This window comes from Streptomyces sp. NPDC087901 (genome assembly GCF_044742205.1).
Lineage (GTDB): Bacteria > Actinomycetota > Actinomycetes > Streptomycetales > Streptomycetaceae > Streptomyces.
Window position 1 is genome coordinate 1 of record NZ_JBIUUC010000007.1, and the last position, 55617, is coordinate 55617.

At 70.1% G+C, this 55617-nt stretch carries 54 protein-coding genes and 2 pseudogenes (1 of these 56 only partly in view); 29 read left to right on the forward strand and 27 right to left on the reverse strand.

The window, feature by feature from the left end; translation table 11 throughout:
- Positions 1 to 113: 113 nt before the first annotated feature.
- The 8 genes from ACIOEW_RS22020 to ACIOEW_RS22055 all read left to right on the forward strand — a co-directional run bounded on the left by ACIOEW_RS22020 (position 114) and on the right by ACIOEW_RS22055 (position 6967).
- Positions 114 to 758, forward strand: coding sequence for an HAD family hydrolase (locus tag ACIOEW_RS22020; protein ID WP_401965220.1), 645 nt, complete (start codon positions 114 to 116; stop codon positions 756 to 758).
- A 42-nt stretch (positions 759 to 800) separates the two neighbouring features.
- Positions 801 to 2003, forward strand: coding sequence for an MFS transporter (locus tag ACIOEW_RS22025; RefSeq protein ID WP_401965222.1), 1203 nt, complete (start codon positions 801 to 803; stop codon positions 2001 to 2003).
- Positions 1972 to 3144: an acetoin utilization protein AcuC gene (locus ACIOEW_RS22030; RefSeq protein ID WP_401965223.1), complete on the forward strand. Its 1173-nt coding sequence runs from the start codon at positions 1972 to 1974 to the stop codon at positions 3142 to 3144. The genes ACIOEW_RS22025 and ACIOEW_RS22030 overlap by 32 nt, the downstream gene beginning before the upstream one ends.
- A gap of 100 nt (positions 3145 to 3244) precedes the next feature.
- Complete coding sequence (locus ACIOEW_RS22035) at positions 3245 to 4060, forward strand: phosphatase (RefSeq protein WP_362553866.1); 816 nt, start codon at positions 3245 to 3247, stop codon at positions 4058 to 4060.
- A 128-nt stretch (positions 4061 to 4188) separates the two neighbouring features.
- On the forward strand, positions 4189 to 4401 hold the full coding sequence (locus ACIOEW_RS22040) for a helix-turn-helix domain-containing protein (protein WP_123460011.1): 213 nt from the start codon (positions 4189 to 4191) through the stop codon (positions 4399 to 4401).
- A 110-nt stretch (positions 4402 to 4511) separates the two neighbouring features.
- Complete coding sequence (locus ACIOEW_RS22045) at positions 4512 to 4610, forward strand: 30S ribosomal protein bS22 (RefSeq protein WP_003948845.1); 99 nt, start codon at positions 4512 to 4514, stop codon at positions 4608 to 4610.
- A gap of 233 nt (positions 4611 to 4843) precedes the next feature.
- Entirely contained in the window at positions 4844 to 5923 is a 1080-nt protein-coding gene (locus ACIOEW_RS22050) for an NAD-dependent epimerase/dehydratase family protein (protein ID WP_362553863.1), read from the forward strand.
- A 15-nt stretch (positions 5924 to 5938) separates the two neighbouring features.
- The gene (locus tag ACIOEW_RS22055; protein WP_401965224.1) at positions 5939 to 6967 is read left to right on the forward strand and encodes a lysophospholipid acyltransferase family protein; all 1029 of its coding nucleotides are present in this window, start codon (positions 5939 to 5941) and stop codon (positions 6965 to 6967) included.
- A 167-nt stretch (positions 6968 to 7134) separates the two neighbouring features.
- Here ACIOEW_RS22055 and ACIOEW_RS22060 read toward each other — a convergent pair whose 3' ends face one another.
- The 3 genes from ACIOEW_RS22060 to ACIOEW_RS22070 all read right to left on the reverse strand — a co-directional run bounded on the left by ACIOEW_RS22060 (position 7135) and on the right by ACIOEW_RS22070 (position 10738).
- Complete coding sequence (locus ACIOEW_RS22060; protein ID WP_401965225.1) at positions 7135 to 8343, reverse strand: DUF5667 domain-containing protein; 1209 nt, start codon at positions 8341 to 8343, stop codon at positions 7135 to 7137.
- Between the two features lie 216 nt (positions 8344 to 8559).
- Entirely contained in the window at positions 8560 to 9336 is a 777-nt protein-coding gene (locus ACIOEW_RS22065; protein ID WP_350991751.1) for an ECF subfamily RNA polymerase sigma factor, BldN family, read from the reverse strand.
- Positions 9337 to 9772: 436 nt separating this feature from the next.
- Positions 9773 to 10738 carry an HAD-IB family hydrolase gene (locus tag ACIOEW_RS22070; RefSeq protein WP_362553855.1) on the reverse strand — a complete coding sequence of 322 codons (966 nt, stop codon included), beginning with the start codon at positions 10736 to 10738 and terminating at the stop codon, positions 9773 to 9775.
- A 158-nt stretch (positions 10739 to 10896) separates the two neighbouring features.
- Between ACIOEW_RS22070 and ACIOEW_RS22075 the strand changes: the two genes are divergently transcribed.
- The 6 genes from ACIOEW_RS22075 (at position 10897) to hemB (ending at position 17501) form a co-directional block, all read left to right on the forward strand.
- Complete coding sequence (locus ACIOEW_RS22075) at positions 10897 to 11172, forward strand: glutaredoxin family protein (RefSeq protein ID WP_362553852.1); 276 nt, start codon at positions 10897 to 10899, stop codon at positions 11170 to 11172.
- 272 nt (positions 11173 to 11444) lie between these two features.
- A complete protein-coding gene (locus ACIOEW_RS22080) occupies positions 11445 to 12218 on the forward strand; it encodes a redox-sensing transcriptional repressor Rex (RefSeq protein ID WP_350991745.1) in 774 nt (257 codons plus the stop codon).
- Positions 12215 to 13711: a glutamyl-tRNA reductase gene (locus ACIOEW_RS22085; protein WP_401965226.1), complete on the forward strand. Its 1497-nt coding sequence runs from the start codon at positions 12215 to 12217 to the stop codon at positions 13709 to 13711. Before ACIOEW_RS22080 ends, ACIOEW_RS22085 begins: the two co-directional genes overlap by 4 nt.
- Positions 13708 to 14694, forward strand: coding sequence for a hydroxymethylbilane synthase (gene hemC, locus ACIOEW_RS22090; protein ID WP_350991741.1), 987 nt, complete (start codon positions 13708 to 13710; stop codon positions 14692 to 14694). Before ACIOEW_RS22085 ends, hemC begins: the two co-directional genes overlap by 4 nt.
- Positions 14691 to 16358 (forward strand): bifunctional uroporphyrinogen-III C-methyltransferase/uroporphyrinogen-III synthase, encoded by a 1668-nt coding sequence (locus ACIOEW_RS22095; protein ID WP_362553840.1) that lies wholly within the window; start codon positions 14691 to 14693, stop codon positions 16356 to 16358. The genes hemC and ACIOEW_RS22095 overlap by 4 nt, the downstream gene beginning before the upstream one ends.
- 138 nt (positions 16359 to 16496) lie before the next feature.
- On the forward strand, positions 16497 to 17501 hold the full coding sequence (hemB, locus tag ACIOEW_RS22100; protein WP_401965228.1) for a porphobilinogen synthase: 1005 nt from the start codon (positions 16497 to 16499) through the stop codon (positions 17499 to 17501).
- A gap of 117 nt (positions 17502 to 17618) precedes the next feature.
- Here the strand turns inward: hemB and ACIOEW_RS22105 are convergent, their stop codons facing one another.
- From ACIOEW_RS22105 to ACIOEW_RS22120, 4 genes are all read right to left on the reverse strand, one after another.
- Positions 17619 to 19592, reverse strand: coding sequence for a transglycosylase domain-containing protein (locus tag ACIOEW_RS22105; RefSeq protein WP_401965229.1), 1974 nt, complete (start codon positions 19590 to 19592; stop codon positions 17619 to 17621).
- 122 nt (positions 19593 to 19714) lie between these two features.
- Complete coding sequence (locus ACIOEW_RS22110) at positions 19715 to 20503, reverse strand: DUF4253 domain-containing protein (RefSeq protein ID WP_401965231.1); 789 nt, start codon at positions 20501 to 20503, stop codon at positions 19715 to 19717.
- Positions 20504 to 20577: 74 nt separating this feature from the next.
- Complete coding sequence (locus ACIOEW_RS22115) at positions 20578 to 20817, reverse strand: DUF397 domain-containing protein (protein ID WP_401965232.1); 240 nt, start codon at positions 20815 to 20817, stop codon at positions 20578 to 20580.
- 8 nt (positions 20818 to 20825) lie between these two features.
- Positions 20826 to 21080, reverse strand: a complete 255-nt coding sequence (locus tag ACIOEW_RS22120; protein ID WP_401965761.1) for a Scr1 family TA system antitoxin-like transcriptional regulator — start codon at positions 21078 to 21080, stop codon at positions 20826 to 20828.
- Between the two features lie 29 nt (positions 21081 to 21109).
- Here ACIOEW_RS22120 and ACIOEW_RS22125 point away from each other — a divergent pair.
- Positions 21110 to 21232 (forward strand): annotated as a pseudogene (locus ACIOEW_RS22125) (ATP-binding protein); the annotation flags it as partial.
- A 20-nt stretch (positions 21233 to 21252) separates the two neighbouring features.
- Here ACIOEW_RS22125 and ACIOEW_RS22130 read toward each other — a convergent pair.
- From ACIOEW_RS22130 to ACIOEW_RS22145, 4 genes are all read right to left on the reverse strand, one after another.
- Positions 21253 to 22062: a HEAT repeat domain-containing protein gene (locus ACIOEW_RS22130; protein ID WP_401965233.1), complete on the reverse strand. Its 810-nt coding sequence runs from the start codon at positions 22060 to 22062 to the stop codon at positions 21253 to 21255.
- Between the two features lie 174 nt (positions 22063 to 22236).
- On the reverse strand, positions 22237 to 22854 hold the full coding sequence (locus ACIOEW_RS22135) for a hypothetical protein (protein WP_401965234.1): 618 nt from the start codon (positions 22852 to 22854) through the stop codon (positions 22237 to 22239).
- 203 nt (positions 22855 to 23057) lie between these two features.
- Positions 23058 to 23834 (reverse strand): DUF4232 domain-containing protein, encoded by a 777-nt coding sequence (locus tag ACIOEW_RS22140; protein ID WP_401965235.1) that lies wholly within the window; start codon positions 23832 to 23834, stop codon positions 23058 to 23060.
- 122 nt (positions 23835 to 23956) lie between these two features.
- Positions 23957 to 24700: a DUF4232 domain-containing protein gene (locus ACIOEW_RS22145; protein WP_401965236.1), complete on the reverse strand. Its 744-nt coding sequence runs from the start codon at positions 24698 to 24700 to the stop codon at positions 23957 to 23959.
- A 415-nt stretch (positions 24701 to 25115) separates the two neighbouring features.
- Between ACIOEW_RS22145 and ACIOEW_RS22150 the strand changes: the two genes are divergently transcribed.
- Positions 25116 to 26552 (forward strand): helix-turn-helix domain-containing protein, encoded by a 1437-nt coding sequence (locus tag ACIOEW_RS22150; RefSeq protein WP_401965238.1) that lies wholly within the window; start codon positions 25116 to 25118, stop codon positions 26550 to 26552.
- A 169-nt stretch (positions 26553 to 26721) separates the two neighbouring features.
- Here ACIOEW_RS22150 and ACIOEW_RS22155 read toward each other — a convergent pair whose 3' ends face one another.
- Positions 26722 to 28002: a choice-of-anchor A family protein gene (locus tag ACIOEW_RS22155; RefSeq protein WP_401965240.1), complete on the reverse strand. Its 1281-nt coding sequence runs from the start codon at positions 28000 to 28002 to the stop codon at positions 26722 to 26724.
- 295 nt (positions 28003 to 28297) lie between these two features.
- Between ACIOEW_RS22155 and ACIOEW_RS22160 the strand changes: the two genes are divergently transcribed.
- Entirely contained in the window at positions 28298 to 28726 is a 429-nt protein-coding gene (locus ACIOEW_RS22160; protein WP_401965241.1) for a hypothetical protein, read from the forward strand.
- 317 nt (positions 28727 to 29043) lie between these two features.
- Positions 29044 to 29685: a hypothetical protein gene (locus ACIOEW_RS22165; protein ID WP_401965242.1), complete on the forward strand. Its 642-nt coding sequence runs from the start codon at positions 29044 to 29046 to the stop codon at positions 29683 to 29685.
- Between the two features lie 127 nt (positions 29686 to 29812).
- Here the strand turns inward: ACIOEW_RS22165 and argS are convergent, their stop codons facing one another.
- On the reverse strand, positions 29813 to 31603 hold the full coding sequence (gene argS, locus ACIOEW_RS22170; protein ID WP_401965243.1) for an arginine--tRNA ligase: 1791 nt from the start codon (positions 31601 to 31603) through the stop codon (positions 29813 to 29815).
- Between the two features lie 136 nt (positions 31604 to 31739).
- Here argS and lysS point away from each other — a divergent pair, with 136 nt between their 5' ends.
- Positions 31740 to 33500 carry a lysine--tRNA ligase gene (gene lysS, locus ACIOEW_RS22175; protein WP_362553796.1) on the forward strand — a complete coding sequence of 587 codons (1761 nt, stop codon included), beginning with the start codon at positions 31740 to 31742 and terminating at the stop codon, positions 33498 to 33500.
- Positions 33501 to 33634: 134 nt separating this feature from the next.
- On the opposite strand, the gene ACIOEW_RS22180 is transcribed toward lysS, so the two are convergent.
- From ACIOEW_RS22180 to ACIOEW_RS22190, 3 genes are all read right to left on the reverse strand, one after another.
- On the reverse strand, positions 33635 to 35044 hold the full coding sequence (locus tag ACIOEW_RS22180; protein WP_401965244.1) for a DUF2637 domain-containing protein: 1410 nt from the start codon (positions 35042 to 35044) through the stop codon (positions 33635 to 33637).
- 254 nt (positions 35045 to 35298) lie between these two features.
- Positions 35299 to 36159, reverse strand: coding sequence for a DUF3558 family protein (locus ACIOEW_RS22185; RefSeq protein ID WP_401965245.1), 861 nt, complete (start codon positions 36157 to 36159; stop codon positions 35299 to 35301).
- A gap of 236 nt (positions 36160 to 36395) precedes the next feature.
- Positions 36396 to 37286: a DUF3558 domain-containing protein gene (locus ACIOEW_RS22190; protein ID WP_362553788.1), complete on the reverse strand. Its 891-nt coding sequence runs from the start codon at positions 37284 to 37286 to the stop codon at positions 36396 to 36398.
- 170 nt (positions 37287 to 37456) lie between these two features.
- On the opposite strand from ACIOEW_RS22190, the gene ACIOEW_RS22195 reads away from it, so the two are divergent.
- Positions 37457 to 38650 carry an RtcB family protein gene (locus ACIOEW_RS22195; protein WP_401965247.1) on the forward strand — a complete coding sequence of 398 codons (1194 nt, stop codon included), beginning with the start codon at positions 37457 to 37459 and terminating at the stop codon, positions 38648 to 38650.
- Positions 38651 to 38754: 104 nt separating this feature from the next.
- Here ACIOEW_RS22195 and ACIOEW_RS22200 read toward each other — a convergent pair whose 3' ends face one another.
- Positions 38755 to 39513: an SDR family oxidoreductase gene (locus ACIOEW_RS22200; protein ID WP_362553782.1), complete on the reverse strand. Its 759-nt coding sequence runs from the start codon at positions 39511 to 39513 to the stop codon at positions 38755 to 38757.
- 54 nt (positions 39514 to 39567) lie between these two features.
- Entirely contained in the window at positions 39568 to 39903 is a 336-nt protein-coding gene (locus ACIOEW_RS22205) for a YnfA family protein (RefSeq protein WP_350991699.1), read from the reverse strand.
- A 94-nt stretch (positions 39904 to 39997) separates the two neighbouring features.
- On the opposite strand from ACIOEW_RS22205, the gene ACIOEW_RS22210 reads away from it, so the two are divergent.
- Both ACIOEW_RS22210 and ACIOEW_RS22215 read left to right on the forward strand, forming a co-directional pair.
- Positions 39998 to 40519, forward strand: a complete 522-nt coding sequence (locus tag ACIOEW_RS22210) for a hypothetical protein (RefSeq protein WP_401965248.1) — start codon at positions 39998 to 40000, stop codon at positions 40517 to 40519.
- 136 nt (positions 40520 to 40655) lie between these two features.
- The gene (locus ACIOEW_RS22215) at positions 40656 to 41165 is read left to right on the forward strand and encodes a MarR family winged helix-turn-helix transcriptional regulator (RefSeq protein ID WP_401965249.1); all 510 of its coding nucleotides are present in this window, start codon (positions 40656 to 40658) and stop codon (positions 41163 to 41165) included.
- 30 nt (positions 41166 to 41195) lie between these two features.
- Here ACIOEW_RS22215 and ACIOEW_RS22220 read toward each other — a convergent pair whose 3' ends face one another.
- From ACIOEW_RS22220 to ACIOEW_RS22235, 4 genes are all read right to left on the reverse strand, one after another.
- Positions 41196 to 41951: a Mut7-C RNAse domain-containing protein gene (locus ACIOEW_RS22220; RefSeq protein WP_401965250.1), complete on the reverse strand. Its 756-nt coding sequence runs from the start codon at positions 41949 to 41951 to the stop codon at positions 41196 to 41198.
- 75 nt (positions 41952 to 42026) lie between these two features.
- Positions 42027 to 42866 carry an NAD(P)H-binding protein gene (locus tag ACIOEW_RS22225; protein ID WP_401965252.1) on the reverse strand — a complete coding sequence of 280 codons (840 nt, stop codon included), beginning with the start codon at positions 42864 to 42866 and terminating at the stop codon, positions 42027 to 42029.
- 252 nt (positions 42867 to 43118) lie between these two features.
- Positions 43119 to 43649: a GNAT family N-acetyltransferase gene (locus tag ACIOEW_RS22230; protein WP_362553768.1), complete on the reverse strand. Its 531-nt coding sequence runs from the start codon at positions 43647 to 43649 to the stop codon at positions 43119 to 43121.
- Positions 43650 to 43678: 29 nt separating this feature from the next.
- Positions 43679 to 44500, reverse strand: a complete 822-nt coding sequence (locus tag ACIOEW_RS22235; protein ID WP_362553765.1) for a helix-turn-helix domain-containing protein — start codon at positions 44498 to 44500, stop codon at positions 43679 to 43681.
- 89 nt (positions 44501 to 44589) lie between these two features.
- Between ACIOEW_RS22235 and ACIOEW_RS22240 the strand changes: the two genes are divergently transcribed.
- Positions 44590 to 45162 (forward strand): TIGR03086 family metal-binding protein, encoded by a 573-nt coding sequence (locus tag ACIOEW_RS22240; RefSeq protein ID WP_362553762.1) that lies wholly within the window; start codon positions 44590 to 44592, stop codon positions 45160 to 45162.
- On the opposite strand, the gene ACIOEW_RS22245 is transcribed toward ACIOEW_RS22240, so the two are convergent.
- The 3 genes and pseudogenes from ACIOEW_RS22245 to ACIOEW_RS22255 all read right to left on the reverse strand — a co-directional run.
- A complete protein-coding gene (locus ACIOEW_RS22245) occupies positions 45095 to 45412 on the reverse strand; it encodes a hypothetical protein (protein ID WP_362553759.1) in 318 nt (105 codons plus the stop codon). The two genes, ACIOEW_RS22240 and ACIOEW_RS22245, sit on opposite strands and share 68 nt — an antisense overlap.
- Before the next feature lie 171 nt (positions 45413 to 45583).
- A complete protein-coding gene (locus ACIOEW_RS22250) occupies positions 45584 to 46120 on the reverse strand; it encodes a DUF3291 domain-containing protein (protein ID WP_401965254.1) in 537 nt (178 codons plus the stop codon).
- A gap of 180 nt (positions 46121 to 46300) precedes the next feature.
- Positions 46301 to 46957, reverse strand: a pseudogene (locus ACIOEW_RS22255) (helix-turn-helix transcriptional regulator); the annotation flags it as partial.
- A 515-nt stretch (positions 46958 to 47472) separates the two neighbouring features.
- On the opposite strand from ACIOEW_RS22255, the gene ACIOEW_RS22260 reads away from it, so the two are divergent.
- From ACIOEW_RS22260 to ACIOEW_RS22270, 3 genes are all read left to right on the forward strand, one after another.
- On the forward strand, positions 47473 to 48909 hold the full coding sequence (locus ACIOEW_RS22260) for an ice-binding family protein (protein ID WP_401965255.1): 1437 nt from the start codon (positions 47473 to 47475) through the stop codon (positions 48907 to 48909).
- 304 nt (positions 48910 to 49213) lie between these two features.
- Complete coding sequence (locus ACIOEW_RS22265; protein ID WP_401965256.1) at positions 49214 to 49744, forward strand: DUF5819 family protein; 531 nt, start codon at positions 49214 to 49216, stop codon at positions 49742 to 49744.
- Entirely contained in the window at positions 49725 to 50870 is a 1146-nt protein-coding gene (locus tag ACIOEW_RS22270) for an HTTM domain-containing protein (RefSeq protein WP_401965257.1), read from the forward strand. Before ACIOEW_RS22265 ends, ACIOEW_RS22270 begins: the two co-directional genes overlap by 20 nt.
- On the opposite strand, the gene ACIOEW_RS22275 is transcribed toward ACIOEW_RS22270, so the two are convergent.
- Together ACIOEW_RS22275 and ACIOEW_RS22280 are read right to left on the reverse strand one after the other, a co-directional pair.
- A complete protein-coding gene (locus ACIOEW_RS22275; RefSeq protein WP_362553749.1) occupies positions 50861 to 51262 on the reverse strand; it encodes a DUF393 domain-containing protein in 402 nt (133 codons plus the stop codon). The genes ACIOEW_RS22270 and ACIOEW_RS22275 overlap by 10 nt on opposite strands.
- 279 nt (positions 51263 to 51541) lie before the next feature.
- Positions 51542 to 52129: a hypothetical protein gene (locus tag ACIOEW_RS22280; protein ID WP_362553747.1), complete on the reverse strand. Its 588-nt coding sequence runs from the start codon at positions 52127 to 52129 to the stop codon at positions 51542 to 51544.
- Between the two features lie 323 nt (positions 52130 to 52452).
- Between ACIOEW_RS22280 and hemL the strand changes: the two genes are divergently transcribed.
- The 3 genes from hemL to ACIOEW_RS22295 all read left to right on the forward strand — a co-directional run.
- Positions 52453 to 53760, forward strand: coding sequence for a glutamate-1-semialdehyde 2,1-aminomutase (gene hemL / locus ACIOEW_RS22285; protein WP_401965763.1), 1308 nt, complete (start codon positions 52453 to 52455; stop codon positions 53758 to 53760).
- The gene (locus ACIOEW_RS22290; RefSeq protein WP_401965258.1) at positions 53757 to 54458 is read left to right on the forward strand and encodes a histidine phosphatase family protein; all 702 of its coding nucleotides are present in this window, start codon (positions 53757 to 53759) and stop codon (positions 54456 to 54458) included. Before hemL ends, ACIOEW_RS22290 begins: the two co-directional genes overlap by 4 nt.
- Before the next feature lie 473 nt (positions 54459 to 54931).
- On the forward strand, positions 54932 to 55617 hold the 5' portion of the coding sequence (locus ACIOEW_RS22295; RefSeq protein WP_401965259.1) for a hypothetical protein. Its footprint extends 577 nt past the window's final position; 686 of the gene's 1263 nt are visible here — the first part of the coding sequence; its start codon is at positions 54932 to 54934; its stop codon lies beyond the right edge, outside the window.

Consider the following 55617-nt stretch of genomic DNA (forward strand, 5'->3'; position numbering starts at 1 on the left):
TGCAGGGGGGACCCTGTGGGAGAGTAGGACGCCGCCGAACTCCTTTTGATAGTTAAGCCCCGTGCCCTTGTGGCACGGGGCTTTTCTGCGTTCCGACCGTTTAAGGTCATGACATGCGCTACGAACTGGTCATCTTCGACAACGACGGTGTGCTCGTGGACAGCGAGCCGATCGCCAACACCATCCTGGCCGGCTACCTCACAGAGCTCGGGCACCCCACCTCGTACGAGGAGTCCCTCCGCGACTACATGGGGTCTGCCGTGCACCGGGTGCACGACCTCGTCGAGGAGCGAGGCGGCGAGAAGCTGCCCGCGGACTTCGACGACACGCTTCACTCACGGATCTTTGCCGCGTTCCAGCGGGAGCTGGAACCTGTTCCCGGTGTGGAAGAGGTGCTGGGGGAGCTCGTCGCCGACGGGATTCCCTACTGTGTCGCCTCCTCCAGCAGCCACGAGCGGATCCGGGTCAGCCACCGCAAGACGGGGCTCGACCAGTGGTTCGAGGAGGAGTGGATCTTCTCTGCGGAGGACGTGGGCCGTGGGAAACCTGCGCCCGATCTGTTCCTCCTCGCCGCCGAACGGATGGGCGTGGCTCCCGAACGGTGCGTCGTCATCGAGGACAGCCCGCTCGGGGTGGAGGCAGCCAGGGCCGCGGGGATGGATGTGTACGGGTTCACGTCGATGATGCCGGCGGACCGGCTGGCCGGGGTGACCGGGCATTTTTCCGACATGGGACAGCTGCGGGAATTGCTTGCCTGACGTCTCTACCCATGGGTAGAGACTGGCTCTACGCTCGCGCACATGACAGATGCACGTTTGCGGCACGGCAGAGCCTCCCTTGCGTTGAGCTTCTTCGTGCAGGGCGTCACCTTCGCTCTCCTCGTCACCCGGATCCCCGCGATTCAGGACCGGTACGGGATATCCGACGGCCTGCTGCCCGTGTTCCTCGCCGCCGTGCCGATCCTGGCAGGCGTGGGCAGCGTGGTCACCGAGAAGGTGGTCGCGCGAGTACGGCCGAGGGTGGTCCTGCGGTGGGCGCAGCCGGTCGTGCTGCTTGCGCTGCTCGGCGTCGGTGCCGGGAGCGAGGTGTGGGAAGCGGCCCTGGCGCTCGGCGTGTTCGGGCTGTCCGTGGGTGCACTGGACGCCTCCATGAACATGATGGGGGTCAGTCTTCAGCGGGCGTACGGGCGCTCCATCATGCTCGGCTTCCATGCCGCGTACAGCCTGGGCGGGATTGCCGGGGCGTCCATGGCGTGGGCCGGGGCGCACTGGGATCTGTCGCTGCTGGTCTCGTACCTTCCGGTGGTTGTGGTGTTGCTGCCCGTCGCGTTCGCCGGGAGCCGGTGGTACGTGGAGGGGAAGCAGGAGGAGGAGCTGCTGGGTGCGGAGCGGGGGAAGGCCGGTTCGGTCTCCTTCAAGCTGCTGATGCCGCTCTGTCTGGTGATGTGCTTCGCGTACATCGGGGATTCGACGGTCTCCAACTGGAGTGCGAAGTATCTGCAGGATGTGCTGGGGAGTTCGGAGCAGCTCTCGACCGTCCCGTACAACGTCTACATGGTGACCACGCTGCTGGGGCGGACCGTGGGGGACTTCGGGGTGCGGCGGTTCGGTGCCGTGGCCGTGGTGCGGTCCGGGAGCGTGCTGGCCGCGGCCGGGTTCGGGGTGGTGGCCGTCGCCGGCGGGGCCTGGGTGGGGATGCTCGGGTTCACGATGCTGGGGCTCGGCCTCTGCGTGATCGTGCCGCAGACGTTCGCGGCCGCGGGGCGGATGTTCCCCGGGGCGAGCGACACCGCGATCGCCCGTCTGAACATCTTCAACTACGTGGGATTCCTGGTCGGCTCGCCGTTGGTGGGGGCGCTCGGGGACGCGTGGAGCTACCGGGGCGCGATGCTCGTCCCGATGGTGCTGGTGCTCGCGACGCTGGTGTACGCCAAGTCGTTCGGCGCGGAGCCTGCCCGATACGGTGGCGGGCATGAGCGGCCGCGCACAGTTGATGTGGGATGACGCAGTAACGGGATACGACTTCGGGGACAGTCATCCCATGGACCCGGTCAGGCTCGTCCTGACGATGGGGTTGGTGCGGGCGTTCGGTCTCGACCGGGCGGTGGACGTCGTGGCCGCCAAGGTGGCCGGGGATTCGACGCTGCGGCTTGTGCACCGGTCGGACTACGTGGCGGCCGTGCGGGCCGCCTCCGTCGATCCGCGGGCCGCGGACCAGAGCTACGGGATCGGCACGACGGACGATCCGGCGTTCGCCGGGATGCACGAGGTGTCGGCGCTGATCGCCGGGCAGTCGGTGGCGGCGGCCGAGGCCGTGTGGCGGGGTGAGACCGGGCACGCCGTGAACTTCGCCGGCGGGCTCCATCACGCCATGCCCGGCGGTGCTGCGGGTTTCTGCATCTACAACGATCCGGCGCTCGCCATCGCGCGGCTGCTGGAGCTGGGGGCGGAGCGCGTCGCTTACGTCGATGTGGACGTGCACCACGGCGACGGGGTGCAGGCGGCCTTCTGGGAGGACCCGCGGGTTCTGACCGTCTCGCTGCACGAGCACCCCAGGACGCTCTTCCCGCAGACCGGCTGGCCGGAGGAGACCGGGGCGGGGGCCGGTGAGGGCGGTGCGGTCAATGTGGCGCTGCCGGCCGGCACGGGCGACGCGGGGTGGCTGCGGGCGTTCCACGCGGTGGTGCCCGAGCTGCTGGCGGACTTCCGGCCGCAGGTGCTGGTGACGCAGCACGGGGCCGATACGCACTTCGAGGACCCGCTGGCCCATCTCGCGGTGTCGCTGGACGCGCAGCGGGCCGTGATGGCCGCCTGCCACGACCTGGCGCACGAGTACGCGGACGGTGGCCGATGGGTGGCGCTCGGCGGGGGCGGTTATGCGGTGGTGGACGTGGTGCCGCGGTCCTGGACGCATCTGGTGGGGATCGCCGCGCATGCGCCGGTGGACCCCGAGTCGGTGATCCCGTCGTCGTGGCGGGACGAGGTCTACGCCCGGACCCGGCAGCTCGGGCCGGCCCGGATGACGGACGGGCGTACCCCGTCGTGGAAGGCCTGGGAGGACGGTTACGACCCCGCGGACCGGCTGGACCAGGCGGTGCTCGCGACCAGGCGTGCGGTGTTTCCGCTGCGGGGGCTGCTGACCTGAGGCCGTTCCGGGTGCGGGTGTTGTGCCGGGGTTACTCCAACTGTGGGGCGTATCCCGGGTTTTGGTCCCTGGGTGCGGTCGGTCGGGCAGCATCGGCAGGGTGTTGAGTACCGGAGCGCTTCGCGCGCATCTGCTGGCGGCCCGGCTGGCCGGGCCCGTGGCCACTTCGCGGGAACTGAGTCTGCGGAGCTATCGGCTGTTCGCGGCCAGGGATCCGCGGGTGACGCTCGGTCTTGATCCCGGACGGGTGTGGGGGGAGCGGGACCTGCTGCGGCTCATGGCCGACAAGTGCGGGGTCTCGGACGATCCCGCGCATGTGTCGGGTCCCGATGTGATCGATCCGGAGCGGACGCTGGCGGGGCTGGACGCGTTTGCCGAGCGGTTGTCACAGGCTGCGGTGCGGCGGGCGCCGGTGTTGTTCGGAACGGGGCATCCGCACCGTCTGCTCGGTTTCTACGCTGCGCTGGCAGACGCCTTGTCGGCGGTGGGGTGCACCGTGCTCACTCCCGCGCAGGGGCGACGTATCGACATAACGACCCGGTTCGGCGTACGTACGTACAACCTCGACTACGTACGGGGAGTTGCGATGGTGCGCGAACCCGGCGTGCGGGTGCCCGGTGGTGGCACCGGCGCACACACCCACTCACCGCTCCCGCTGAGGGTGGCGCTGGAGGCTGCCGCGGATGCCCGGGGGCCGCTGCCGGAACTCGTCGTGGGGGACCACGGCTGGGTCTGCGGGGCAGGTCAGCTGGGCATCGAGGCGATCGGTCTGGCCGATACGGACGATCCGGCGCTGTTCGTCGGGGAGGCGGAGGGCCGGGTGGCGGTCGCCGTTCCGCTCGACGACGCCGTGCGGTCCGCGTACTACCTGCCGCTGACGCGCTATGTACTCAATCGGGCGTGTCTGTCACAGTAGGCGGCCGATCGTCTCTCCTCTTCCCCACTCGCATCACCCGCCCCTAATCTGGGGAGTGAGCGCACAACGACGAAGAGTCACCGGAGGGGAAGCCGGTGCGCGTCTCGTGCGGAAGGTACAGGTGGGTCATGGCTGCTGACAGCGAGAGGCCTCTCAACGAGGTCAAGTTTCTGACTGTGGCGGAAGTTGCCTCGGTCATGCGAGTGTCGAAGATGACCGTGTACCGCTTGGTGCACAGTGGTCATCTGCCGGCGATCCGGGTGGGCAGGTCCTTCCGGGTGCCGGAGCAAGCGGTTCACGAGTATCTCCGCGAGTCCTTCGTGGGGGTGGGGACGGCCTGACGTTCCCCTCGGATTACGTACCTCACCCGGTGGCGGGTAGGCTAGGCCGACGTAGGTCGTGTGGGCCCAGACGCCCCGCACCAGTGAAGAAGAAGTGAGCGAGGGTAGTCGTGGGCTCTGTTATCAAGAAGCGGCGTAAGCGGATGGCCAAGAAGAAGCACCGCAAGCTGCTCAAGCGCACGCGCGTTCAGCGTCGCAACAAGAAGTAAGCGAACGCAGTTCGTGAAATCCGCAGCCCTCCCGCCGATCAGGCGGGAGGGCTGCGGTGCTGTATGGGGGGTGTTTGTGAAGGGTGCGCACATTCGGGCCAAGACGCGGGAGAAGGCCGCCGCGCAGTCGCCACAGGGCAGCATCCACCCGCTACGGTGACGACCGGGGGAGTGCCTTTTCGCGGGCGCCCCCTTTCACTCACCTCACGGGAGACCGACGGAAGGCGCTGATCTTGGGGAAGGTCGTGCTCGTCACGGGAGCTGCCCGGCAGCTGGGCGGCCGGTTCGTGCGGCGTATCCAGCGTGATCCGGAAGTGGACCGGGTGATCGCCGTCGACGCGGTCGCGCCCGGGCACCAGTTGGGTGACGCCGTCTTCGTACGCGCGGACATCCGCCAGCCCGCCATCGCCAGAGTCCTCGCCGAGCACGCGGTCGACACGGTCGTCCACCTGGACGTCAGCGCCAAGACGCTCGGGGCCCAGGGGCGTACCGCGGTCAAGGAGACCAACGTCATCGGCACCATGCAGCTGCTCGGCGCCTGTCAGAAGGCGCCGTCGGTCCGGCGGATGGTGGTCAAGTCCAGCACGGGGGTGTACGGCTCCGCGCCCCGCGACCCGGCGGTCTTCCACGAGACGACTCCGGCCAAGGCGCTGCCGAGCGGGGGCTTCGCGAAGGACGCGGTGGAGGTCGAGGGGTACGTGCGGGGCTTCGCGCGCCGCCGGCCGGACGTGGCCGTGTGCGTGCTGAGGTTCGCGAACATCCTGGGGCCCGATCCCGACTCGCCGCTGGCCGACTATCTGTCGCTGCCGGTGCTGCCGACGGTGTTCGGGTACGACCCGCGGCTCCAGTTCGTCCATGAGGACGACGTCATCGACGTGCTGGGCCTCGCGGCGAGCGAACCGCGGCGCGGGACGCTGAACAGCGGCACGTTCAACATCGCGGGGGACGGGGTGCTGCTGCTGTCGCAGTGTTCGCGGCGGCTGGGGCGGCCCACGATGCCGCTGCTGCTGCCCGCGGTCACCTGGGTCGGGCAGGCGCTGCGTACTGTCGGTATGACGGACTTCTCGCCGGAACAGATCCGGCTGCTCACCCATGGCAGGGTGGTCTCCACGGTCCAGATGCGCGAGACCCTGGGCTTCCGTCCGCGGTTCTCCACGGCGGAGACCTTCGCCGAGTTCGCGCGCAGCCGCGGGCCGGGGCTGCTGCCGCCCGCGGCGGTGGGCCGGGCCGTCGACAGACTGGCCGCGATGCCGTTCGCCGGTGGGGCCACCGGGGCCGGCGGCGACACACACCCGACTCCGAGCGTCAGGTAGAGGAGCGCACCGACGATGGCGGATGCCAAGGTCATTCCGTTCGACGACGACCGTTCGCGGTCGGGGGGTGTGTCGCGCGCCGCGCGCCGACGGCCCTCGGGACGCGGTTCAGGGTCCGTCAGCGCCCTGCCCGGGCAGCCGACGGCGGGGCTGCCGCCGGAAGGGCAGGAGGAGGCCGTGGTGGCCGCTGAGGACGCGGGAGGCGGTGACTGGGACCGGCGGATCGCGGGCGGGCTCGCGTTCCTGCGGCGACGGGTCACGGGCGAGTACGACGTCGACGAGTTCGGTTACGACGAGGAGCTCACCGACCAGGTCCTGATGTCGATGCTGCGGCCGGTGTACGAGAAGTACTTCCGGGTCGAGGTGAAGGGCATCGAGAACATCCCGTCGGACGGGGGTGCGCTCATCGTGTCCAACCACTCGGGGACGCTGCCGCTGGACGGGCTGATGCTCCAGGTAGCGGTGCACGACAACCATCCGGCGGGGCGGCATCTGCGGCTGCTCGCCGCGGACCTGGTCTTCATGCTGCCGGTCGTGAACGAGCTGGCCCGTAAGGCTGGGCACACGCTGGCCTGCGCGGAGGACGCGGAGCGGCTGCTGCGCAAGGGCGAGGTCGTCGGGGTGATGCCGGAGGGCTTCAAGGGCATCGGCAAGCCGTTCGGCGAGCGGTACAAGCTGCAGCGCTTCGGGCGGGGCGGTTTCGTCTCGACCGCGTTGCGGGCCGGGGTGCCGATCGTGCCGTGCTCGATCGTGGGGGCGGAGGAGATCTACCCGATGATCGGCAACGCGAAGACGCTGGCGCGGCTGCTGGGTTTCCCGTACTTCCCGATCACGCCGACGTTTCCCTGGCTGGGGCCGTTGGGGGCGGTGCCGTTGCCGACGAAGTGGACGATCCAGTTCGGTGAGCCGATCCCCACGGACGGGTATCCGTTGGAGGCGGCGGAGGATCCCATGCTGATGTTCAACCTGACGGATCAGGTGCGGGAGCAGATTCAGCACACGCTGTACAAGCTGCTGGTGCAGCGGCGGTCGGTGTTCTTCTGAGTGGTGCCCGGGTGCCCGGGCGGGGTGTCTTGCCCTTAATCTCCCCCATGCAATCTCCCACGTAGCCTCAAAGGCATGGGGGGACCCCCTTGACGGGCTTGATTTTGCCCGGCGGCCCTGGGATGTGACGGGGCGGCCCTGGGATGTGGCCGCCCCGTCACATCGCGTCAGTTCTTGTCGTCCTCGGCGTCGATCCCGAGGCCGCCGATCAGGCCGGGGATCAGCGGCGGCAGGGTGATGTCCGGTGACGGGGTCGTGCTCGGTGTGTCCTGTGTCGGTGTGGTGGCGTCGGGCGACGGCGGGTCGAAGAGCCCGTCCGTGCCGCCGCCGATCAGGCCGTCCGCCGGGGTGCTGCCCGAGCCCGACGGCTTGGGCGAGGAGCTGGTGCCCGTACCGCTGTCGTGCGTGCCGGAGGGTGACGAGGGCGACGGGGCCTGCGAACGGGAGGACGAGGCGGAGCCGGAGCCGGTGCCGGAATCGGTGGTGCCGGACTCCTGGGATCCGCTGCCCGTCTCCGGGGTGCGGGGGAGTAGCGACTGCAGTGGCCCGACCTCTTCGTCTATGGCCTCGAAGACCGAGCTCACCTGGTCGCCGACGTCGGTCAGCTGTACGGGGAGGCGGTCGCGGAGGCTGCTCCAGCTCTCGCGGTGCGCGCGGGAGAAGGAGTCGAGGGTCTGGATGGGGCCGATCGTGCCGTCCCGTTCGTAGGCGGCGTGGAGAAGGCGGTGGCCCTCGGTGGCGTCGTGGGTCATGCCGTTGAGCGTGCGTCTGACCTCGCCGAGCTGCTCGTGGTCCAGGTCGCCGGAGCGCGCGCGCTCCATCAGCCTGCGGGCTTCGCTGAGCCGGGTCGAGGCCTGGTCCAGGTAGACCTCGCCGCGGTCCGCGTCGCCGTCGGCCAGGCCGAGGTGGATGTCCTCCATGCCGCGCTTCAGCCCGTAGAGGGAGTCACCCGGCAGGGCGTCGGAGCTGGCAGCCGCCACTCCGCCGAAGGCCCCGGCGGCCACACCGACGGTGAGCCCGCCGGCTGCGAGGCCCTTCGTCCAGCGCGATCTGGGGCGCAGTTTCCGGAGTGGCGAGGCCCGGTGGGCCCCCTTGCCCCGTTGTTCGGGCACCGAAGGGTCCGCGGCTGCGCCGCCCTCGGCGAACATGGCCTCCATGGCGGCGACGAGCTGGGCTCGCTGCACCACTTTGACCTCGGGATCCAACTCCGGCTTCGGTAGCTCACCGAGGCCGTTCGCCAGGGCCAACAGCGGTCCGGGGCCAGCCTGTTCGGCCGGGTCCTCGGGCTGTACGGCCGCCGCACCGCGGAGCGACTGCTCCTCCAGGGCCTGGGCGAAGGCGTTCGCCCGCCGGTGTGCCGAAACGTTTGCGATCACTGGCGGCACCTCCTCTCGTCATGACGGTCGACTCCCCTGTGGGTCCGGAAGGTTGCACACCTTGAGCGCATCCACACGAATGAGTGAGTGTCCGCGGACATGGGGTGACGACAGGGGGCCTGCAACCGGCACAACGAGCGGTGCGGCACTTGGGTTACGCACGAAGGATGATCGGACCAGTGCGTGATGAACATATCGCCGGGAGTAGGGGTGGGGTCAGCGGGCATCGTCCGGAAGGAGCCGGGCAAGGGTGCGGACGGCGCGGTACTGCAGGGTCTTGATCGCGCCCTCGTTCTTGCCCATCGCCCGGGCGGTCTCGGCGACCGAGAGGCCTTGCAGGAAGCGCAGGGTCACGCACTCCTGCTGCTGGGGGTTGAGTCGGCGCACGGCTTGGAGCAGTGCGGCATTGGAGAGGGACTCCAGGACGGAGTCCTCGGGGCTGCGCTCGACCTCGTTGGCGTCGAGCATTTCGCCGGTGGTCACTTCCAGTCGGAAGCGACTGGATTTGAAGTGGTCGGCGACCAGGTTACGAGCGATAGTGACCAGCCAGGCGCCGAAGTCGCGGCCCTGCCAGGTGAACGTGGAGATGCGCCGCAGGGCGCGCAGGAAGGTCTCACTCGTGAGGTCCTCCGCTGTCGCCTTGCCGCCCACCCGGTAGTAGATGTAGCGGTACACGGTGTCGCTGTACTGGTCATAGAGGCGGCCGAAGGCGTCAGCCTCACCGGCCTGTGCGCGCTCGACAAGATCCATCATGCGCGCGCTGTCGCTGTCGGCGGTCGGCCGACGAACGGTGGACGTGGTCGTTGCGCCGCGGTTGCTGCGTCTTCCGACCGCCGCGCTACGTTCAGCCAGGGCGTAGCAGGGGCCGGCAGGTGCAGGGGTGGCAAAGGCGGGTACGGCGTACGCGGTGGGGACGAAGCCGCGCAAGCGGTCGGCGACCGTTGCGCGCAGCGTAGCCAGGCCCGAGGCGTCAACCCCGACGTGTGGGTACACGGGACTCCCAGAGGCAGAGCTTCCATCACGTGCAGTGCGAAACCGTCACTCGTCGTAGTGAGTGGTGGGTTCCGGAATGCGTCTGAGGAGAATAACGCTTCGTACAGGCAGTGCTACACCCAGTTGCTCAAATCACCGATTACGTCGCTTCTGTAGCGACTATGCGACGCATCAAGTAGCACATCGTGACCGGTTGTTGATCGAATTATTTCGAGATCTGCCTGGCGCCGCGACAGGTTGTGGTCGAGTGCGGGTAACCCGACTGGCCGGAGCGCTCGGTGGGTAGGGGGTCCCGATTGGCGGCAGGGGCCGGGCGTGGCCCGGTCCCGCCGGGGCAGCAGCCGAGCAGCAGCCGGGTAGCCGGACCGTCCGCGGGGCGGCCTCGCGGACTGTCGGGCTGCCGGGTGGTCACCGGCCGGGGCCGCCCGGCAGCCTCTCAGCGGCGGCGGCGGTGCAGGGCCACGGCCGCGGCGGTGCCGCCGGCGAGGGCGCCCACACCGGCGGCGGCCGGGATGCCGACCTTGGCGGCCTTGCGGCCGGTCCGGTAGTCGCGCAGCCGCCAGTCCAGGGCGCGCGCGTGCTTGCGGAGCTTGGTGTCCGGGTTGATCGCGTACGGGTGCCCGACCAGGGACAGCATGGGGATGTCGTTGTGCGAGTCGCTGTACGCCGCGCAGCGGGCCAGGTCCAGGCCCTCCGCCGCGGCCAGGGCGCGCACCGCCTCGGCCTTCGCGGGGCCGTGCAGCGGTTCGCCGACGAGGCGCCCGGTGTAGACGCCGTCGACCGATTCGGCGACGGTGCCCAGCGCCCCAGTCAGGCCGAGCCGGCGGGCGATGATCGTGGCGGTCTCCACCGGTGCGGCGGTGACCAGCCAGACCTTCTGGCCGGCGTCGAGGTGGGCCTGGGCGAGCGCGCGGGTGCCCGGCCAGATGCGGTCGGCCATGTACTCGTCGTAGATCTCCTCGCCGATCGACATCAGCTCGGAGACGCGGTGGCCCTTGACGATGGACAGGGCGCTGTCGCGCGCGTCCTGCATGTGTTCGGGATCCTCGACGCCGGCCAGCCGGAACCAGGCCTGCTGCCAGGCGAACCGGGTGAGTTCGCGGCGCTCGAAGAACTTCCGTTTGTACAGCCCGCGGCCGAAGTGGAAGATCGCGGCGCCCTGCATGACGGTGTTGTCGAGGTCGAAGAAGGCGGCGGCCCGGTCGTCGCCGACGACGGGGAACTCGGGTTCTCCGTCGTCCGCGGCGGACAGTGTGCCGGGGGCGGTGCCGTCCTCGGCGCCGGCGGACTGCTCGGCGGCGAGTGAGGACTTCCGTGCTGCCTCCGCCGCCGCTTCGCCTGCCAGCACGCTGCGTGCTGTCGCGGAACGCCTACGCGGTGTGAGCCATCCAAGAGCGGCCATGCCGTGAGCATAGCCAGTTGCCCCGCCCCTTCCCGACCTGCCGGGATGCGGTGGCGTGAACTCTCGGAGGCCGACACGTTAAACGGGTGATTCCGGGCGTAGCGCATCAGGACCGGATCAATGCCGGAGCGGGCCCGGGGGCGGCGCAGAATAAAGGTATGAGTGCCTTGCTGCGTCGTACGAAGAAGAAGCCCGCCGACCGCGTGGTGACCCTGGTCGGGAAGCCGGGGTGTCACCTCTGTGACGACGCCAGGGCGGTGGTGCGGACGGTCTGCGAGGAGACCGGCGTGTCCTGGGAGGAGAAGGACATCACTCAGGACGAGGAGCTGTACCGGGAGTACTGGGAGCAGATCCCCGTCGTCCTCGTTGATAACGAACAGCACACGTTCTGGCGTGTGGACCCGGCAAGACTGCGCAGCGCGCTGCTTTCCTGAGTGAAACCCGGTTACCATCGTGGGCGTTTTGAGTGGTCTCGGGGGCGTGGCTGTGAGGAGTGTGTTCCGCTTTGCCCCCTTCGGGCCTGCAACGGGCTGATGCGAACCCTGGTTCCTGGATCGCGCGAGGAATGCGCGTGACCCCGGTCACTTTGACCGGACAAAACGGACACTATCTTTGTGCACGCGTTCACAAAGACATAGCCTGCATTCGACGGGGCGGTCTTGGGACATACGGCCGCCTGCAGCCCCGCTCATCCCGCAGGAGCACCGTGGCAACTGGCCGAAATCACCGACCGGCGACCCGTAGCCGAGGAATTCCCGAGGCCACCGTCGCCCGACTTCCGCTGTATCTCCGTGCGCTGACCGCGCTCTCCGAGCGCTCGGTCCCCACGGTCTCCTCCGAGGAGCTCGCTGCGGCGGCGGGGGTCAACTCCGCGAAGCTGCGCAAGGACTTCAGCTACCTCGGCTCGTACGGGACGCGCGGCGTCGGCTACGACGTCGAGTATCTCGTCTACCAGATCTCGCGCGAACTCGGCCTCACCCAGGACTGGCCGGTCGCCATCGTCGGCATCGGTAACCTCGGCGCGGCGCTCGCCAACTACGGCGGTTTCGCCTCCCGCGGGTTCCGGGTCGCCGCGCTGATCGACGCCGATCCCGCGATGGCCGGAACGCCGGTCGCCGGGATCCCCGTCCAGCACGCCGACGACATGGACCGCATCATCAGCGAGAACGGGGTGTCGATCGGTGTGATCACCACGCCGCCCGGCGCCGCCCAGCAGGTCTGTGACCGGCTCGTCGCCGCGGGTGTCACCTCCATCCTGAATTTCGCCCCGACCGTGCTCTCGGTGCCCGACGGCGTCGACGTGCGCAAGGTCGACCTCTCCATCGAGCTGCAGATCCTCGCCTTCCACGAGCAGCGCAAGGCCGGCGAGGAGGCCGCTTCCGCCGACAGCGGCCCGGACCCGGCCGCGCCGCCCGTGCGCGCCACGACCAGCAGCCGGAAGGGACCCGACGGGGACATGCCCGCCGTGATGCCGGCATGAGTCTCCTCGTCGTAGGTCTGAGTCACCGCAGCGCCCCCGTCGCCGTACTGGAGCGGGCCTCGCTGTCCGCCGACAACCAGGCCAAGCTGCTGCAGGACACCCTCGCCGCGGAGCCCGCGGTCGAGGCCGCCGTCCTCGCCACCTGCAACCGCATCGAGCTGTACGCCGACGTGGACAAGTTCCACGCGGGCGTCGCCGAGCTGTCCACGCTGCTCGCCCAGCACAGCGGCGTCGGTCTGGACGAGCTCACCCCGTATCTCTATGTGCACTACGAGGACCGGGCCGTCCACCACCTCTTCTCGGTGGCCTGCGGACTGGACTCGATGGTCGTGGGCGAGGGCCAGATCCTCGGCCAGATCAAGGACGCGCTGGCGCTGGGGCAGGAGCTCCACACCGCCGGCCGGCTGCTGAACGACCTCTTCCAGCAGGCCCTGCGGGTCGGCAAGCGCGCCCACAGCGAGACCGGGATCGACCGGGCCGGGCAGTCGCTCGTCACCTTCGGCCTGGAGCAGCTCGCCGACGGGCGCGACACCGGGATCTGGGCGAAGGGCAAGCGCGCCCTGGTCATCGGCGCGGGCTCGATGTCCTCGCTGGCCGCCGCGACCCTGGCCCGTACCGGTGTCGCCGAGATCGTCGTCGCCAACCGCACCCGCGCCCGCGCCGACCGCCTGGTGGAGATCCTCAACCAGGCCGGCGGTACGGGGGTGGCCGCCCACGCCGTGGAGATGGCCGCGGTCTCCGACGAACTGACACGTGCCGATGTCGTCGTCTCCTGCACCGGTGCCACCGGTCTCGTGCTCAGCGCGGAGGCCGTCGCCGGGGCGCTCGGGCTGGACTTCGACCCCGTGGCCGAGGCGCCCGCCGTGCCCGTGCCGGCACCGGCCGCCGAGCCGGACGAGCAGCACGCCGCATGGGTGGAGAACGGTTCCGCCACCGCGATCGCGCAGGCCCAGGCCGTGCGCCGGATCCCGGCCCAGTCCACCGGCCCCGTCCGCCTGGCCCTGCTCGACCTCGCGATGCCGCGCGACATCGACGGCGGCGCCGCCCGCCTCGACGGTGTGCGCCTCGTCGACATCGAGTCGCTCGCCGAGGCGTCCGCGGACGCCCCGATGGCCGCCGATGTGGACCAGGTGCGCACCATCGTCGCCGACGAGGTCGCCGCCTTCGGTGCCGCCCAGCGCGCCGCCCACATCACTCCCACCGTCGTCGCCCTGCGCACGATGGCCGCCGGAGTGGTCGCGGGCGAGATCGCACGGCTGGACGGACGCCTCCCCGACCTGGACGAGAAGCAGCGCGCCGAGATCTCGCAGACCGTGCGCCGCGTCGTCGACAAGCTCCTGCACGCGCCCACCGTGCGGGTCAAGCAGCTCGCCAGCGAGCCCGGCGGCGCCGGGTACGCCGATGCGCTGCGGGAACTCTTCGACCTCGACCCGCAGACGGTCGCCGCCGTCTCCCGGGCAGACCTGAACGACCCGAATCGAGGGCGGTCATGACCGACAACTCACCCCTGGGCGCGGGGGCCACCAAGCCGCTGCGGCTGGGGACCCGACGCAGCAAGCTCGCCATGGCGCAGTCCGGCCTCGTGGCCGACGCGGTCAGCGAGGTGACAGGGCGCGCCGTCGAACTCGTCGAGATCACCACGTACGGGGACACCTCCCGCGAGCACCTCGCGCAGATCGGCGGGACCGGCGTCTTCGTCGCCGCGCTGCGCGACGCGCTGCTGCGCGGCGAGGTGGACTTCGCCGTCCACTCGCTCAAGGACCTGCCGACCACGCCGCACGAAGGCCTCGTGCTGGCCGCCGTGCCGGTGCGCGAGGACCCTCGCGACGCGCTGGTGGCGCGCGACGGGCTGACCTTCGAGCAGCTGCCGTCCGGTGCCCGCATCGGCACCGGTTCGCCGCGCCGCATGGCGCAGCTCAACGCGTACGCCCGCAGTCACGGCCTCGACATCGAGACCGTGCCGATCCGGGGCAACGTCGATACGCGTATCGGATTTGTACGAAGCGGTGAACTGGACGCGGTGGTACTCGCCGCGGCCGGCCTCAGCCGCCTCGGACGGAGCGGTGAGGTGACCGATTTCCTGTCGGTCGACACCGTTCTGCCCGCTCCCGGCCAGGGAGCACTGGCGATCGAATGCGCTGCCAGCAGCGCCGACCTCGCCGCCGCGCTCGCCGAGCTCGACGACCCGTACACCCGGGCCGCCGTGACCGCCGAGCGTGCCCTGCTCGCCGCCCTGGAGGCCGGCTGCTCCGCACCTGTGGGTGCGCTGGCCGACCTCCTGGCCGACGGTCAGGCTGTCAACGAACTGCGCCTGCGCGGTGTCGTCGGTTCCACCGACGGTTCCTCGCTGGTTCAGCTGTCCACCACCGGTCCCGTCCCCACGTCGCACGACGACGCGGCGGCCCTCGGTCGCGAACTCGCGGCCGAGATGCTCGCCAAGGGTGCGGCCGGTCTTATGGGGGAGCGAGCACTTTGAGCCCCACCGGCCACGCCGCATCCGAATTCCCGGTCCTGTCCGCAGGGCACGTCACCTTCCTCGGCGCCGGTCCCGGCGACCCGGGACTGCTGACTCTGCGCGCCGTCGAGGCGCTTGCGAGCGCGGACGTTCTTGTCGCCGAGCCGGACGTTCTCGGCGTCGTCCGCTGCCATGCGCGGGCAGGCGTAAGCACGCCTGAGCTGACGGTTGTTGACGCGCAGTCAACAGCCGCCGGTGTTCCCGTTCTCAGGGATGCGGTCAATCTTGTCATGGAGGCCGCGAAGGGCGGCAGGCGGGTCGTTCGTGCCGTCTCGGGTGATCCCGGCCTGGACGGCAACGCGGGCAGCGAGATGCTGGCCTGCGCCGCCGCGGGCATTCCCTTCGAGGTCGTACCGGGCGTCGCCAACGTCGTGGGCGTGCCCGCGTACGCCGGGGTGCCGCTGCGCGACGCGCAGGGCGCGGACGTCCGCTTCATCGACGCCCGTACCGCCTCGGACCGCTGCTGGAGCGAGGTCGGCGCGAGCGATTCCACGTGCGTCATCTCGACGTCGCTCGACGCGGTGGCCGCGGCCGCCGGCGAGCTGGTCTCGGCGGGCCGCAAGCCCGACACCCCGCTGACCGTGACGGTCGCAGGTACGACGACGCGCCAGCGCACCTGGACGGCGACGCTGGGCACGATCGCCCAGGTCTTCAAGCAGGGCAAGATCCTGCCGTCGCCGGACGGGCACCAGCCCGTCATAGCCGTGGTCGGGGAGCGGAGCTCTGCCGCCCAGCGCGACCAGCTGGCGTGGTTCGAGTCCAAGCCGATGTTCGGCTGGAAGGTGCTCGTACCGCGGACGAAGGAGCAGTCGGCCTCTCTCTCCGACCAGCTGCGTTCGTACGGCGCGGTGCCGCACGAGGTCCCGACGATCGCCGTCGAGCCGCCGCGTACGCCCCAGCAGATGGAGCGCGCGGTCAAGGGCCTGGTCACCGGCCGCTACGAGTGGATCGCCTTCACCAGCGTCAACGCCGTGAAGGCCGTCCGGGAGAAGTTCGAGGAGTACGGGCTCGACGCCCGTGCCTTCGCCGGGATCAAGGTCGCGGCCGTCGGTGAGCAGACCGCAGCCGCGCTCGTCGACTTCGGTGTGAAGCCCGACCTGGTGCCCTCCGGTGAGCAGTCCGCCGCGGGCCTGCTGGAGGACTGGCCGCCCTACGACCCGGTCTTCGACCCGATCGACCGCGTCTTCCTGCCGCGCGCCGACATCGCCACCGAGACGCTGGTGGCCGGACTGATCGAGCTCGGCTGGGAGGTCGACGACGTCACCGCGTACCGCACGGTCCGCGCCTCGCCGCCGCCCGCCGACACGCGTGAGGCCATCAAGGGCGGCGGTTTCGACGCGGTGCTCTTCACCTCGTCCTCGACCGTGCGCAACCTGGTCGGCATCGCCGGCAAGCCGCACAACGTGACGGTCATCGCATGTATCGGCCCGGCCACGGCGAAGACCGCCGAGGAGCACGGTCTGCGCGTCGACGTCCTGTCGCCTGAGCCCTCGGTGCACAAGCTGGCCGCGGCTCTCGCCGAGTTCGGCGCGCAGCGCCGGGACGCGGCGAAGGAGGCCGGTGACCCGGTGACTCGGCCGAGCGAGCGCCGTCCGGGTGCGCGGCGGCGTCGTACGACGACCTGATCCGGTGTGACGCGTGCGGGGCCCGGCTGCTTCTTCGTGAAGCGGCCGGGCCCCGCCCGTTTTCCCGGCCCTCTTCTCCCGTCTTTCCCGGCAGAGGTGTCGGTAAGAGCGTGATGTGTACGGGTCTAGTCTCGAAGGATGACTGTGTACGGAAACTTCCCCGGCTCTCGCCCCCGACGGCTGCGGACGACCCCCGTGATGCGGCGGATGGTCGCCGAGACACGGCTCGACCCGGCGAACCTGATCCTGCCCGCGTTCGTGCGCGAGGGCATCGACGCCCCTGTCGCCATCTCGGCCATGCCCGGCGTGCAGCAGCACACCCTGGACACCCTGCGGAAGGCCGCGGTCGACGCGGTCTCGGCGGGCGTCTCCGGGATCATGCTGTTCGGTGTGCCGTTGGACGAGAAGAAGGACGCCCGAGGCACGGCGGGCACCGACCCCGACGGCATCCTCCAGGTCGGTCTGCGGGCGGTGCGCGAGGAGGTCGGTGACGATCTCGTCGTCATGTCCGACCTCTGTCTGGACGAGTACACCGACCACGGCCACTGCGGTGTGCTGACCGAGGACGGTCGCGTCGACAACGACGCGACGCTGGAACGGTACGCGGAGATGGCCCAGGTCCAGGCCGACGCGGGTGCCCATGTGGTCGGCCCCAGCGGCATGATGGACGGCCAGGTCGGCGTGATCCGGGACGCCCTGGACCAGACCGGGTACGAGGACGTGTCGATCCTCGCGTACACGGCGAAGTACTCCTCCGCCTTCTACGGCCCCTTCCGTGAGGCCGTCGGGTCCTCGCTCAAGGGTGACCGCAAGACGTACCAGCAGGACCCGGCCAACCTCCGCGAGTCGATGCGCGAGCTGGCGCTCGACCTCGCCGAGGGCGCGGACATGGTCATGGTCAAGCCGGCCGGACCGTACCTCGACGTCCTGGCGAAGGTCGCCGAGTCGGTGGACGTGCCGGTCGCCGCGTACCAGATCAGTGGCGAGTACTCGATGATCGAGGCCGCCGCGGAGAAGGGCTGGATCGACCGGGACGCGGCGATCCTGGAGAGCCTGACGGGCATCCGGCGGGCGGGCGCGCAGATGATCCTGACGTACTGGGCGACGGAGGTCGCGCAGCGGCTGGGGCGCGCCGGCTCCTGAGGCGGGCACGCGAAGTGGGTGGTGGTCCCGCCCGGCCCGTGACGTACTCCGGGCCGGGCGGGACTTTCGCGTAACGGGTCCGGTTCGCCGGGCCGGTGAACCTTCTTTCCGGTGGGCCTACTTTCCGGTGGCGTAGGAGGTCCAGATCCGGAGCGGGAGGGCATTGCCGCGCTCAGCGTCGTCGCCGCCGACGCCCTGCATTCCCAGCAGTTGAGGGGTGCCCGGCTTGTTGCGGAACATCGTCACGGCCGTGGTCAGTCCCTGGGCGTGGCCGATGAACCAGGCCGACCTCATCCGGTCGTCCCTGTCGGTCGCGCCGCCCGAGAGGTCGTCGAGCGCTTCGGAACCGGACAGTGCGTCGAACTGCCTGTCCCGCGCCAGCGACGTCCAGGCGGCGATCCCCAGGGTGTTGTTCACATCGTTCGCCACCGAGGCGTCCATCGCGCGCTGAGGTTCTGGCTTACCGAAGCCCTCGACCGTCTCGCCGTCCCGCGTCATCCCGGTCACCGAGTAGGGATCGGCCCTGATGCCTTCGTTGCTGAAGGCGCCGTACGCGTCCGCCATCCTGACCGCGCTCGGAGTGGACGTGCCGAGGGGGAAGGACTTGTCCAGGCGGGCCAGGCTCTCCTCGTGGAGCCCGGCCGCGACCGCCATCTTCTTCACCTTCTTCAGCCCGATGTGCTTGCCGAGTCGTACGAAGGTGACGTTGGCCGATCTGATCAGCGCGTCGCGCAGGGTCGTCTCCACCTCGACCTGCACCGGGAGGGGACGGGCACCCGGCCGGTCCGTGGGCGTCACCGTGAGCGGGGGCCTCGTGATCAGGCGCCCGGTGCTGTCGTAGCCGCTGTCCAGGGTGATTCCGTCGTCGTTCTGAAGTGCCGCGGCCAGCACGAAGGGCTTGAAGGCCGAGCCGACGGGGACGCCCGTGGTGTCGGCGTTGTTGGCGAAGCGGGTGATCGCGTCGGCTCCGCCGTACACCGCGACCACGGCCCCGTCATCGGGCCGCACGGACGCGGCGCCGACCTCGACGTACTTGTCCTCGGGGCGCTTCTTGGGGTCCAGGTCGCGCTTGCGTACGCTCCGCACGGCCCGCTCCAGCTGTTGCACCCTGGCCTTCTCGAAGGTGGTGTGCACCCGGTAGCCGCCCCGGGCGAGGTCCTTGGCGGTGAGGCCCGAGCGCTTCTTGATGTACTTGTTGGCGATGTCGACGAGATAGCCGGTCTGGCCGCCGAGGCTGGTCGGCTTGACGGCCTTCCGCGGCTCGGGGAACTTCGTGTAGGCGTCCCGTTCGCCCTGCGTCATCATGCCGGTCTCGACCTGTCGGTCCAGGACCCACTTCCAGCGGTCGACGGCGCGTTCGTGATTGCCCTTGCCGCCGGCGGGGTCGTACTCCTCCGCGCCCTTGAGCAGCGACGCGAGCATCGCCGTCTGGCTGGGGTCGAGCTCTTTCGCGGGGATTCCGTAGTACGTGACCGCCGCTGCCTGGATGCCGTAGGCGCCGCGGCCGAACCAGCTGGTGTTCAGATATCCCTGGAGGATCTGGGCCTTGCTCTGCTTGTTGCTCAGCTTGAGCGAGATGAAGAACTCCCTGAACTTCCGGCTCGCCGACTGCTCCTGGCTGAGATAGCTGTTCTTCACGTACTGCTGGGTGATGGTGGAACCGCCCTGGGTCTCACCGCCCTTGACCATGCTGACGGCCGCGCGGGCGATCCCCGTCACCGATACTCCCGCGTCGGAGTAGAAGGTCTCGTTCTCGGCGGCGATGACCGCGTTCTCCATCGAGTCGGGTATGTCGGCGAGCGTGACGTTCTGCCGGTTGACCTCGCCCACGCTCACCAACTGGCTGCCGTCCGCCCAGTAGTAGACGGTGCCCTGCCTGCGCGCCTCGATGTTCTCGTCGGGTACGTCGACGGACGCGTACATCGCGGCGAACAGCCCGGCCAGCACACCGATTCCGAGCAGTGCCCCGCTCAGCACCTGTCGCCACGAGGGGACCCAGCGAAGCCAGTTGGTTCTCCCTCGGCGGGGGTAGTCGACTCGGCGTCCGTGCGGGAGTTTCGGGCGGATGGTGCGGATGAGGCGTCGGGGCATGCTTCAGCTCCTCGTTCACCGTCCGCAGCGGGGGTACGGACTTGTGAGAGGAGATGCTCCGGATCACGAGCAGGTTGTCCGGAGCGTGACGGGAATCCGGCGGCCCGGGTCGCCGGTGCGCCTCAGTCCCACCAGAAGGACCAGCCCTCCTGGTTCAGCAGCGCCTTCTCCGCATAGGCCTCAAGGGTGTTGAGCGTGGACTGCTGGATGTTGTCCGGGCAGAACGCGAAGTGTTCGGCGGCCAGGGCAAGGGCCTCCGCCTCGGTGGTGGGCGGGCGTGCCACGCTGACCGTCAGGGTGTCGAAGCCGAGCGACAGGACCCGTATGCCGAAGCGGTCCTCCCAGGAGCGCAGGACCGCGCAGAGCCGCGCGACGTCGTTCTCGTGGTTGAGCGGCCCGCTCCAGCCGATCGCGGCCGGGATGTCCGCACTGCGCCTTGCCGGGACGAGCGCCAGGCGTGCGTCCTCCAGCGGCATGCCGTCAGCCGCCAGCATGTCCGCCATCTCGGCAGCCAGCTTCTCCGGGTTGTCCGGACCGTCGGCCAGGGGGGTGGGCGCCAGCCCCGGCCATGCGTTCTCGGTGTCGAGCTCGTCCTCCGCGTAGGCGTCCCAGATCTCGCTCAGGACCTCCTCGGCGTCATGGTCGCCAGGGTACGACGTGTCGGCCGGGCCGAGGTCCCATGCCTCGGGCCCCTGGTCGCGGCTGCCGCGGTCGATGAGCACGGGGAGCAGCCCGAGGGCCCGCCCCGCGTCGCGCAGCGAGGCCCAAGTGCCGGGGGCCGCAGGCCCGTCCGCGTACCAGAGCAGCGGTTCGTGCCACGGCCCGTCGGTCGTGGCGTCCACGAGGGTGCCGGGCGGGAGTGGGAGCCCTGACGTGGCCAGGGACGGGAGCGGGTTCGGAAGCGTCGCCATGTCCAGGAGCGTACGGGCGGCCACTGACAGTCGGCCGCTGCGCCGGTCGGTCCGTTGGTCGGTCCGTTGGTTGCTCAGGAGCCGATGTGCGCGGCGAAGGCCGACCAGGCGGTGGGGGCGAGGGTGAGCGCGGGGCCCTCGGGGTTCTTGGAGTCGCGGACGTGGACGGCGGCGGGGTGTGCGGCGATCTCCACGCAGGCGCCGCCCTGCTCGCTGCTGTAGCTCGACTTCTTCCAGTCGTAGGCGACTTCGAGGCAGGCGCCGCCGTCGCTGCCGCTGTAGCTGGACTTGAACCACTCGCGTGCGGTGCTCATAACTGCTCCTAGCAGCCGGTCCAACAGGGCTTCTGTGTTCTCGGTGTTGAGGGCCTGCGTTCGCAGCGTCGCAGCGAGATGCCCGAAGTTCTGGCGTAAGTCCGCAGGTGGTGCAGTGTCTCGCGAGACGACTCGTCGCCGCCGAGGCGGTCCCGGACGACGGCCTCGGAGATGACGAAGCTGGTGGTGGGTGGCACGTCGCGGCGCAGGATCTCCTGGCGTTCCAGCCGCTTGGTTACGTGCGCGTCGATCTCGTCCCTGATGCTGTGGCTGCGGGACGAGGGGCAGGGAGCCCGGGGTGCGTGAGCCCGACGGGGAGTCGGGGCGGGGGCTGGTGATCGTCGACGCGCTGGCGGACCGGTGGGGGGTGGGGGAGCGGGTGCCCGGGAAGGTCGTGTGGTGCGAGTTCGGCTGAGGGTGTTCGGGGCGGTCGGGTCAGGCCGGGGGCAGCCGGTCCGTGAAGCCGACGGCCTCGCGTACGTCCTCGTCCGGGTCCTCGGCCAGCTGTTGGAGCAGCACGTCGACTCCGGGGGTCCGCCAGCGGGCCACGGCCTCGACCAGGGCCACCCGGACGGCGGGGTCGGGATGGTCGGCGAGGTGGGCCAATTGGGAGAGCGGTCCCCGTCGGCGGAAGCCGAACCAGTGCAGGGTCGCGCACAGCTGCGCGGCATCGCCGGGGTCGCCCGCTTCGGCGATCCGGGCGAGCAGGACGGGAGTCGCGGGCGCCGGTCCGTCCAGCGGGTGCGGCCGGCGGCGGCGCAGGCGCTGCGACCCGTACTCGCCGCGCACCCGGCAGCCGTAACAGGTGCAGGGCGGCGTGCCGTTGGAGCCGGGGAAGTAGCGCCAGCCGGTGACCTGGCGGACCGCTCGTACGTTGTGGACCTCGGCTCGGGCCGCCGCCCGGGGGAGGAAGACCTCCCAGCCGCGCGGGTCCTCCAGTGCGGCCACCCTGCGCACTGCGTCGCTCGCGGTGGTGGTGGTGTGGGCCCGGCCCGGCCGGTTGCTGTAGTGGCCGACGGTGACGGGCTCGTCGTCCGGCAGCCGGAGCTGGACGGCGACGAGGCCGCGCGGGCCTTCGTGGCGGGCCAGTTCGCGCAGCCACTGGTGGGTCAGCGTGTAGGAGGGGAGTACCGGGAAGCAGAACAGGCCCTTGTCGCCGTCGGGGCCGTGGCTGACGGCGCGTATGCCGGACCTGCGGATGCGGGCCGCGTTCGCGGCGGGTGTCAGGTGCACGAACATGGCCATGGCGTTGATCGTAGGGCCAGGTTCTGCCTGACGAACGAACCGTAGGGAAGGCCCGTCGACTGCTGAAGCCGATCACCTATGTGGGCAGGTGCGCCTACTCAAGCGCGTGTGCGAGGTGCTGGCCGGAGGCTCTGCGCGTGACACATACTCGCGCCTCCAGCCAAGCAGGCGCTTCTAGCCGTGCCGGGCGAAGACCTCGCGGAGGCCGGCCAGCTCCGCTTCCTTCTCCTTCTCGTCCTCGTACCGGCCGTCCTCGTCCCGGAGGGCCACGATGGTCTCTGGGGTGAAGTCCTGGCCGAAGCGGTAGCCGCCCAGGCAGTAGTCGAAGCCGGACTCGCCGAAGAGGTCCGTGTCCTCGCGGCGGCAGTACTCCGCCAGGGCGTCGGACACGTGCCAGCGAGTGCCGTCGTACCAGAAGACACCGCCTGCGTAGTGGATCGTCCGGCCTGTCGCGGAGTCCGTGAGGTTCAGCGACTCGTAGTTCTCGGGACGGTCGCGGACCAGGGCGACGAGGGATCCGGGGACGCCCTCGTAGAAGGACTCCTGAAGGGCGAAATCCTCCTCGGCGTACAGATTCAGGTCCGACTCGTGGTCGAACGTCAGCAGCAGCACGCGGCCGTCCTCCGCGAAGTACCAGACCGCGGACTGGCCGCCGCTGTCGTTCCAGGCCAGACGGCGTGCGCCGGCCACCGTCACCGGCTTGACCTCGGCCAGGTCGTCCATGACGGCCGCGCGGCGCCGTACTTCCGGAAGGGGTGTCGCTGCCAGGGCATCCCACATCGCGTTACTCATTCCCGCAGCGTAGCCACCGCCTATGACAAGGCCGTCACCAACTACCGCGCCGCCATCCGCACCTGGCCGGCACAGCCATTCGGAAGAATCGCCGTGGGGCCCGGGCGCCTGGCCGCTTCCAGAACCTTCGGCCGGCCGTGCGCAGAGCGCCACGAAGCGGCCCTGCCGCACGGGGCGGAGGACCGGTCCGGGGGTGGTGCGGTTCAGTAGCTGAGCGCGTCGGCCATCTCGGTCTGCCAGAAGGTGACGAAGCCGTTGTCGTCCCAGTAGGTGTTGGCCGGGAGCGTCAGCTCGGCCGGGGAGCCCGTGGAGCCCTCGGGGCTCCGGCCGGAGAAGTGCACCTGAAGGTGGGTGGCCTCGCGCGGGGCCGGGCCGGCGCCGGGCTCGCCGGTCAGGCCGATGGCGGCGTACGCGGACTGGCCCGGGTCGAGCGTCACGACGGCCTGCGGCCGGCTGTCGTCCAGGATCGGGAAGACGGCCTGCGCGTCGTCGAACCGGAGCTTGGGTGCGTAGTACGCGTAGCAGGGGCGGCCGCCTGTGTTGGTCAGGGTCAGCAGCAGGTGGTTGATGGGGCGGCTCACCTTGGTGACGGTGGTCTTGGTGTTCGCGCCGTCGCAGGTGACGGGGGTGCGGCTGGTGGTGCTGCCGCTGCCTGCCCGGTTCGTGGAGCCGGTGCTGTTCTTCCCGGCGCTCTTCCCGTCGGTCTTTGCGGGGGCGACGGTGTTGTCGGGCGTGCTGCCGGTGCCTGTGCCGGTGCCGGTGCCGGTGCCGGTGCCGGTGCCTGTGCCCGTGTCGGCGTCGGTGGTGTTCTTGTCCGGCGCGGCGGTGGGGGGCGGGGACTGCTTGACGGCCGTGTGGGCGGCCGATCCCGCCTTGGCGCTGCTGCTGCTGCCGTCGTCGCTGCTGCACGCGGTGAGGGAGAGGGCGGCCAGGAGGGCGGTGGCGGCGAGGGCGGTGGTGCGGATGCGGTGGTTGCGCATGGTGGTACTCCCCGTGAAGTGCGGTGGTGTGGTCTGTGGCGTTCAGTGGAGGTGGATCAGGGCCACGACGAAGGAGCCGGTCGTGCTCACTACGCCGATGGCCGTCCGATCCTCCGGGCAGTTCAGTACTGGAGCGCGTCGCTCATGCTCATCTGCCAGTAGGTGACGCTCAGGCTGCTGTCCACGTAGGTGCTCTTGGAGAGCGGCACGCTGACCGACGAGCCGGTGTTGTCGGAGTTGCCGTCGCGGTTCTGGAAGCTGACGCCCAGGTCCTTGGTGGAGTAACCGTTCGAGCCGCTGCCGTCGGCCATCGAGGTCATGACGCCGGCGTAGGCGGACTCACCCGGGTTGATGGTCGTGACAGCCTGCGGCTTGCTGTCCTCGAAGGTGTTCGGCACGGACTGGGCCTCGCCGAACTTCAGGTACGGGTAGTAAAAGGCGTTGCAGGCCTTCGAGCCGGTGTTGGTCATCGTGAGCAGCATGTGGTTGACGGGGCGGCTCACCTCGGTGATCGACAGCTTGGTGTTCGCACCGGTGCAGGTCTCCGTGGCCGTCTCGCCGCTGTCGCCGCTGTCACCCTTCGGCTTGGTCGTGGACGTGCCGCTGCCGCTGCCGGAGCCCGAACCGGAGCCCGAGCCGGTGGAGTTCTCGCCCTGGTCGGTGGAGGGGGCCTTCGTGGCCTTGTCGCCGGAGGCGCCGGCGCTCTCCGCCGGGGTCTGGGTGGCCGAGCCGGGCGAAGCGGAGGCGAGGGCGTCGTACGGCGCCGGGTCGTCGCCCTGGCAGGCCGTCAGGGACAGGGAGGCGATGAGTGCGACTGCGCCGAGGGCGGAGGTGCGGGCGGCGCGGCGGAAGTTGAGGGTACGCATGAGGTGTATTTCCGTTCGTTAGTTGGTGCGGAGTGTGGGGCGCCGCTTTGGCGCACCTGCAGCTGACGGATGTACTGGACAATGACGTGTGGTCAGAGGTTCCACAGGAGTGCGATGACGGTTGCGACAGAGGCGATCAGAACTCCTGTGGCCACTGCATCGGTCAGGCTGAGTTGAGGACGAGTACGCACGGCGGCTCCCGGGGACGGGCAAGTGGTGGGTGTACGAGTCGCGCTGCTTGCCCTTGCCGGGGAGCTGCTGCGGTGTGTTCCAACATCGTGTCCGGTCGTCGGATCCGGTGGCAACGATTGCCGGCGGGTACGGGACGCTGGAACGGAAACATGGCCTCTGACCTGCAATGACATCACCTGCCTGGGACGCCGTTCCGGGAGGGCAGCAGAGGGGAACGGTCAGGGTGGGCACGGAGATCCAGGACTTCGCCGCATTGCTCAGGGGGCTGAAGCAGCGCTCGGGGCTGAGCTACGGAGCGCTCGCCCAGAAGCTGCACATGAGCACCTCCACGATCCACCGGTACTGCAACGGGGAGGCGGTTCCGCACGACTACGCGCCGGTCGAACGTTTCGCGCGCGTGTGCCGTGCGCCGTCGGACGAGTTGGTGGCGCTGCACCGGCAGTGGATCCTCGCCGACGAGGCGAAGCGGCGAGGGGCCCGGAAGGCGGAGGCTGCCGGGGCGTTCGAGCCGTCGATGGTGACGTCGGAGCTCGCGGCCCCACCGCAGGAGCCGGAGAACGGGCATGAGCCGCGACCGGGACCGGGGCCGGGAGGAGAACCGGAACCAGGACCGGAAGCGGAAGCGGAGGAGACGGCCCTCGGCTCAGCGGCGTCCGAGGACGTGACGCCGGATGCGCGGAGCGCCGGTGCCGCGCCGGCCCCGCGCCGGTTGTCCGGCAAGCGGCTGCGTGTCCTGCTCGCGGCCGTCGCGGTCGTGGCGCTCACCGTGCCCACCGCGTTGGCGATCAGCCACTACTCGGGCGACCGCACCCGCGAGGAGGGTATGGACACGCCCCGCAGCAGCGCACCGGTGACTCCGAGCCGGAGTAGCAGCAAGTCCCCGTCGCCGAGTCCTTCGAAGAAGCCCTCGCCGTCCGCGACCGGTGGGTCCGCGTCACCCACCGCCACGGCCGCGAAGTCGACCGCCCCCCAGGGGGGGGACGGTAAGGGAGGGAAGGGCGCCGTGTCTCAGGGGGTGCCGGTGACCGCCACCCTCAGTGCGTACAACTGGGACTGGCCCTGCGGACAGTACTTCCTGCTCGACCGGGACCCCCAGGGCATGCCGCCGGTGCCCGACGCTGCGGACAGGGCCAGGCGCAGCTGGGCGGCGCAGCTGGGCGGGGTGGACGGGGGGAAGATGCTGATCGAGCTCACCGCGCAGGGAGCGTCGCAGGAGGCTGTCGTCCTGAAGGCGCTCCATGTCCGGGTGGTGAAGCAGGAGGCCGCGACCGACTGGCCCGCGTACTCGATGGGGGAGGGCTGCGGGAGCGGCATCGTGCCGCAGACGTTCAATATCGACCTGGACGACAGCCAGCCCGTATCGCGGCCGGTCGCCGGTGAGGACGCCGGCAAGGCCGTACCGGCGAAGAACTTCCCGTACCGGGTGAGCTCCACCGACGTGGAGGTGTTCCGCCTCGACGCGCACACCGAGGACCACGATGTGACCTGGTACCTGGAGCTGGAGTGGTCCAGCGGGGACCGGAGCGGGACGTTGCGCATCGACGACAACGGCAAGCCGTTCCGTACGGCCGGTATGAAGAACCGGCCCGTGTACGAATACCGGCACGATACGGCCGAGTGGGAGGACATCTCGGAGTCGCTGGAGGGGCAGGGCAACTGACGACGGCCGGTCCGGCCCGCTTGACCCGTCCGGCCCGCTTGACCCGCTTGACCCGTCCGGCCCGTCCGGCCCGTCCGGCCGGAAGCGGATCCGGTACACGCCGCCCTGATCCGCGACCGAGGCGCCGGGCGCGGTGGATCCGCGCCCGGCGTGTGTCTTACGGGGTGGGTCAGGCCTGCTTGCGGCGGCGGGCCACCACGACGAGGCCGGCGCCTGCGGCGAGTACCGCCGCGCCGCCGATGACGATCGGGATCGTGCCGCTGCTGCCGGTCGAGGCCAGGTCGCCCTCACCGCCGCCGGCGGCGCCCGGTGCGGGGCTGCCGGACGGGGCCGGGGTGGCGGGCGTCGCGGATCCGGACGGGCTGTCCGACGGAGTGGCGCTCCCGGACGGTGAGGTCACCGGGGCCGACGGGGTGCCCGTCGCCGGCGGCGTCGTCGCAGGGGTGGTGCCCGGGGTCGTGCCGGGTGTCGGGGTCTCTCCGCCGGGGACCTCGGGGAGGCAGCCGGTGAAGGGGAAGTGGTGTGTCTCGGCCCCGCCCGAACCGTGCAGGGAGGCCACCCACACCGAACCGTTGACCGGTGCCGCCGTTCCCAGCTCCAGGTGGGCCTTGGGGGCGAGCACACTGCCGGGCCAGGCGGCCTGGCTGTTCTTGGTGACCTTGGTGGCGTCGGGGAAGTTCCACAGCAGCTTGGCCCGCACCTTGCCCCCGGACGTGCTCTGCAGCTTGTCGTCCAGGACGAAGTCCTGACCACCCGACAGGAAGAAGCCCGTGGTCCCGGCGGCCGCCATGTCGTAGTCCTGGCCGCTGACGTTGACGATCGTCGTCGCCCCGGCCGGAACCTTGATGAAGACCTCCTTGGCCTTCTCCAGCTGGTCCGCCGGCACCGAGAAGACGTTACGGCCGCTGTCGCCGCCCTCCAGCGTCAGCCGGTTCCCGTCGAGCCGCACCTGGGTGCCGGAGGTCGTGGGCTCCTCGGCCAGCGTGGTGGAGTAGGACCTGAGCTTGGCGAACTCCGCGTCGAAGTCGATGAGTCCGGCCTTCTGGCTGAAGGTGCCGTTGTGCAGTTCGACGGCCCGGTCCGTGACCTTGCCGCCGACGACCGCGTTGCCCTTCATCACGACGGTGGCCGAGCCACCGTTGAGCAGGTCGCCGCGGACGACGAGCGACGCCCGGCCGGGCAGGGCGTCGACCTCGGCGGCCGACAGCTCGTTGGCGACGCTGAACCCGCCCCGGAAGTCGGCGTTGCCGCCGACGGCCACGGCACCTTCCGCGTCGGGGGAGTGGACGTCGTCCCCGAGGACGAACTCGCCGTACTTACCGGCGATTCCGAAGGCGCCGGTGGTGCAGTCCGTCGGGGTGGGCGTGGCCTGGGCGGCCGGAGCGACGGTGAGCCCGAGTACCAGGGCACCGCCGAGTGCCGCGAGGGCAGCAGTGGTGGGTATACGCATGATGCGTGGTTCTCCTGCGGAGCAGTTATGAAGGTTCTGTGGCGACTCCGATCATGATTTTCATACATTCGAAAATTGGTCAAGTCCAATGTCGGATTCTGCTCGATGTTGCAGCGGAGGGGTTCGGCAGCATCGACGCACGCGCCGCCCTCGTTGCCGGCGCAGCCGGACTTCCGCGAGTCGTACGCGACTTCGAGGCGTGCGGCCCCTCCTTCGGGGAAGGTGAGCGGGACCAGACCATCCGGTTCGCGCGGATCTGCTTCCGGCCGCGCCGCCGCGGCGAAGGGAACAGCTCATGTACGAGTCCGCAGGCCACGCACCGGACTCGGCTGCGGTGATCACCGAGCCGGTACCCGACCTTCAGCTCCAGCTGCTGGTCCAGTTGCTCGACCGGGAGATGCGCTCAGGGCTGCCGCTCACGCTGACCATCCCCACCGGTGTGCTGCACGGTGACGTGATCGGGCACGAGGAATGGAAGGCGGAATGGACCAGGAGCCTGCGGCAGGTCGAGGGCGAAGGGGCCGATCTCATCGCCGAGTTCCCCGAGACGGTGGACCAGGGAATCAAGGAGCTGCGCGCCGACGAGAACGCCCGGCGGCTGCCCCGGTGGATCCACCTGCGGGACGCCACGCTCATGTTCGGCGGCGGGGCTCCGCTGCGACTGCCGCTGTGGCGCGGCCGGTTGTCGGACGTATCGGGGTGGGCCCTGGGGCGGCCCCAGTAGCGGCGGCCCGGGACAGCTCTCGGGGCGGGGGCCCGCATACGCCGAGGGATGCCGGGGCCCGCATCCACCGAGGGGATGCTGCCGGCCGATTCCGGCTGTGTGACGCCGGTCCGCCGCCGGCACACCGCTGGGCCGTAACCGCACCAGCCTTCACGGTATGCCGCCCTGCCGACCGCTCGATCGGTGAGGCGAAGCGAACAGGGCCCCGGACCGGCCAACAGCGTCCGGTCGTCGCTACGGAACGCGCGGACTGCCTTTCCCCCAGCTCTCGTTGGTAGCTTGGCCTCTCACCACTACCTGTCCGCGGGGGATCAGTCATGAGTCAGCACTGGCAACAAGAGCCGCAGCCGTACCAGCCCGCCCCCAACCCGTACCTCCAGGCCCCGGCCCAGCCGCCCGCGCCGCCGCAGATGCCTCCGGCCGCCCCGCCCCAGGGTTTCGGGGGTTTCCCCCAGCAGCAGCCGTACCCCGGCGGCGGCTACGCCCAGCAGCCCTACCCCGGTGCACCCCAGCAGCCCCGCTCCGGCAACGCGGTCGGTGCCTTCTTCCTCGGCCTGCCGATCTCCTTCGTGATGTCACTGGTCCTCAGCGGCGCACTCTTCGCCGTGTACAAGAGCAGCCCTGCCTCGGAGACGACCTTCCGTGTCGTCTACGGACTGGCCGCCCTCCTCATCGCCGCCGCCGTCGGCGCCGTTGTCGGCAGGGTCGGCGGGCGCAGCGGCGGGGCCCATGCCGCAGCGGGCTTCCTGACTGCACTGGGCATCTTCTTCGGCTTCACGAACTATCTGTTCCCGGTGCTGTACGACCTCGGCGACATCTACGCGGTCAGGGACGCGCTCGAGGCCGACGCCTTCTTCCCGGCCAAGGCATGGGCGGAGTCGTTCACCGGCATCACGACCCTGGCCGGCGCGGCCGCGGCCTGGGGCATGGCGTACGCCGTCGGCAGCCGCCGGCCCTGAGCACACGTACGGCACACGTACGCGTAAACAGCCCGCACCCCCACCGATGTCCGGTGCGGGTGCGGGCGAAGCCGTGGTTCCGTACGTTCGCGTGCGGCCGAGGACGGCCTCAGCCGCACGCGAGGGGTCAGAGCCGCTCGGGGGTCTTGATGCCGAGCAGCGCCATTCCCTGGTGCAGGGTGCGGGCGGTGACGTCGCAGAGGAAGAGCCGGTTCTCGACGACCTCGGCCGGGTTCTCGTCGCTCAGGACGTGGCACTGGTCGTAGAACGTCGTGTAGAGCGAGGCGAGCTGGTAGAGGTACGCGGCCAGCTTGTGCGGCTCGTAGCCCTCCGCCACCTCGGACAGCACCTCGCCGAACCGGTCCAGGTGCAGACCCAGCGCCCGCTCGGCCGGGGCCAGTTCCAGCTCCGGGTGCGCGACCGGCTTCGCGTCCCCGGCCTTGCGCAGGATCGACCGGATCCGCGCGTAGGCGTACTGGAGGTAGACGGACGTGTCGCCGTGCAGCGACACCATCTGGTCCAGGTCGAACTTGTAGTCCCGCACGGCGGAGGTCGACAGGTCCGCGTACTTCACGGCGCCGACGCCGACGTACCGGCCGTTCTCGACGATCTCGTCCTCGGACAGGCCGATCTTCTCGGCCTTCTCCCGGACCACGGCCGTTGCCCGCTCGACCGCCTCGTCCAGCAGCTCCTCCAGCCGGACGGTGACGCCCTCACGGGTCTTGAACGGCTTGCCGTCCTTGCCGAGCACGGTGCCGAACGCCAGCTGGTGCGCCTTGACGCCGTCGTTCAGCCAGCCGGCCCGCCGGGCCGTCTCGAAGACCATCTTGAAGTGCAGGGACTGCCGCACGTCCACCACGTACAGCAGGCTGTCCGCCTTGAGGTTCTGCACCCGGTCGCGGATCGCGGAGAGGTCGGTGGCCGCGTAGCCGTAGCCGCCGTTCGTCTTCTTGACGATCAGCGGGGTCGGGTTGCCGTCCGGGCCCTTCACGTCGTCGAAGAAGACGCACAGCGCACCCTCGGAGCGGACGGCGACGCCCGTCTCCTCCAGGATCCGGCAGGTCTCTTCGAGCATGTCGTTGTAGCCGGACTCGCCGACGATGTCGGGGTCGCTGATCTCCATGTCGAGCTTGTCGAAGACGGAGTAGAAGTAGATCTTCGACTCGTCGACGAACCGCTGCCACATGGCGAGCGTCTCCGGCTCACCGGCCTGGAGGGCGACCACCCGGTCCCGCGAGCGGGCCTTGAACTCCTCGTCGGAGTCGAACAGGAGCCGCGAGGCCTTGTAGAGCCGGTTCAGGGAGGACATGGCGGCTTCGCCGTCGCCCTGACCGCCCTCGCCGCCTTCGTGGTTCAGCTCGGCGGGGTGCTCGATCAGGTACTGGATGAGCATGCCGAACTGGGTGCCCCAGTCGCCGATGTGGTGCCGCCGGACGACGGTCTCGCCGGTGAACTCCAGGATCTGCGCCATCGCGTCGCCGATCACGGCGGACCGCAGGTGGCCGACGTGCATCTCCTTGGCCACGTTCGGCTGGGCGTAGTCGATGACGGTGGTGCCGGCGGCGGCGTTGTACGGCACGCCGAGCCGGCCCTCGTCGTCCGCGGCGCGCGCGGCGAGCGTCTCGATGATCGCCTTGTCCGAGAGCGTGATGTTCAGGAAGCCGGGCCCGGAGACCTCGATGTCCTTGATCAGGTCCGTCGCCGGGAGGGCGCCGGTGACCTGGGCGGCCAGCTCGCGCGGGTTGCCCTTGAGCTTCTTCGCGAGCGCCAGGATGCCGTTTGCCTGGAAGTCGGCCCGGTCGCTTCGGCGCAGCAGCGGGTCCGCGGTGCCGGCATCCGGCAGGGCTGCCGTCAGGGCGTCCGACAGCTGCTGCTGGAGCGTGGAAGCGAGGGACTGGACCGAGCCGTGCTCAGGCATGGGACGGGCTGCCGTTTCCGTAGGGGGTACAAGGGATGACCCCAAGTATCCCACGCCCTGTAAAGCCGTTTTCGCGCTGTGGGTGGTACCTGGGAGAATGGTGCACGCCCCTACGAGTCCTACAAGAGAGAAGGACGTGCCGACCGTGGCTCAGAGTCAGAGCAGCACCGAGACCGACTGGGTCTCCCGCTTCGCGGACGAGGTCATCGCCGAATCGGAGCGTCGTGCGCCTGGCAAACCGGTCGTCGTCGCGTCCGGTCTTTCCCCGTCGGGCCCGATCCACCTGGGCAACCTCCGCGAGGTCATGACCCCGCACCTGGTCGCCGACGAGATCCGCCGCCGCGGCCACACCGTCCGGCACCTGATCTCGTGGGACGACTACGACCGCTACCGCAAGGTGCCGAACGGCGTCGAGGGCGTCGACGCGTCCTGGGCCGAGCACATCGGCAAGCCGCTCACCTCGGTGCCCGCCCCGGCCGGGTCCGCGTATGCGAACTGGGCCGAGCACTTCAAGGCCGCCATGACGGCGGCCCTGGACGAGCTGGGTGTCGAGTACGACGGAATCAGCCAGACGGAGCAGTACCTGGCGGGGACGTACCGCGAGCAGATCCTGCACTCGATGCGCCACCGCGCGGACATCGACGCCGTCCTGGACCGCTACCGGACCAAGAAGGACCCGGCGGCAGGCGCCAAGGGCGGCAAGAAGCCGCAGCAGAAGAAGGTCGACGAGGCCGAGCTGGAGGCCGAGGCGGGCTCCGGCGCGGCGAGCGAGGACGACGGCAGCGGCGGCTCGGCCGGCTACTTCCCGTACAAGCCCTACTGCGGCAACTGCGAGAAGGACCTCACCACGGTCACGTCGTACGACGACGAGAGCACCGAGCTGAACTACACCTGCACGGCCTGCGGCTTCGCCGAAACGGTCCGGCTGAAGGAGTTCAACCGCGGCAAGCTCGTCTGGAAGGTCGACTGGCCGATGCGCTGGGCGTACGAGGGCGTGATCTTCGAGCCGAGCGGGGTGGACCACTCCTCGCCCGGGTCGTCGTTCGTCGTCGGCGGCCAGATCGTCCGCGAGATCTTCGACGGCGTGCAGCCGATCGGCCCGATGTACGCCTTCGTCGGCATCTCCGGCATGGCGAAGATGTCCTCCTCCAAGGGCGGCGTGCCGACCCCGGCCGACGCGCTGAAGATCATGGAGGCGCCGCTGCTGCGCTGGCTGTACGCGCGCCGCAGGCCCAACCAGTCCTTCAAGATCGCCTTCGACCAGGAGATCCAGCGGCTCTACGACGAGTGGGACTCGCTGGGCCGCAAGGTCGCCGACGGTTCCGTGCTGCCGGCCGACGCCGCCGCGTACGCCCGGGCGATCGGCACGGCCGCAGGTGAGCTGCCCAGCACGCCGCACCCGCTGCCGTACCGGACCCTCGCCTCGGTCGCCGACATCACCGCCGGGGCCGAGGACCAGACGCTGCGCATCCTCAGCGAGCTGGACCCGGAGCACCCGCTGACCTCGCTCGACGAGGCCAGGCCGCGGCTCGACCGGGCCGAGAACTGGATCACCACCCAGGTCCCGGCCGAGGCCCGCACCATCGTCCGCGACGAGCCGGACAAGGAGCTGCTCGGCTCGCTGGACGAGCAGGGACGCGAGTCGCTGCGCCTGCTCCTGGAGGGGCTGGACTCGCACTGGTCCCTGGACGGGCTGACCACGCTTGTCTACGGCGTGCCGAAGGTGCTGGCCGGGCTGGAGGCCGACGCCAAGCCGACGCCGGAGCTGAAGACGGCACAGCGGTCGTTCTTCGCGCTGCTGTACCGACTGCTGGTCAGCCGGGACACCGGCCCCCGCCTGCCCACGCTGCTGCTCGCGGTGGGGGCGGACCGGGTGCGCAGGCTGCTCGGCGCGTAGCCGCCGGCGCCGGGCCCCGGGCCCGCGCTCACGTATGACGAAGGGCCGCCACCCGGTGATGCGGGTGGCGGCCCTTCGTCGTTCCTGAAGTGGATGGCCGGGCGTCGGCCGGACATGCGGCGCCGGTCAGCGGCTCACGCGATGTGGTCGGCCTCGAGTTCGGCGTGGTAGCGGTTCTTGAAGCCCTGGATCAGCTGGCGGAGCAGGGCCATGCTGCGCGGGTGCCGCACGTTGTGGCCGTCCGACAGGTGTATGTCGAGGACCTCGATGCTGGGGTACGTGCTGTGCTGCGTCACGAACGCGGCGAAGACCTCGTAAGCGATCTCGCTGAACTCCGCGTCCTCCTGCGCCCACTCCTCGGCCCACTCGTCGGCGGCCTCGACGACGGGCAGCGGCTGCTGCTCCTGCACCGCGACCTGCTCCTGCGCAGGGACCTGCTCCTGCACCGGGATCTGGGCCTGACCCGGGGCCTGCGCCTCGTCGGCCTCGGGGGCCAACGGCGTCTGCTCGCTGCGGGGGCCGGGCACCGCACCGATCGTGCCGACATTGCCCAGCGGGCGGGTGCGGCCACCGGGTCCCGACGGGATCATGACCGGAGTGGGTTCGAGCCCGTCGACGTACGTCGGGTTGTACGAACCCTCGTACGCCCCGTCCGGAACCTGTGCCGCGAACCACGGGCTCTCATGCGTGCCGGGTCCCTCCGCGGGCTGCTGCTCCTCGGCCCATTCGCCGGGGACCGTCCTGGCGTACTGCTCCTGCTGGGGGGCGTAGGCGAGTTCGGGCTGCGGGGCCGTCTCCACGGCGACGGCGGCTGCCGGGGCGGCGGCTTGGGCGGGGGCCGGGGGCAGCAGGGCGGGCTCGATGCCGGCCGCGGCGAGCCCGGCGGGGCCGGTGTCGGCGAGCGGGACGCCGTACTTGGCGAGGCGGAGCGGCATCAGGGACTCGACGGGGGCCTTGCGGCGCCAGCTGCGGCCGAAGCGGGCCTGGAGGCGGGCCTGGTAGATCAGCCGGTCCTGTTCGAGCTTGATGACCTGCTCGTACGACCGCAGCTCCCACAGCTTCATCCGCCGCCACAGCCGGAACGTCGGCACGGGCGAGAGCAGCCAGCGGGTGAGGCGGACGCCCTCCATGTGCTTGTCGGCCGTGATGTCGGCGATGCGGCCCACCGCGTGGCGGGCGGCCTCGACGGAGACGACGAACAGCACCGGGATCACGGCGTGCATGCCGGTGCCCAGCGGGTCGGGCCAGGCTGCGGCGCCGTTGAACGCGATCGTCGCGGCGGTCAGCAGCCAGGCCGTCTGACGCAGCAGCGGGAACGGGATGCGCAGCCAGGTCAGCAACAGGTCCAGCGCGAGGAGGACGCAGATACCGGCGTCGATGCCGATCGGGAAGACGACCGAGAAACTGCCGAAGCCCTTCTGTTCGGCGAGTTCGCGCACGGCCGCGTACGAGCCCGCGAAACCGATCGCTGCGATGAGCACCGCACCGGCGACCACGAGCCCGATGAGTATCCGGTGCGTGCGTGTCAGCTGCATCGCGGCCACCCGCGACCCCTCCCCAATTCTTTGTCTCCGACGTCCGGACCAGCGGGACGACTTCGAGTTCTGGCGGGCACAGCCTGGCACATGCCTGAGCGGTGCGTTGCGCGGGGAGGGGCGAAGCCCGGTCCTCGGGTGAGGACCGGGCTTCGCAAAACCGCTTCTGCGCAGGAGGGTTGAGGCCACCGGCTGTCACGCCGGCTGTTTCACGGACCGCTTCGTGGGCCGTCCGCTGCCGGGTGCCGGGCGAGCGGGGGCGGTCAGCTCGTCTTCTTGGCCACGGCCTTGCTGGTGGTCTTGCTGGTCGTCTTGGCGGTCGTCTTGCCCGTCGCGTTGCCGGTCTCCTTGGCCGAGGCCTTGGTCTTGGCGGACTGGGCGGGCTTCGGCGAGCTGCTGGACTTTGCCGGGGCCTCGTTGGCGGTGGAGACCGAGGCGACCGCCTCCTTGGCGGCCTTCTGGGCGCCCTTCAGGATGTCGGCGGCGGACGGGGTCTTGGCTCCCGCGTAGCCCGCGCCGTTGTAGTTGAGGGTGACGACGACGTTCCCCGTACGGGCGACGATGGTCGCGTACTTGAAGTCCTCACCCGTTTTGGTGAGGTCGTACGTGATCTGGGTGGCCTGGTCGCCGAGGGAGCTGACGGGGGCCGTGGCGAGCTTCTTCGCACCGTCGGCCGCCTGGGCCTTGGCGACCTGCTTCGTGTAGTCCGCCTGGGCGCGGTCGGCACCGCTGCCCACGCCCTGGTCGGATGCGAAGCGGGTGAAGCCGACATCGAGCCAGCGGTACTGGGAGCCCTTGACGCCGTTGTCGTCGAGGCCGTTCCACGAGCAGCCGCCGCGGGCGGAGCTGTCGCTGGACTTGCCGCGGGTGCCGCTCTTGTTCTTGGCCGAGGGGACCAGGGACTTGACGGTCTTCGCGGTGATCGACTTGCACGGGTCGGGCAGCGCGGCGAACTTCGCCGGCGCGACGGCCGCTTCCGTCTTCGTCGCGTCCGGCGCGGCGGACGAGGACGAGGCGTCGTCCGTCTTGCTGTCGGAGTCCGACGAGCAGCCGGCGACGACGAGCATCACCGGGACGGCGGCGCAGGCGAGTATGCGGGTGAGTCGCGGGGCTGATCGGTGCATGGTTCCTTCACTCGGGTGGCGCGGCGGTCGGGCTGCCAGACGGTCGGTGGGCGTGTTCGGTGGGCGCGGTCGTCGGGTACGGCGCGTCCGGTGTGCGTGGTCGGTGGGCCCGGGGCGGCGCTCGGCCGGCGGGCGGTTCCGGAGGGCCACGGTACGACGGACGGGCGCCGGATGCCGCCTCGGCCGGGAGGCCCGCGGAGCGGCGGACGCCCCGTCCGGGAAGGCCTGGGGCGGGGCTATTCGCTCAACCTGTCGACCAGCTTCTCGCCCAGTGCCTGGGCCTTCTCCTGCAGTTCCTTGCTGTCGGGGACCTCGGTGGAGACGGCCGGCTGTGCGGTGTACTCGATGGTGACGATGACGTTCGATGTGCGGAATACCACGCTCACCGTGCGGTGCTGTGCGGTGGAACCTGCCCGGGTGAGCAGATCGTCCAGAAATGCACTGTCTCCGAGGGTGTCGAGGACGCGGGGCTGGAGGTTCTCGGCGGGGCTGCCGGCTGTACCGCCGTCCGCGGTGTCACCTGCGGTGTCATCCGCGCTGCCGGTCGCGCTTCCGGTCGGGCCGGTGCCGGCGTCCGGCGTCGCGTCCGTCTTTCCGGCGGTTCCGCCGGCGCTCTTGGCTCCGGCTTTCGCGGTCCCTGTGGGGGAGCCCTCGGGCGAGGCCGTTTCCTTGTCCGCGTCGTCGGACGGGAGGGACGCCGAGGGGAGGTCCGCGGCGTCCTCCTTCTTCGCGTACACCTCGCGGGCGCGGTCGTCATCGCTCACGGCCGGGTCGTACGAGACGACGCGCTCGAAGTCGATGGCGATGCTGCGGGAGGCGTCGGGTGCGTCGGAGGTCCAGCGGCAGCCGACGCGGCGGTCCGTGTCGAAGGTTCTGGCGGGCGTGCCCTCGTACACCTTCTCCTGCTGGGCCTCGGGCAGTTGCGCGGCGCCGGGCAGGAGGTCGTTCAGAGTGGCGAGGGGGATGGCCCGGCAGGCCTCGGGAAGGGTGAGGTACTTGCCCGGGGGTGCGGCGGAGGTGGTCAGCGTGCCGGGTTTGCTGTCGCCGGCGGATGCGCCGCCTTCGGTGCCGGCACTGCAGCCGGCGACGAGTGCTGCGATCAGCACGGTGCCGGGTACGTACGCCATTCGTCGCACGGTCCTGGGCTCCCTTCGCGCGAAAAACGGTTGCCGCTCGATGGCGGCCGGTGGACACAATGTGTATCGCACGCGCCGCTGTGAATGCCGGTCGGCCGACCTGTTTGCCGACCTTGGCACCGGTTTTGCGTTTTCAGACTTTTCGGGGGAATCGAGGAACTATGTCGTACGTAGAGGTGCCGGGTGCGAAGGTGCCCATCCGCATGTGGGCCGACCCGGCTTCGGTCGAGGACGTCGCGATGCAGCAGCTGCGCAACGTCGCCACCCTGCCCTGGCTCAAGGGCCTCGCCGTGATGCCGGACGTCCACTTCGGCAAGGGTGCCACGGTCGGCTCGGTGATCGCGATGCACGGTGCGGTCTGTCCGGCGGCGGTGGGCGTGGACATCGGCTGCGGAATGTCCGCGGTGAAGACCTCGCTGACCGCCAACGACCTGCCCGGTGACCTGTCCCCGCTCCGGTCGAAGATCGAGCAGGCCATTCCGGTGGGCCGCGGTATGCACGACGATCCGGTGGACCCGGACCGGCTGCACGGTCTCGCGGCGACCCGCTGGGACGACTTCTGGGCGCGGTTCGACGGGGTGGCCGATGCGGTCAAGTTCAGGCAGGAGCGTGCCACGAAGCAGATGGGAACGCTCGGATCGGGGAACCACTTCATCGAGTTCTGTCTCGACGAGGCGGGTTCGGTCTGGTTGATGCTGCACTCCGGCTCCCGGAACATCGGCAAGGAGCTGGCCGACTTCCACATCGGCCAGGCGCAGAAGCTGCCGCACAACCAGGGCCTTGTCGACCGCGACCTGGCCGTGTTCCTCGCGGACACCCCGCCGATGCAGGCCTACCGCAACGATCTCTTCTGGGCGCAGGAGTACGCGAAGCACAACCGTGCGGTGATGATGGCGCTCTTCCAGGACGTGGTCCGCAAGGAGTTCAAGAAGGCCAAGGTGACCTTCGAACCGGTCATCTCCTGTCACCACAACTACGTGGCGGAGGAGCGGTACGAGGGCATGGACCTGCTGGTCACCCGTAAGGGGGCCATCCGGGCCGGCTCCGGTGACTTCGGGATCATCCCGGGCTCGATGGGCACCGGCTCGTACATCGTGAAGGGCCTCGGCAACGAGAAGTCCTTCAACTCGGCCTCGCACGGAGCGGGCCGGAAGATGAGCCGGAACGCCGCCAAGCGGCGCTTCTCGACGAAGGACCTGGAGGAGCAGACGCGGGGCGTGGAATGCCGTAAGGACTCCGGCGTCGTCGACGAGATTCCGGGCGCCTACAAGCCGATCGAGAAGGTCATCGACCAGCAGCGCGACCTGGTCGAGGTCGTCGCGAAGCTGAAGCAGGTCATCTGCGTGAAGGGCTGAGCGCGCGACCCGGTGGCGCGGTGAGGCCTGCGGGGGGTGAGCCGGTGGCGGGGTGAGGCTTACGGGGGGAGCCTCACCCCGCACGTCCGGCTGCGCGCGGGCCGTCAAACGGTGCGGTGGACCTTGGAGTTGGAGGCCTGTGCGCGGGGGCGGACCACCAGGAGGTCGATGTTCACGTGGCTGGGGCGGGTGATGGCCCAGGTGATCGTGTCGGCCACGTCGTCCGCGGTGAGGGGGGCGTCGACGCCCGCGTAGACCTTGGCGGCCTTCTCGGCGTCGCCGCGGAAGCGCGTGGTGGCGAACTCCTCCGTCTTGACCATGCCGGGGGCGACCTCGATGACGCGGACCGGGGTGCCGACGATCTCCAGGCGGAGGGTCTCCGCCAGGACGTGCTCGCCGTGCTTGGCGGCCACGTAGCCGCCACCGCCCTCATAGGTGGAGAGGCCGGCCGTCGAGGTGAGGATGACCACCGTGCCGTTTCCGCCCGCGGTGAGGGCGGGGAGCAGGGACTGGGTGACGTTGAGCGTGCCGATGACGTTGGTCTCGTACATCTGGCGCCAGTCCGCCGGGTCGCCGGTGGCGACGGGGTCGGCTCCGAGCGCGCCGCCGGCGTTGTTGACGAGGACGGCGAGGGTGCGGAACGCGGTGGCGAACTCGTCGACCGCGGCGCGGTCGGTGACGTCCAGGGCGTAGGCCGTGGCCTCGTGGCCCGCCTCGGTGATCTCGGCGGCGAGCGCCTCGATGCGGTCCTTGCGGCGGGCGGTCAGCACCACGCGGAAGCCGGCGGCCGCCAGCTGCCGGGCGGTCGCGGCACCGATGCCACTGCTCGCTCCGGTGATGACGGCGATGGGGGATGCGGCCATGACGGGCTCCTCGGGCAGCTGATCGGTAGGGAGCCAGGATAGGCAGGGGCGCGGTCAGTGGTTGCGGGGGGCATACATGATCACGGCCATGCCGGCCAGGCAGATCAGCGCACCCGTCACGTCCCAGCGGTCGGGCCGGTAGCCGTCGGCCGCCATGCCCCAGGCGATCGATCCCGCGACGAAGACCCCGCCGTACGCGGCGAGCACCCGCCCGAACTCGCCGTCCGGCTGGAGCGTGGCGACGAAGCCGTAGGTGGCCAGGGCGATGGCGCCCGCGCCGATCCAGGCCCAGCCGCGGTGCTCGCGGACGCCTTGCCAGACGAGCCAGGCACCCCCGATCTCGAAGAGGGCGGCGACGACGAAGAGCGCGAGGGAACGGACCACGGACATGGGAGCAGGGTGTCACGGGCGCTTACCCGGCCTGCCGCCGCGCCGAACCAGTGGGTATATATGGATAATTAGTGACGATCTGTATCTTCAGGGCATGGTAGTGACGCGTAAGGCTCTGCTGGGGGTGTCCGCTGCGGCGGCGTTGGCGTCGACGGTGGCGCTGGGTGTGGGCGGGACGGCCGCAGCCGTCGGTACGCCCGTCGGTACGCCCGTGGGTCGGAACATCGCGCCGGAGGCGGATGTGTCGCACCACGGGCATGTCTCGCTGTGGGGTACCGGGCTCGGGATCTGGCTGCGCAGCGAGAACCGCGGGCCGGCGGATCTGGCCGGGGTCACCGTCCGGCTGCGGGTCTCCGTACCGCTGGCGGGCCGCCAGGAGCTGCCGCAGGAGTGTCTGCAGGCCGATCGGGCGACCGTGCTGTGCAGGACGGGTGCGTTGCACGCGGACGGTTCCGAGCAGCAGCAGCTCGCCCTCGAACTGCAGCTCGTGGGCCGGCCGGCGGAGGTGGTCGTCCGGATCGACACCGTGTGGAACGGCGGTGCGACGGACCGGTTCTCGAAGAACAGCGAGCACGAGGTGCTGGCGCCCGCCACGGGGGACGAGTACGTCTTCTGAGCCGTCGGGGCGTACGGGCGCGCCTCAGATGTCTCCGGCGTCCTCCAACATCCTCCGGCGTCTCCGGCCCGGAGCGGGCGGCCGCAGGTGGTGGTGAGGGACCGGGGCGGCCATGGCTGCTTCGTACACTCTCTGCATGCCGCAGAAGTCATCCGTCCCGCGCCGCAGCGTGCTGCTGGCCGAGCTGGCCGTCACGTCGCGCCGCTACATGGCCTCGTACGCCCTGTTCAACCAGGCCGTCGCCGACCATCTGCGGCTGCATCCCACGGATCTGCAGTGCCTGAACCTGCTCGGCCTGGAGGCCGAGCCCGTCACCACCGGCCGGGTCGCGGAGCTGACCGGGCTCACCACAGGGTCGGCGACCCGGCTCGTCGACCGGCTGGAGCGGGCCGGGTACGTGACCCGCGCGCGGGACACGGCGGACCGGCGGCGGGTGCTCGTCGCGACCGTGCCCGAGCGGATGGCGGAGTTCGGTGCGGTCTGGGAGCGGCTGAACAGCGGGTGGGCCGAGCTGTTCGAGGCGTACGGAGACGACGAGATCGCTTTCCTCATCACCCATATGCGGCGCACGGCGGAGCTGAGCGCGGTACAGGTCGAGAGGCTGCGCGACAGCGACAGCGACAGCGACGCCGCCCAGCGGCAGTGACGGGGCTTCGGGCCGGGGCGGTGTGCGGGTTCAGCCGCCCGAAGGGCCCGGTCCGGCCAGGGCGTTGCCGAACTCGCGGACCGCTTCGGTGACGATCGCCTCCAGGCGGGCGTGGTGGGCGCCGCGCCAGTACACCCGGTCGCACTCCGTGCACTGGGCGAAGACGTCGTACGACCGTTGGGTGCCGTGTTCCAGGTGCGCGCTGACGGAGTCCTTGTCGGCTGCCGCCAGCGGTCCGTTGCACGCCGTGCACCGCGTCCACGGGGCGAGGTCCGGCGCGAACCGCTCCAGTACGTCGCGCAACTGCGCCTCGGGGCGGTCGCTGTAGACGTACGCCCCCGCCCAGAGTTCCCGCCGGTGCAGCAGCCCCCGGTCCCGGGAGAGCAGGACCCGCTGCTCCTTCGCCGACCGGGTGGCCAGCGCGGGGTCGCCGATGTCCTCGCTCTCGTACGCCGCGTCGACGCCGAGCAGCCGCAGTCGTCGCGCGAGAGTGCCGAGGTGGACGTCGAGGAGGAAGCGCAGGGGTGCGCCCGGCACGTTCTGCGGGCGCCGAACGGCCCGCACCTCGACGGTCTCGCCCGCTGCGGGAATGTGCGAGACCGGCACGGGGCGCCCGTCGACGAGGAGCTCTCCGGCCTCGGTCAGCGGAACTCCGAGCGATTCCACGACGTGCCCGAGGGTGGACGAGCCGTCGGTGGTCACGGTCGTCCGGCCCCGGCGTCGTTCGTGCGCGACGAAGAGGCGCAGTCCGGGGGCGACTTCGAGGTGGATCTCGGGTCCGTTCACCTGGTCAGGATGCCATCGGGGCGGGGCACCGGCCATGGGATTCGGGATCGCGGCGTGAGGGCCGGTGCGCGGGCGTCAGGCGCGGAAGGCGGCGGCGTGCCCGGCGGCCCAGGCTGCGAACGTACGGGCCGGACGGCCGGTCAGCTTCTCCGTATCGCCGGTGACTTCGGCGGCGGACCCGTCCGTGGCGGCCCAGTAGTCGAGCAGCGCCTCGGCGATCTCCTCGGGGACGAAGGGGGACACGGACTGCTTCCAGGCGGCCCTGCTCACGGTGTCGACGGTGACGGGGCTGCCCGACGCCGCGGCCAGGAGCCCGACCTGCTCGGCGGCGGTGAGGGTTTCGGGGCCGGTCAGGTGATAGGCCGAGCCCTGCAGGCGTACGTCGGTGAGGACGGCGAGTGCCGCTTCGGCGATGTCGGTCTCGTCGATGGGGCTGGTCCGGCTGTGCGGGTAGGGCAGTGCGACGGGGCGGCCGGACCGGAAGGACTCCGACCACTGGTAGGCATTGCCCGCGAAGGCGCCGGGGCGCAGCAGGGTGGCGGTGAGGGGGGAGTCGCTCAGCGCCTGTTCCACCGCGTGGTGGGAGGCGGCGATCGGGTTGGACCCGGGGTCCGGGGCGAGGACCGAGCTGGAGGAGAGCAGGACGATGTGTGCGACGCCGGCGGTCCGGGCGGCGGCGAGGAATTCGGTGATGTGGGACGGCTCGGCGTAGAGGAAGACGGAGCCGACGCCTTCCAGGGCGGCCGCGAAGGTGCTGGGGTCGCCGAGATCGCAGGCCACGGACGGGACGCCGGAGGGCAGGGAGAGTTCGACGGGGTTGCGGGAGGCGGCACGCACGGCGTGGCCGTCGCGGTGGAGCAGCGATACGAGCGCGGAACCTACGCGGCCGCGGCAGCCGGTGACGAGGGTGAGCATGGAGGGGTCTCCTCGGTGAAGGGGTCCTGACGGTCCTGGACAGATGATGCCGATTGATTGTGGAACGCATAAGCTGCGGGACGCAGGTAAATATCCCGGAGGTGACGATCCCCGTCAAACGCTTTACGCATCCCGGGCGCAGGAGCAGGAGCAGGAGCAGGAGCAGGCACAGGCACAGGCACAGGCACAGGTGCAGGCGCCCCGGCTGCCGGGCCGGCCGCCGCCCCGTTGACGGTCCGGCCCCGGGCCCGGTCAGCGCTCGGGATGGAGGTCCAGCCGCCAGTCGTGGGTCAGCAGCGGGTGTCCCGGCGGGTACTCGACCTCGCACTCGCCGATCAGCAGGAAACCCGCCTTGCGGCACACCCCGTTGGACGCAACGTTGTCCACGGACGGGTAGGCGTGCAGATAGCGGTGCTTGTGCTCGGCGCGCGCCTGCCCGGCCACGGCCTTCGTCGCGGCCGACGCGATGCCCCGGCCCTGGAACTCCGCGAGAACGGCCCACCCCGTCTCGTAGACCTTCCGGCCCTGCCAGGTGCGCTCCCAGAAACCGATGGTGCCCACGCCCCCGACCTCACCGGGCAGCGTGATGCGGAACATCCTGCCCCGGCCCGTCCGGTCCGCGCTCAGCGCCACATAGCGGCCGTGACGCTCTATGAGCTGCTCCTCCGGCTCGGGGCCGCCCAGGTGGTCCATCAGCTCAGGTGCGTTGGCGCGGCGGAGCAGCTCCAGGTCGCTCTCCGACCAGGGCTCGATCCCCACGGGTGATGCTTCGGTCCGCTCCATGACGGAACTGTAGGACGGGCCTCTGACAGTCAGCGGGTACCGAGCATGGTCGGCGGCACGCCCACCGTCGCCGTGAAGTCTCTGACCAGGTGCGCCTGGTCGCTGTAGCCGAGATCCGCGGCGAGCCCCGCCCAGTCCACCGCCGGGTCCGATTCGGCGCGTTCCAGCGCCTCGTGGATGCGGTAGCGGAGGATGACCCACTTGGGGCCGACGCCCACGTACGTGGCGAACAGCCGTTGCAGGGACCGCACCGACAGACCCTCGGTGCGGGCCAGTTCGTCGACACGGAGGACCGTGCGGTCGGTACGTACCAGGTCGGCCAGGGCCATCGCCCGCTCGGCCTGCGGATCCGGTTCCGGGCCGAGCGCCAGCAGGTAGGCGTCGAGTGCCGCGACCCGCGCGTCCTCCTGCCCGGGGTCGAGCACGGCCGACGGCGGGGAGGGCGGCGCGAACACCTCGGCTGCCGGAACCCGGCGCCCCGTCCACTCGGACACCGGCCGGTCCGGTGCGAACGGCCGGAAGCCGCCCGGCCGGAACTGCACACCGCAGACCCGCCCCCGCCCCTCCAGCTTCTGCGTGAAGAGCTTCAGGCCGATGCCCGAGACCTCCGCGTACCCGGCGTCCTCGTCGCCGCAGCCCGCGTACCGCTCGAAGACGAGGTTGACGCTGGGGTGCGGGACCAGGTGGGAGGCGTACGGCTCGCGCAGGTCCCAGTCGATCAGCCAGTAGTGCTCGAGGTAGGGGCGCAGGGCGGGCGCGGGCTCGCGGCGCCGGAAGCGTACGTGCGTGAACAGTTCGGGGGCGTCGACGATGCCCCGGGTGTCGCGGCGGGGACCTTGGGAGCCGGGCATGGCTGCCGATCCTATGACGCGGTCGCTTCCGTGTCTCATGTGTCGCGTTTCTTCAAGCCCGGAGCCGTCGCCGGATGCATGGTCGAGGCATGAGGAAGATCAGTGAATTGCTGGATGCGGCGGCCGACAGCGCGCTGCCCGTGGTGCGTGGGATCGACGACAGCCGGCTGGGCGACCCCACACCGTGCGCGGAGTACGACGTCCGTGCCCTGATCAGCCACCTCGTCCAGGTGGTCGTCAACTTCACCGCGCTCGCGGCCCGACAGGACGCGGACTTCGGCGAGACCCCGGACGCGGTCACCGGGGACTGGCGGAAACGCTTCGGCGAGGAGACGGCCGCGCTGGTCGAGGCGTGGGCGGCGCCGGGCGCGGAGGAGGGAACCGCGGGCTCCATGGGGTTCCCCGCCCGCACGGTGGGGAACATGGTGCTCGGTGATCTGACCGTGCACGCGTGGGACCTGGCCCGGGCCACCGGCCAGGAGTTCGTGCCGGACGCGGACGTGGTGAAGGAGATCGCGCCCGCCATGGAGGGGATGGCGCCGAAGGCCCGCGAGGCCAAGATGTTCGGCGAGCCGTTCCCCGTGACGGAGGGAGCTAGCCCCTTTGCGCGGGTGCTGGCGCTGACCGGTCGTGATCCTGACTGGCAGCCGCCCCGGCCCTGACGCCGGTGGCCGGAACCGGCGTGTCCGCCGCCGTCGGGCCGTCGTAGAGCGTGCCGAGGGCCTCGTAGGAGCCGTCCACGATCCGTTCGGCGTCCACGAGCATCGCGCGCTCGGCGAGGCGGGCCGCCTGATGTGTGTACGGGGACGGCGGCGCCGGGTGACGGCGCCGCCACCAGCTCTCACATGCCGCGTAGATGCCGCTGGCGAAGACCAGTACGGGAATGGACAGAGCCAGCAGAGTGTCGCCCACGACAGGCCCCCCCTTCAGAGTCGATGCCTCCTGCATCGGCAGGTTCGACAGGTCACCTGAAGATCATTCTTCGGCCAATGAATGGCCTGATACAGCTGGCTGACAGATGCTCTTCGTGCAGGTGGGCGCCCGGGTTGACGCTGCTGGGCCGTGTGTTCGGCGGCAGGCCGCTCAGCGGGGTGTGTGTTCGGCGGGAGTGTGTTCAGCGGGTGAGTGTCCGCCGTGGCGGACGTGCCCGAACTCGCCGGGGGAGCCGGTGGGCGGAGGGTGCGGGGCACGGAAGGTGAACGCGCCGGGTCCCTCCCCGATGTCACGGATCAGGGCGATGCGTTCCATCGCCTCGCCGATGCCCGGGCGGTGCCCTGCGGGGACCCACCACAGTGCGTGGTGGAAGTCGGCGAGGCGCTCGAACCATTCCCGGCGGCGGGCCAGGACCTTGAGGTGCTCGCTGCGGTACGTGAAGTTGCGCAGCGCTTCGACCGACTCCCAGACCGAGCAGTTGATCAGGAGCATGTCGTCGTCGTTCTCGGGGCGCAGGTTCGTCGCGTCGGTTCCGCTGTCGTCGACCATGCGCCAGACGAAGCCGGGGGCCTGATCGGCGACCGCGTTGATCTCCGGGAGCTGGGCGACGAAGTCGGCCAGCTGGGGGCTGTCGAGTGGCGCGAGGATGCGCCCGACGTTGACCTGGGCAAGGTGGAATTGGCTCACGGGGGCAAGCATGCCGGGGTGAACCTTCTAAAGTCAATAACTGCTTTTTTAGACTTCTGGTGTGGCTCCGGGGGCGACCTCGGGTGCTGCTTCGGGTGCGGTGTCCGGCGCGGCGTCGTCCGGCGCCGCTCGGGGTGCGACGTCCGGTGCGACTCCGGGTGCCGCTTCCGGCGTGGGTCCCTTCCCCTTCGCGACTTCGAGGGCCACGCAGCAGCCGTGCGGAAGCGGATCCATCGCCGCGGTCCAGTTCTGCCCGCCCGGCAGCCCGGCGAGCAGGCCCTCGATGCCGGCCAGGTTCATCCCGCAGACCAGGGCGGGGAACTGATCGGCCAACGCGTGGAACGGGCAGTTGTTCAGCCGCAGCGTCCCGCCGTCCCAGAACGGCTCGTAACCGCGTGACCGCAGGACCTCGACCGGGTCCTCCTCGCCGTCCGAGGCGCCCCCCTCGGCCTCTCCGGCCGTCCTTGCCGCCGCCTGCAGTTCCCCGTCGAGCCCGGCCTGCTCCACCACCTCGGCCAGCAGCCGGCTCGCCGTGTCGTAGGACCGGGGCGGCACCGACACCGTGCGCTCGCCCTCGGCTCTCCGGTACAGCTTCGAGGGCCGCCCGGCCCCCGGGCCGCTGCGGCCCGAAAGGCGCCGGAAGCAGACCTCCAGGAGCCCGGCCTCGACCAATTTGTCCAGGTGGAACGCGGCCAGTGAACGCGAGACCCCGACCGCTTCGGCCGCCGCGTCCCGCCCCACCTCGCCCGGCGTCCCGGTGACGTGCCGATACAGTCCACGCCGCACGGGATCCCCCAGTGCGACCAACGCCTCCAGGGCGACATCCTCGCTGCTCACGGCACGATTCTATAACCAACGGCGATTGACGACGGTGCGCCTCGGGAGGGCAGGCTCAGGGCCGCATCGGAGGCGGTAGGCCCGATGCCCCGCGTGGTGCAGCCCGGTGGCTGAAGTCCTGCCACTCGCCCAGTCATCGGAAGAGGGGCGCGCTGGGGGGTGGGGCTTCCCTTCCCGGTGTCGGCCATAGGGGCGCGTCACGCATCGGCAAGGGGAGCATGTGGGGGATAAATTCGATATTCGATTCTTGATGGCAGGGCACGAATTTCCGAAGAAACAATTCAGCGTAACGAAGAAACGTTTCGTCTATGGGGTTGGCCTCCAGGGCTCAATCCAGACAAGTGTCAAAACCTGTCACTCTGCATCAGCGATCAAAAAATTGGTATCGGCTTGCCCCGTTTCTCCTGGTTTAGTAAGCCGTTTTGTGCGTAATGTGCTGGCGACAACACGAGGGCTTTCGGTAAACCGTGGAACGGCCCGGGAGCCGACGCCACTCACAGAAATACCGGTTTCTGATGAAACTCAGATCCTCTGCTGCCGCACAACGGTGCACTGTTTCGTCATGGCTCACGGCAACTCTCACCACGGCGGTCGCCGCCGCGCTGGTGGTCGTGGCACCATCTCAGGCATTCGCGACCGCCACTCCTGTCCCGCTGGGTGCCGCAAGCAGTTTCGCTGTTCTCGCCGGCCAGTCGGTCACGAACACCGGCCCGTCCGTGATCACCGGGGACGTCGGCGTCAGTCCCGGTACAGCCATCAGCGGGTTCCCGCCGGGAATCGTGAGCGGGACCTTTCACTCTGCGGATGCTGTCGCGCTTCTGGCAAAGGCCGGCCTGGCGACAGCCTTCAACAACGCCGCAGGTCAAGCGTCGGACGGGGCGCTTCCGCCGGACGCCGGAGGGCTGACGCGGGTGCCGGGTGTCTACACCGCCTCCTCGACCCTGGGCCTGACCGGCACCCTCACGCTCGACGCCCAGGGCGACCCCAACGCGATCTGGGTCTTCCAGGTCGGCTCAGGACTGACGACGGCGTCCGGCAGCCGGGTCGCTCTGATCAACGGCGCGCAGGCGTGCAACGTGTTCTGGAAGATCGGCAGTTCGGCCACTCTCGGTACCAACTCGACCTTCGTGGGCAACCTCCTGGCCCTGACCTCGATCAGCGCCAACACCGGAGCGAGTATCGACGGCCGGGCACTGGCGCGTAACGGCTCGGTCACTCTGGACACCAACCGCATCACCCGCGCCACCTGTGCAGGCGGAACCACCTCCGGCACCACGACGGGGACCACCACCGGCACCACGACGGGGACCACCACCGGCACCACGACGGGGACCACCACAGGCACCACGACGGGAACCACCACAGGCACCACCACCGGGACGACGGGCGGCGCACTGGGCGGTGTGCTCGGTGGAGTCCTGACCGGCGGCACCACCGGCGGCACCGGCGGTGTCCTCGGCGGTGTCCTCGGCGGAGTCCTGACCGGTGGTACCACCGGTGGCGCCACCGGCGGCACCCCGGGCGGCGGAACCACCACCGGGGTCACCACGGGCAACACCGTCGGAAACACCTCCGGGAACATCGCCGGCAACACCACGGGCGGGGGGACCGGCGGCGGCCACGGTGGTTACGGCGACAAGCCCAAGGAGCACGGCACGCACGGCGGCGGCCACGGTGGTTACGGCGACAAGCCCAAGGAGCACGGCACGCACGGCGGCGGCCACGGTGGCTACGGCGACAAGCCCAAGGAGCATGCCGGTCACGGCGAGAAGCCCAAGCAGCACAGCTGTCACTGCGAGAAGCCCAAGGAGCACGCGGGCCACGGTGAGAAGCCCAAGGAGCACGCCAGTCACGGCGAGAAGCCCAAGGAGCAGAAGCCCAAGGAGCACGCCAGTCACGGCGAGAAGCCCAAGGAGCAGAAGCCCAAGGAGCACGCCAGTCACGAGGGCTAGTCGGCGGCGCGGCACGTGCGTTGCCAACTGACAGCGCGCGGCGGAACTTCTCTCAGGAGCCCGCCGCGCGCTGGCACGAGACGGACGACAAGAAGAACAGGGCGAGGCAGTGCAGGGCGAAATCGCATCAGAGCACGGACAGAAGCAGGGGCGGCCCCTCGGCGCGGAGCCGACCTCGGACGCCGAGGACGAAATTTCAGACAGGCCACGCCGTGCGCGGAGGGCGGGGTCGAGAGCCCTGAACACCACCGTAGTCCTCTGCCTGGCCGCGAGCCTGGCGCATGTCGTCCTGGTGTTCCTGCACGTGGCGCCTTCGAATGTCGTCTCCCAGCGCTACGGCCAACAGGTGAATGCCTGGATCTACCCCCTCTTCGAGCAGAACTGGCGACTGTTCGCGCCCGACCCGGACTCCGTCAACCGGAGGATTTCCGCGCGGACCGCGCACACCGCTCAGGACGGTTCCGTCCAGGTCGGCCCCTGGACCGACCTGACCGCAGTGGATGAATCCGCCATCGAGCACAACGTCTTTCCGAGCCACACCTCGCAGAACCTTCTGCGCCGCTCCTGGACCTCCTACGTCGAACTTCACGGAGGCGACGACCTCCCACGCTCGGACCGAGCCGTGATGATGCAGCAGTACCTGCGCAACATCGCCGCCGCCCGGATGACCGATCTGAACGGCAAGCCGTTCGAAGACATCCAGCTCCGGGTGGTCACCCTGCCCGTTGCCGCTCCGGGCACTGCGGCCGGTGACCGCCGTGCCGCGGCCGCGAAAGCCGAAACACGGCTTCTGCCCTGGTGGAAGGTGGCCTCCGATGGCTCCGACGACAAATGACCCCACTCGATCTTCGACAGTTCTGGGCGAGTCTGCTGGAGGGCCGCTGTGCGCCCGTCCGGCTGCACGGCTGTCCGGCCCGGGCCGCGCTGTGTGGGCGTTGCTGACCGAACGCCCCCTCTCGCTCTACGGGGTGTCGGTCCTGCGCATCGGGTACGGCCTGCTCTACCTGGTCTTCCTGCTACGGGAGTTCCCGTACCGCAACGAGATCTGGGGCCCCGGTTCACCGTGGACCCCGACACTGGCGCGGCAACTCTTCGAGCAGACGGGCTGGGTCAGCGTCCTCACGCTGTCGGACAGCCGGATCTACTTCGAATGCTGCTACGCGGCGGCGCTCGTCATCTGCGCGCTGTTCGCGCTGGGCTGGCGGACCCGTGCCGTGTCCGTGGTCTTCGCCGTCGTGGTGACCTCGTTCCACGCGCGGTCGATCTTCATGACGGACGGAGGTGACAACCTCGTTCTCCTGATGTCGCTCTACCTCGTCCTCACCGCGTCCGGCCGCCGCTGGTCGCTGGACGCCCGGAGGCGGCTCCGCCGCAGCTCCACCGGGGGTGCGCGGCCTCTTCGGCTGCCCGTTGTCGCACCGCACCTTCACGCGGCACGACGCACCTTGATCACGACGGTGCACAACTGCGGGCTCCTCGTGATCGCGTGCCAGGTCTGCTTCCTCTACGGCGCCGCCGGCCTGTACAAGGTGCAGGGTGGCACCTGGGGAGCCGGAACCGCGCTGCACTACGTGTTGAACCTCGAACTCTTCCAGCCGTGGCCCGCACTGTCCCACTGGGCCGACGGGCACGCGGTCGCCATCGCGGTGGCCGGATACCTGACCGTGCTGATCCAGGTCGCCTTCCCCTTCGTACTCTTCGGCAGGCTCAAGTACCCCGTGCTGACCATGCTGTTCGGCATGCACCTCGGCATCGCCGTTCTCATGGGACTGCCGCTGTTCTCCGGCGCGATGATCATCGCCGACGCCGTGTTCCTGCCGGATCGCTTCTACGTCGCGGTGGCGAACCTGTGCCGGGGGGCGGTCCGGCTGCCGGGAGCGTCACGGGCCGCGTCAGGAACACATACAGGGTCCGTGCCGAAGCAGGGGAGCTCCGCATCCCTCGACCGCAGTCATCCCTGAACCACGGGCCGTCCGCCGGGCCTGCGGTCCGCCGGCAACGCGCAGGCCGGCGAGCCGCCGGGCAGACGGTCGCGGTTGGTGGCGACGAGCCGGTAGACACCGTGGGCGATCCACCGCGCAGGAGGCAAGGTGAGCAGCCCGCCCAGCCATGCCCATGCCCCACCGGCGTTCAAAAGGATCTTGGCGAAGGCCTGCGCACCGCCGTACACCGTGCCGACCTGCGCGACCCACTGCACCTCATGCTCGGCACGCTGCCGCGTAACGCCCAGGGCGGCCAGATCCGCGAACTGCCACGGCGTCACGTCGCAGCTCGGCCGCAGCCGCCGGATGAGGAAGGTCACCGAGGTCGTGCAGAAGGCGCAGTCACCGTCGTAGACGAGCACAGGTCGCATCCCTTCATCCTGCCCGAGCGGAGTGTCCCGCGCCCGGAAGCCGCCCCGGTCATCCGCCCCGCATGAAGAGCGCCGGCCCGGCGTCGGGAGCGTGAAAGGAACGTCTGCGTGGGCAGTGATCGACGATGTCCTCACGGAGACGGAGCCCTCAGGGAGCATCCGCGCCCCTGCGAGAACCGAGTGTGCCTCCCATGGCCCTGGCCACGGGACGGCCCCACCCGGCCATGACGAGGGCGGGGCCGAGCCGGAAACACCGCCTGGATCAGGCGGAATACCAGGTCAGGGCCACACCAGGCAGTAGGCCTGATGCCCTGCGTCATGCAGTCGGTGGCTGAAGTCCTGCCACTCGTGCAGCAGTTGGTAGACGTTGAACGCGTCACGCGGGCCACCGCGGTCCGGAACGGTCGACCAGATGAAGGCCGCAGCGCCCACGGACTCCTCGCCCACGTCGCGCAGCGGGTCCACGACCGTCATGGGTAGCTTGACCACCGCGTAGTCGGGGTGGAGGACGACCAGCTCCAGCGGCGGGACCTTGTGCAGGGGCATGCCCTGTATGCCGGTGAGGACCATCGCGGCCACTGTCTCCGGCTTGATCTTGGTGAACAGGCCGCCCATGCCCAGTTCGTCGCCGCCGAGTTCCTCGGGGCGCATGGAAATGGGCACGCGTGCGGCAGTGGCCCCGTCGGGTGCCCCGAAGTACTTGTAGGTCACCCCCACCCGGCCACCACTCCTGCTTCCGGCTCCGACCTGCGCACTACCGGCCTGTATGCCCTGCTTGCGCTCAGCCTCGCGCCGGTGCCGACCCCGCCGGGCAGGCTCGGGCCCCAGGTCGTCGGTCCCTTCGCCCACTTCGCCACCGCGATGCATATCTCATCCACCCGACTACTAACTAGGAGGCACAGCCCCCGCCGCGCAACCCGATCATCGTGTCAGTGACCTCCCCCACGGGCGTGCGGTGAAACGCGTGTCCGCAAGACTGTCCGTGGCTCCGACACCATGGCATGTGTGAGCTTTCCCTGTGACGACCCAGTTTCGCAGACTTGCGGGGGCTGATGCCCGGTCGTTACGCGGATGTGCCCGCGGGGCTTTCGGTGGCGGGGATCCGCCGTCCCGTGCGGCGCGGGGGCACTGTCCTACCCTGGGGAGGTCAATACCCCCCGGAGTCGGAGAAGTCGCAGGTCATGACCGAACTGCCGTATCGATATGAAGCCCCAGTTTCGCAGACGCTTTTCGACCGCGCGTCCCTCGTGACGCCCGGTGGCGTGAACTCTCCCGTACGGGCCTTCCGGGCCGTGGGCGGTACGCCCCGCTTCATGGTGTCCGGTACCGGTCCGTACCTCACCGATGCCGACGGTCGTGAGTATGTCGACCTCGTGTGCTCGTGGGGGCCGATGATTCTCGGCCATTCCCACCCCGAGGTGATCGCCGCAGTCCAGGAGGCCGTCGCCCGCGGCACCTCGTTCGGTACGCCCGGCGAGGGCGAGGTCGCGCTCGCCGAGGAGATCGTGGCCCGGGTCGAGCCCGTGGAGCAGGTACGGCTCGTGTCGTCCGGCACCGAGGCGACCATGTCCGCGATCCGCCTCGCCCGTGGTTTCACCGGCCGGGCCAAGATCGTGAAGTTCGCCGGCTGTTACCACGGTCACGTCGACGCGCTGCTCGCCGCCGCCGGGTCCGGGCTGGCGACCTTCGGTCTGCCTGACACGCCGGGGGTCACCGGCGCCCAGGCCGGCGACACGATCGTGCTGCCGTACAACGACCTGGAGGCCGTACGGGCCGCCTTCGCCGCTCAGCCCGGCGAGATCGCCTGCGTGATCACCGAGGCTTCGCCGGGCAACATGGGCGTCGTGCCGCCGCTGGACGGCTTCAACGCGGGGCTCAAGGAGATCTGCGCCGCCAACGGCGCGCTGTACATCTCCGACGAGGTCATGACCGGCTTCCGCACGTCGAAGGCCGGCTGGTTCGGCATCGACGGGGTGCGGCCCGACCTGATGACGTTCGGCAAGGTCATGGGCGGTGGCTTCCCGGCCGCGGCGTTCGGCGGTCGCGCCGACGTGATGGCGCACCTGGCGCCCGTCGGCCCGGTCTACCAGGCCGGCACCCTCTCCGGTAACCCGGTCGCCACCGCCGCCGGCCTCGCCCAGCTGCGTCTGCTGGACGACGCCGCGTACGCGAAGGTCGACGCGGTCTCCGCGGAGATCCGGGGGCTGGTGAGCCAGGCCCTGGACAAGGAGGGGGTCGCGCACACCGTGCAGGCGGCGAGCAACATGTTCTCCGTCTTCTTCACGGACGGTCCGGTGCGCAACTACGACGACGCCAAGCGGCAGGAAGCTTTCCGCTTCACGCCGTTCTTCCACTCGATGCTGGCGCAGGGCGTCTATCTCCCGCCGTCCGCGTTCGAGTCGTGGTTCGTCTCCACCGCCCACGACACCCGGGCCGTCGAGCGGATCGCCGCCGCGCTGCCCGCCGCAGCCCGCGCCGCATCGGAGGCCACCGCATGAGTGAGGCCAGCAGCAACGCCGGACGCAAGGACATCACCGTCGTCCACCTGATGCGCCACGGAGAGGTGCACAACCCGGAGGGCGTGCTGTACGGGCGCCGTCCCGGCTACCACCTCTCCGAGCTCGGCCGGCAGATGGCCGACCGGGTCGCCGAGCACCTGGACAAGCGCGACATCACCCATGTCGTCGCCTCACCGCTGGAGCGGGCCCAGGAGACGGCGACGCCGATCGCCAAGACGCACGGTCTTGACCTCGCCACCGACGAGCGGCTCATCGAGGCCGCCAACGTCTTCGAGGGCAAGACCTTCGGTGTCGGCGACGGGGCACTGCGCAAGCCGGACAACTGGAAGCACCTGACGAATCCGTTCCGGCCGTCGTGGGGTGAGCCGTACGTCGAGCAGGTCGTGCGGATGATGGGTGCCCTGGACGCGGCGCGCGACGCCGCACGGGGTCATGAGGCGGTGTGCGTGAGCCACCAGCTGCCGATCTGGATCGTCCGCAGCTTCGTGGAGCGGCGGCGGCTGTGGCACGACCCGCGCAAGCGGCAGTGCACGCTCGCCTCGCTGACCAGCTTCACGTACCAGGGCGACAAGATCGTGTCGGTCGGGTACTCGGAGCCGGCCCGGGACCTGGTGCCGGCGCATCTGCTGGCGGGGGCGAAGCCGGTGAAGGGCGCGTCGAAGGGGTTCGGCGCGTAGCCGGCCCCCTGGGCCGGGGGTCTTCGGGTCCGGGTCCGCCCCGGTTCGGCCCGGTGGGCGGGCCCGGGTTCGACCCGGTTGCTGTCTTGTCCTCAAGCGCCGGACGGGCTCGGTGTGGCCGCTGCGGTCCGAGATGTGGCCGTCGTGGTCCGATCCGGCTGCTGCGGTCCGAGGCGTGGCCGCTGACCGCTGAGGCGTGGCCGCTGCGGTCCGGGGTGTTGGCCGCCGGGTCCGGACCGGCTCGGTTTCCTCGCTGATCGTTTGTAAGCCGACCGGGCGGAATTCAGCCGTCCGGGGTTTCGGCATGCGGTTTTTGAGGGGGTTTCGGGGTCGATCTTGCGTTCGGTCATGGTCGGGGTCTGGTTCCGTAAAGAATTGTGTGCTAATTCGCGGAACCTTCGTGTTGCTTCACCCATCTAAGCCTTTGGCAGTTTGTATGGACTTGAGGCAAAACGACCGCAGATGGGAACGGCATGCGCGACATCAGCCGAAGGGGTTTGCTCGGAGCCGGACTTGGGGCCGCGGCCGCCGCCGGGGTGGCGGGCTGCAGTTCATCCGGTACCTCTCATACGGGCGGGGCCGGGCCGGACAAGGGCGCCAAGGGTGAGAAGGGGGCCGACGGCGCGGTCAAGGGCAACGGACCCGCGAAGAAGGACGTCCGCGCGATCGGGGACGGTTCCACCGCCGACACGGGGAAGCAGCCGCACCAGCCGTCCGCGCCCGTTCCGCTCGAACCCGGCCAGAAGCCGCCGCAGTTCGTGATCTTTTCCTGGGACGGCGCCGGAGAGGTCGGCAACGGACTGTTCCCGCGCTTTCTGGAACTCGCCAAGCAGCACGACGCGGCGATGACCTTCTTCCTCTCCGGGCTCTATCTGCTGCCCGAATCGAAGAAGACCCTCTATCGTCCGCCCAACAACCCCATCGGCGCCTCCGACATCGGTTATCTCACCGACGGTCACATCAAGGAGACGCTGAACAACGTGCGCCAGGCCTGGCTCGACGGCCACGAGATCGGGACGCACTTCAACGGGCATTTCTGCGGCGGTTCCGGATCGGTGGGCAACTGGTCGGCCTCCCAGTGGCAGAGCGAAATCGATCAGTCGATCTCCTTCGTCACCGAATGGCGCACCAACACCGGCTGGACCGACCTCGATCCACT

Bases quoted from the DNA above. Each gene is read 5' to 3' on its own strand.
- ACIOEW_RS22020 (WP_401965220.1), top strand. From the start codon at position 114: ATGCGCTACGAACTGGTCATCTTCGACAACGACGGTGTGCTCGTGGAC.
- ACIOEW_RS22025 (WP_401965222.1), top strand. From the start codon at position 801: ATGACAGATGCACGTTTGCGGCACGGCAGAGCCTCCCTTGCGTTGAGC.
- ACIOEW_RS22030 (WP_401965223.1), top strand. From the start codon at position 1,972: ATGAGCGGCCGCGCACAGTTGATGTGGGATGACGCAGTAACGGGATAC.
- ACIOEW_RS22040 (WP_123460011.1), top strand. From the start codon at position 4,189: ATGGCTGCTGACAGCGAGAGGCCTCTCAACGAGGTCAAGTTTCTGACT.
- ACIOEW_RS22055 (WP_401965224.1), top strand. From the start codon at position 5,939: ATGGCGGATGCCAAGGTCATTCCGTTCGACGACGACCGTTCGCGGTCG.
- ACIOEW_RS22070 (WP_362553855.1), bottom strand. From the start codon at position 10,738: ATGGCCGCTCTTGGATGGCTCACACCGCGTAGGCGTTCCGCGACAGCA.
- ACIOEW_RS22075 (WP_362553852.1), top strand. From the start codon at position 10,897: ATGAGTGCCTTGCTGCGTCGTACGAAGAAGAAGCCCGCCGACCGCGTG.
- ACIOEW_RS22085 (WP_401965226.1), top strand. From the start codon at position 12,215: ATGAGTCTCCTCGTCGTAGGTCTGAGTCACCGCAGCGCCCCCGTCGCC.
- hemC (WP_350991741.1), top strand. From the start codon at position 13,708: ATGACCGACAACTCACCCCTGGGCGCGGGGGCCACCAAGCCGCTGCGG.
- hemB (WP_401965228.1), top strand. From the start codon at position 16,497: ATGACTGTGTACGGAAACTTCCCCGGCTCTCGCCCCCGACGGCTGCGG.
- ACIOEW_RS22105 (WP_401965229.1), bottom strand. From the start codon at position 19,592: ATGCCCCGACGCCTCATCCGCACCATCCGCCCGAAACTCCCGCACGGA.
- ACIOEW_RS22110 (WP_401965231.1), bottom strand. From the start codon at position 20,503: ATGGCGACGCTTCCGAACCCGCTCCCGTCCCTGGCCACGTCAGGGCTC.
- ACIOEW_RS22115 (WP_401965232.1), bottom strand. From the start codon at position 20,817: ATGAGCACCGCACGCGAGTGGTTCAAGTCCAGCTACAGCGGCAGCGAC.
- ACIOEW_RS22130 (WP_401965233.1), bottom strand. From the start codon at position 22,062: ATGGCCATGTTCGTGCACCTGACACCCGCCGCGAACGCGGCCCGCATC.
- ACIOEW_RS22135 (WP_401965234.1), bottom strand. From the start codon at position 22,854: ATGAGTAACGCGATGTGGGATGCCCTGGCAGCGACACCCCTTCCGGAA.
- ACIOEW_RS22140 (WP_401965235.1), bottom strand. From the start codon at position 23,834: ATGCGCAACCACCGCATCCGCACCACCGCCCTCGCCGCCACCGCCCTC.
- ACIOEW_RS22145 (WP_401965236.1), bottom strand. From the start codon at position 24,700: ATGCGTACCCTCAACTTCCGCCGCGCCGCCCGCACCTCCGCCCTCGGC.
- ACIOEW_RS22155 (WP_401965240.1), bottom strand. From the start codon at position 28,002: ATGCGTATACCCACCACTGCTGCCCTCGCGGCACTCGGCGGTGCCCTG.
- ACIOEW_RS22160 (WP_401965241.1), top strand. From the start codon at position 28,298: ATGTACGAGTCCGCAGGCCACGCACCGGACTCGGCTGCGGTGATCACC.
- ACIOEW_RS22165 (WP_401965242.1), top strand. From the start codon at position 29,044: ATGAGTCAGCACTGGCAACAAGAGCCGCAGCCGTACCAGCCCGCCCCC.
- argS (WP_401965243.1), bottom strand. From the start codon at position 31,603: ATGCCTGAGCACGGCTCGGTCCAGTCCCTCGCTTCCACGCTCCAGCAG.
- ACIOEW_RS22185 (WP_401965245.1), bottom strand. From the start codon at position 36,159: ATGCACCGATCAGCCCCGCGACTCACCCGCATACTCGCCTGCGCCGCC.
- ACIOEW_RS22190 (WP_362553788.1), bottom strand. From the start codon at position 37,286: ATGGCGTACGTACCCGGCACCGTGCTGATCGCAGCACTCGTCGCCGGC.
- ACIOEW_RS22195 (WP_401965247.1), top strand. From the start codon at position 37,457: ATGTCGTACGTAGAGGTGCCGGGTGCGAAGGTGCCCATCCGCATGTGG.
- ACIOEW_RS22200 (WP_362553782.1), bottom strand. From the start codon at position 39,513: ATGGCCGCATCCCCCATCGCCGTCATCACCGGAGCGAGCAGTGGCATC.
- ACIOEW_RS22205 (WP_350991699.1), bottom strand. From the start codon at position 39,903: ATGTCCGTGGTCCGTTCCCTCGCGCTCTTCGTCGTCGCCGCCCTCTTC.
- ACIOEW_RS22210 (WP_401965248.1), top strand. From the start codon at position 39,998: ATGGTAGTGACGCGTAAGGCTCTGCTGGGGGTGTCCGCTGCGGCGGCG.
- ACIOEW_RS22215 (WP_401965249.1), top strand. From the start codon at position 40,656: ATGCCGCAGAAGTCATCCGTCCCGCGCCGCAGCGTGCTGCTGGCCGAG.
- ACIOEW_RS22225 (WP_401965252.1), bottom strand. From the start codon at position 42,866: ATGCTCACCCTCGTCACCGGCTGCCGCGGCCGCGTAGGTTCCGCGCTC.
- ACIOEW_RS22230 (WP_362553768.1), bottom strand. From the start codon at position 43,649: ATGGAGCGGACCGAAGCATCACCCGTGGGGATCGAGCCCTGGTCGGAG.
- ACIOEW_RS22235 (WP_362553765.1), bottom strand. From the start codon at position 44,500: ATGCCCGGCTCCCAAGGTCCCCGCCGCGACACCCGGGGCATCGTCGAC.
- ACIOEW_RS22240 (WP_362553762.1), top strand. From the start codon at position 44,590: ATGAGGAAGATCAGTGAATTGCTGGATGCGGCGGCCGACAGCGCGCTG.
- ACIOEW_RS22260 (WP_401965255.1), top strand. From the start codon at position 47,473: ATGAAACTCAGATCCTCTGCTGCCGCACAACGGTGCACTGTTTCGTCA.
- ACIOEW_RS22270 (WP_401965257.1), top strand. From the start codon at position 49,725: ATGGCTCCGACGACAAATGACCCCACTCGATCTTCGACAGTTCTGGGC.
- ACIOEW_RS22275 (WP_362553749.1), bottom strand. From the start codon at position 51,262: ATGCGACCTGTGCTCGTCTACGACGGTGACTGCGCCTTCTGCACGACC.
- ACIOEW_RS22280 (WP_362553747.1), bottom strand. From the start codon at position 52,129: ATGCATCGCGGTGGCGAAGTGGGCGAAGGGACCGACGACCTGGGGCCC.
- ACIOEW_RS22290 (WP_401965258.1), top strand. From the start codon at position 53,757: ATGAGTGAGGCCAGCAGCAACGCCGGACGCAAGGACATCACCGTCGTC.